The following is a 41,823-nucleotide window of genomic DNA, read 5'->3' as shown; positions in this document are numbered from 1 at the left end:
CTCGGCGCGGTCGTGCAGACCGCGCCCGCGCTGCTGCTCGAAGGCGCGGTCGAGAGCGGCGTGCCGCGCGTCGAACTCGCGATTGCGCGCGGCGTGCAAGGCGAAGGGCTCGCGGCGCCGGCCAATGCCGTGAACGCGACGCTGGCCGCGCTCGCGGGCGCCGCGCCGGTGTCGCTGTACATGCTGACCGAGGTGCCCGGCAACGAACCGGGTTCTTCCGCGACGAGTCCCGCGCGGCTCGCCGCGCACGTCCACGGCGCGAGTCCGCTGCCGTTCGAACAGCTTGCGCGGCGCGCGCTCGAATGTCGCTTCGATCTGTGCCAGTTCGAGTTCGCCTCGCAGCCGTGGCGGCTCGATCGCGCGACGCTCCGGCGTCTGCGTCTGCCGATCCTGCTCGCGGTCGCGGCGCTCGTCGTCGCGGTCATCGGCGCGAACGTGCAGTGGCTGATGCTGTCGCGCCAGCGCGACGCGATCAACACGCAGATGACGGAGCTGCTGCTCAACACGTTCCCGAAGACGACGGTCGTGCTCGACGCGCCCGACCAGATGGCGCGCCAGGTGCAGCAGTTGCGTGTCGCGGCGGGCGAACTGTCGCCGGAAGATTTCCTCTCGCTCGCCGATGGCCTCGCGCGCTCGCTGTCGCCGCTGCCGGTCAACGGCATCGCCGCGCTCGACTATCACGAGCATCGCCTCGAGGTGACGTTCAAACCGGAGATCAAGGTCGATCCCGATTTTGCGAAGCGCCTCGAGCGCAACGGACTCACCGGCGCGATCGACAGCAACACCGGCAAGTGGACCATCAGGAACGGACAATGAAAGCTGAACTCGCTCAAACATGGGCCGGATTCTGGGACCAGCGCACCGATCGCGAAAAGGGGCTGCTGACGTGGGGCGGCGGCGTGCTCGCGGTGGTGGTCGCGTGGTCGGTGCTGTGGGCGCCGGCGCAGGACGGCCGCTCGCACCTCAAGGAATCGCTGCCGGCGCTGCAACGGCAACTCGCGCAGATGACCGCACAGGCGAACGAGGCGCGCTCGCTGTCGGCGGCTGCTCAGGGCGTGGCACCGACCGGCGCGGCCTTGAAGGATGCGTTGACGGCGTCGCTCGGCGATCACGGATTGACCGCGACGCAGGTGCAGTTCATCGGCAACGCGGTGCAGGTGCAGATGAAGAACGTCGCGTTTCCGGCCTGGACGACATGGGTCGACGACGTGCGCAAGCAGTTCAAGGTGCAGGTCGCCGAGGCGCACATCACCGCGTTGAAGGACGACGGCCAGGTGGACCTGACGGTGTCGTTGCAGCCGTCGACCGCAAAATAAGAATGAGCCGTTCGCTACAGGATTTCGCATGAATTACTGGATGTGGCGCGTACGTATCGCGCTGCCCTGGCTCGTGGTCGCATTGTTGTCGGCCGCGGCCGTGATGCTGGCCTTGCTGCCGGCCGCCTGGATCACGCCGCAGTTTGCGCGGCAGACCCATGGCCACGTCAATTTCGTCGACGCGGAAGGCTCACTTTGGCACGGCTCGGCCACGCTGATGCTGGCCGCCGGTTCCGACATGAGCACGGCCACCTTGCTGCCTGGCCGGATCGAATGGCATACGGCGTTCTGGCCATTGTTCACGGGACGCGTGCGCATGGTCATGCGGCACAGCGAGGCGATGCCCGAGCCGGTCACGGTCGACGCGACGCCGCGCGGTGCAACCATCACGCCGGGCGCGCTCGCGGTGCCGGCGTCGCTGCTCGTCGGGCTCGGCGCGCCGTTCAATACGCTCGATCTGCAGGGCGACGTGCAGCTCTCGTGGACGGACTGGCGCAGCTTCAATAGCGAAGCGTTCGGGCAACTGACCATGACGCTGACCGACGTCAGTTCGCGGATTTCGCTCGTCAAGCCGCTCGGTTCGTATCGGGTCCGTTTGCAGGCGCAGGGCACTTCGTCGACGCTCGATCTGAGCACGCTCAAGGGACCGCTGATGCTGAACGGCAGCGGCACGGTGTCGGCGGCTTCGACGTCGTTTCATGGCACGGCGAGCGCCGCGCCCGAGGCGCGCGACAACCTGGCCGGCCTGCTGAATCTGCTAGGCCGGCCGAGCGGGCCCGATACGGTGGCGCTGGCTTTCGTGCACTGATTTTCGTGTGCTGATGCGTGCGCGTTGCGGACGTGTGGCGCGATGAAAAAAAGAGGCATGGCCGCGTTGCGCGGTCATGCCTCTTCTGTTTTTGCGGTCCTGCTTTGCTTTGCTCTTGCTTCGCTTTGCGATTGATTCTTCGTTGATGCTTCAGCGGTTCGCGAGCGGCGTGGCGTTTATTTGCCCGGCACTTGGGGTTGCGCCTCCATGCCGTTCTGCGCCGTGTTTGACATCTCGCTACGCGCTACCGGCGTGGCGGCCATCGCCACGGCAGCGCCGCTTGCCGCGGCTGCCGCGCCCGGCGTGACCGCAGCCGCAGCCGCAGCCGGCAACGGAGCCGGCGCAGCCACCTCGCCCGTCTCACGATTCATCTGCGACGCGTCCCAGCCGCCGCCGAGCGCCTTCACCAGCCCCACCGACGACACCATCCGCTGCCCCGCGATGCTCTCGAGCTTCTGCTCGGCCGTGAACGCGGTGGTCTGCGCGGTCAGCACGTTGACGAAGCCGACCGTGCCCGCCTTGTACTCGTTGGTGACGATCGCGAGCGCCTGGCGGGCCGACTCGACCGCCTGCCGCTGCACGACGATTTCCTGTTCGAGGATGCGCTGCGACGCGAGGTTGTCCTCGACGTCCTGGAACGCGGTCAGCACCGTCTGACGATAGGTGGCGACGTCGGCGTCGTAGGCGGCGCGCGCGGCGTCGGTTTGCGCCTTGCGCAGGCCAGCGTCGAAGATCGTCCCGGCGAGTTGCGGGCCGAGCGTCCAGAAGCGCGACGGCAAGGTCAGCAACTGCGAGAACACCGAGTTCTCGAAGCCGCCGGTCGCCGATACCGTCAGCGACGGGAAGAACGCCGCGATCGCGACGCCGATCTGCTCGTTTGCGGCCGCGGCCTTGCGCTCGGCCGAGGCGATGTCCGGCCGCCGTTCGAGCAGCGCCGACGGCATTTGCGCGGGCACGGCGGGCGGCGTCGCGGTGAGCGGCATCGGCGGCAGCGAGAACATCGAGGCCGGCATGCCGATCAGCACCGCGATCGCATGCTCGTCCTGGGCGCGCTGGATGCCGTTGTCGATTGCCGCGGCCTGCGCCGATTGCAACTGCGTTTGCGCCTGAATCACGTCCGAGCGCGCGGCGACGCCGGCCGCGTACTGGTTCTGCGTGAGTTGCAGCGAGCGCTGATAGGCCGCGACGGTGTCGTCGAGCAGCTTTTGCGTGGAGTCGAGCGCGCGCAGCGAGAAGTAGGTTTGCGCGAGCGTGGCCTGGGCCGACAGGCGCGCGTTCGCGAGGTCGGCGGCGGCGCCCTGCTGGCCGGCCTTCTGCGCGTTGACCGAGCGCGTGACCGAACCCCACAGGTCCGGCTCCCAGCTGGCGTCGAGCTGGACGTTGAAGTTGTTGTTGATGCCGGTGCGGTTTGTCGCCGTCGTCGAATTACCGCCCGACGACGTGCCGTTGCCCGAGCGCGTCGCGCCCGCCGACGCGCCGATGGTCGGGAAATACGCGGCACGCGCCTCGCCGACCAGCGCGCGCGCCTGCCGGTAGCTCGCGGCGAACTGCGCGATGGTCTGGTTCGCGGCGTTCAGCTTGTCTTCGAGTTCGTTGAGCTTCGGGTCTTCGTAGATGGCCCACCAGTCGCCACGATCGTACTGATCGGCCGGTTCGGCGACCTTCCAGCCGGGGGCGGCTTCTTTGTACGACGCCGGGATCTCGGTGGCCGGCCGCTGATAGTTGGGGCCGACCGCGCAGGCGGCCACGAGCATCGCGCAGGCCGCGCTTACGGCAAGGGTCAGAGCGCGCGGCGCAAGCGGCCGCGCGCGCGAGGTTCGATCAGACTGCATGCAATGGATTCCTTCTGGACGCCGCGGTGCGGCCGGAGCGGCGCCACCGGCCGGGCGAGATCGTGGTCTGCCGGAATGTTAGCGTATGAGCCCGCACGAGCGCGGGAAACTGAAAGGTGAAAGCGTAATGCGTGGCTACGCGCAGGTGTGTTACTTGCGGTATTGAGATGGTTACGCGTTGTTACCGCGTGAGGCGAGGAGCGGCGGGCGCCGGGTGGCGCGTGTGTGGCGAGCGGGCAAAGTCGCGCGTCGAATCGCGGCGGACGCGCGCACTGAACGCGCGCCGACGATCAAACCCTCGTTTCCGCCGGTTTGGCCTGTCTTTGCCGCGCCAGCTTGCCGGCTGCGGCCCGGCACGGCTTACCGCCGCGCGCCTGGCAGCCCGTGGCGGCGTTTGCCGCGGGAGCCGCAATGGCTTTTGCCGTAGCCGCGCTGGCTTCCACGGACAGCACGATCGCCGGGTTGTCCACGGCCGCTACCTTGTTCTTCGCGCGCTTCGTTTCCCGCCGATGCTCCACCCACGCGAGCAGCGCGACGCCGACCGATCCGCCCGGCAGCACGAACAGTCCTGCGAACAGCGCGAGCTTCCACCAGCGGTGCGGACCTTGGAAGTTCCTGTGTGCGGAATCGGTCAGTGAGCGGCTCAGGCCGCCAAGCGTGTTTTTGAGGTACAGCATCGGGGAAATCCTGTTTTTGCGCGTCGCGGAGCCGCGGCGTGCGGACGATCGGTCAGAACATGGTCTCGAAAGGCGCGTATCGCGCGAAACTCATTGCTTAACATAATATTGACTATGCAATTAGTTTTCAACATACTGCACTCCTTGAACGACCGGAGTGTTGTTTTTCTGCCGGTCAGTCGTTTGAAAATGCGATTTGACTTGCCTGCTTAGGCAGCTAAACTTCCCTCTGCCTGTCGATGTTGCGGATACACCATGGCTGATGGCCCTTACCACGCGGACGAGACCGATCTCACGACGAGTCTCGGCTATTACCTGACGAAAGCGCGCAACGTGCTGGTCGAGCGCACGGACCGCGCGGTCAAGCCGCTGGGGCTGACCGCGCAGCAGATCGGCGTGATCCTGATGCTGTCGTCGCGGCGCGCGAGCACGCCGTTCGAGCTGTCGCGCGCCATGTCGTACGACAGCGGTTCGATGACGCGTCTGCTGGATCGTCTTGAAAAGAAAGGTTTTGTGGTGCGCACGCGCAGCAGCGACGACCGGCGCATGGTGAAGCTGGAACTGACGCCGCAGGGCCATGACGCCGCGCGGCAATTGCCGGGCCTCGGCGTCGCGGTGCTCAACGAGCAGCTGCGCGGTTTCAGCGCCGACGAACACGCCACGCTGATTCATCTGCTCAGCCGCTTCATTGCGAACGGGCCGGACGGAGGGGGCGGCGGATGTTGTGGATTGACCGCGCAGCCGGATGTGCCGGACGCGTGATCTGAAGACCCATCGCCGCAAGGCGGTGGCGCGCAACAACAAGGCAACGAGGCGCTTCCCCAGGCGCCATTGCCTGAAGAAAGCTGTCTGGGCAGAGGATGATGCGGCATGAAAGCGGCGCGTTTGAAGCGCGCGATAAAGCTGCTGTGACAAGCTTTCCCGGCTGAGGAGAACAACCTATGGATGCCACGGCTTCCGATGCTACGCCGCTTGCCGACGAACCCGCCCAGCTACAGGGCGGCACGCTTGCCCTGCTGACCGTCGGCCTTGCGCTCGGCACCTTCATGGAGGTGCTCGACACCTCGATCGCGAACGTCGCGGTGCCGACCATTTCCGGCAGCCTCGGCGTTGCCTCCAGCCAGGGCACCTGGGTGATCTCGTCGTATTCGGTCGCCTCGGCGATTGCCGTGCCGCTGACCGGCTGGCTCGCGCGACGCGTCGGCGAAGTGCGGCTGTTCACGCTGTCGGTGCTGCTCTTTACGCTCGCGTCGGCGGCCTGCGGCTTCGCGCACAACTTCGAATCGCTGATCGTGTTCCGGCTCGTGCAAGGGCTCGTGTCCGGGCCGATGGTGCCGCTCTCGCAAACGATCCTGATGCGCTCCTATCCGCCCGCGAAGCGCGGACTCGCCCTCGGCCTCTGGGCGATGACCGTGATCTGCGCGCCGATCTTCGGTCCCGTGATGGGCGGCTACATTACCGACAACTTCACGTGGCCGTGGATTTTCTACATCAACGTGCCGATCGGCCTGTTCTCGGCGATTTGCGCGTACCTGCTGCTGCGCGGCCGCGAGACGAAGACGACGCAGCAGCGCATCGACGTGATCGGCCTCGCGCTGCTCGTGACCGGCGTGTCGTGCCTGCAGATGATGCTCGACCTCGGCAAGGACCGCGACTGGTTCAATTCGACGTTCATCGTGACGCTCGCGGTGATCGCGCTCGTGTCGATCGCGTTCCTGCTCGTATGGGAGTTGACGGAGGAGGAGCCGATCGTCGATCTGTCACTCTTCAAGGATCGCAACTTCGCGCTCGGCGTCGTCATCATCTCATTCGGCTTCATGGCGTTCTTCGGCTCGGTGGTGATCTTCCCGCTGTGGCTCCAAACGGTAATGGGCTACACGGCCGGCCTCGCGGGCCTCGCCACGGCACCCGTCGGATTGCTCGCGCTGTTCCTCTCGCCGATGATCGGCAAGAACATGCATCGGCTGAATCTGCGCATGGTCGCGAGCTTCGCGTTTATCGTGTTCGCGATCGTGTCGTTCTGGAACTCGACGTTTACGCTCGACGTGTCGTTCGGTGGCGTGATTCTGCCGCGGCTCGTGCAGGGCATCGGCGTGGCGTGCTTCTTCGTGCCGATGACGACGATCACGCTCTCCAGCGTGTCCGACGAACGGCTCGCGAGCGCGTCGGGTCTGTCGAATTTCTTCCGCACGTTGTCGGGCGCGATCGGCACGGCCATCAGCACGACGTTCTGGGAGAACGACACGATCTATCACCATGCGATGCTCGCCGATACGGTCAACGTGTATTCGCCGAATACCAATGCCTATACGAATGCGCTCGCGGGCGTCGGGCTTTCCGGCGACAGCCTCACTGCTCAGTTGAACCAGGTGGTGACCTCGCAGGCGTACATGATGGCCACCAACGATTTCTTCCGCATTTCCTGCGCGGCGTTTCTCGTGCTGGCGGTGCTGGTGTGGATCACGAAGCCGCGCAAGGGCGTGGGGCCTTCGATGGGGCATTGAGCCGTTGCACGCCGATGCGGCGAGCGCGCATGCCGACGCTCGAGCGCCGCGTGTCGTTCGCATCGGCGTAACGTGTTGTTGATGCGTGGGGCGTACCTGTGCGATCACTGCGACGCACGCCCCGCGCACTACTGCGACATCGCCTCGCCGTTCGGCGTCGCCGGCGGCTTTTCCGGCATTGCTTCCGGATGCATCGCGGCAGGCTCCGGCGATTGCGCGGGCTTTGCTCCACCCTGCGGCGCTTCAGCACTCGCGCCTCTCACGTACTGCTTGAAATCGGCGCCCGCTTGCCACGGGTTCGGCTTGCATCCCAATGCGCCGTCGCAATGCGCGGAGAAGCCGATGGTCGCGGTGCCATCCGGATTCTCGGTGCGCGTGATCTGATACGCGAGTGCGCGCTTGCCGCCATCGGGGCCGGTGGTCTGGATCAGCGAATCGGTTGCGGTTTCGATCTTGTACTTCGAATGACTCGCTACCCATGACTGCGCACGTTGCCACCAGAGATCGCATTCGGTCCGGCTCGAACACGTCAACGGTGTGGTCGCGATCTGCATGACGTCCGGATCGACCTGGCCCTGCGTCGAACACCCTGCCGTCGCCACCAGACACAGCGCGGCCCACAGACATTTGCTCATCACGTTGGTACCTCCCGCTGCGGAGCGTGTCATACCACTTTGGACCGCAACGCCGGGGCGGTGTTTCATGCGCCTCGGAGAATCGTTGGCGCGCGCGGAGAATTTGCCGATCGGTGGCGCGAACCGCAAGTGTCGTGCGTAAAGCCTACCAGCTGCCTACTCGTAGCCTACCCGCGGCTCATTTGCACGATGCCCTGGGTCGAATGGCGCGGCGAACAAAAAAGCGGCCACGTGGGCCGCTTTCTCTTTCTTCACATCAGTTGCGCGTCGTTCAGACGCTAAAACGATTGAGCGTATACGCCCGATAAGCAGCGACGAACGCATCGAACGAACCGACTTCTTCGCGTTCGAGCTTCGCCTGTTCGTCGAGCGATTGTACCGCGAGGTCGGCGAACTCTTTCGCCTTCGCGGCATCGAGCGGACGCGAGCGGAAATACGCGGCATGTGCCTCGCTCTGTTCGAGACCGAACGCGATAAAGCTCTGCTGCCTGTCGCGCATCGTTTGCAGCACGCGCGCCGACGGCGTCAGCGACGCGTCCGCGAGTTTCGCGCGTTGCGCGGCCACGGCGCGCGCATGCGCGTCGCCGCCCTGCAGCGTGTCGAGCGCGGCCGCGGCCGCGTCGATCTTCGCGAGCAGTTCGTCGGCCCAATCGGTCATCGCAACGGTCTTGCCGTCGCGGATCAGTTCGAGGCCGGGCTTGCGGCCTTCCATCGTCACGCGGCCGAAGTTCTGGTTCGCTTCGGCATAGGCGGGCGGCGGCAACGGCGCGCTGTCCTCGAGTGCACAGACGAGCAGATAGGCGTCGAGAAAGCGCGAGGTCTCCAATGAAATACCGGTCGGCTCGAACGGATCGATATCCATGCAACGCACTTCGACGTATTGCACGCCGCGCGCGGCGAGCGCGTGCAGCGGCCGCTCGCCCGGATACGTGACGCGTTTCGGACGAATCGTCGAATAGAACTCGTTTTCGATCTGCAGCACGTTGGTGTTGATCTGCACCCACTCGCCGTCGCGTTGCGTGCCGATCTGCTCGTAGGCCGGATAGGGCTGGCTCACCGCCTTCGCGAGCGCGTCGAGATAGCCGGGCAGCGTGTCGTAGTCGGCGTGCAGCGCGGCTTGCGCGGTGGTGTTCGAATAGCCGAGATCGCTCATGCGCAGGCTTGTTGCGTACGGGCGATACAGCGTGTCGGCGTCGAAGCTGTCGAGCGCGTGCGGGCGATCGCGCAGGAAGCGGCGATCGAGCGCCGGCGACGCGCCGAACAGATACATCAGCAGCCAGTTCGTGCGGCGGAAATTGCGGATCAGCGCGAGGTAGCGCTCGGACTGGAAATCGACGGCGTTCGCGGTGGACTGCTGATCCGCATGCAGCTGCCGCCATACTTCTTCGTTCAGCGAATAGTTGTAGTGGATGCCTGCGATGCACTGCATCGCGCGGCCATACCGCAGCGCGAGGCCGACGCGATACACGTACTTGAGCCTGCCGATGTTCGAGCTGCCGTAGTGCGCGATCGGAATGCCCTCGTCGGCGGCGGGCAGGAGGCCCGGCATCGAGTTGTTCCAGAGGATCTCGCCGCCGAGTTCGGCATAGACGAAACGATGCAGCGTGTCGAGTTTTGCGAGCGTGTCGGCAACGTCCTGTTCGGCCGGCGTAATCAGTTCGAGCAGCGCTTCGGAGTAGTCCGTGGTCAGCGAAGGATGCGTGAGCGCCGAGCCGAGAGCGCGCGGATGCTGCGTCATCGCGAGCTGGCCGTCGTGCGTGACGCGCAGGCTTTCCTTTTCGATGCCGCGCAGGCCGCGTATCAGCGCCTCGCGTTGCGGGCTCGAGGTCAGCACGGACAGGCGGTGCGAGAACGCATCGGTCGTGCGGGAAGGTTTCGTGTTTGGCATTGATGCGAGTCGCGCGTTGCCGCCGCAGCGTACCGCCTGGCCTGATTATCACCTGATGTTTCGCTGGCGATACGGCGGGACGGTGCGGCGACAACGTTCGGCGGAATTTTCAGTAGCGGGCACTTTAACATCTCGCCAGAACGGCTGCTTGCGGCCACTTCGGCGGGATGCGCGCGCTGCTTGCCGGCGCGCCGCATCTGCTGTTCCGGCGACGCAACTCGCTGCTGCATGTTGCGTGACGCTATTCGTGCAGCGATCGCAAACCGCGTACGGCGGGTCGCCTCGCCTCACCTGGCCGTCGACATGACGGCCGTCGACTCAACCGCCACGGGCCGCGCCTGCTCGATCCGCGATCTCGTTCCACAGATGCATCGCCGCGTACGCGCGATATGGCCGCCACGCATCGGTGCGGCTGCGCTGCTGCGCGGGGCGCACGAGCGACGGATCGCGCGCGCAGATTGCCTGCATCAGCACGAGGTCCGACGCGGGCCACGCGTCGGGGTCGCGCCAGGCGCGCATCGCGACGTACTCGACGGTCCACGGGCCGATGCCCGCGAGCGCGAGCAAGGCGCCTCGCAGGCTCGTGGCGTCGACGGTGTCGCTGTCGAGCGGCACCTCGCCGCTCGCGACCGCGCGCGCGAAGCCTTGCAAGGCGGCGACGCGTTTGCCCGGCATGCCGATCTGCGCGAGGTCGACCTCGGCCAGCGCGGCGGGCGTCGGGAAACGCCACGCGGTGTTCTCATGCGGATGAGCTTCGATGCGCTCGCCCGCGCGCTGCACGAGCCGTCCGATGATCGTCGTCGCGGCCTTCACGCTGACCTGCTGGCCGACGATCGCGCGCACCACGAGCTCGAAGCCGGACCATGCGCCCGGCACGCGCAGGCCGGGCACCGCCTCGACGAGCGGCGCGAGCCACGGATCGGCGGCGAAGCCCGCGGCAATCTGCTTCGGATCGGCGCGCAGGTCGAACATCTTCGCGATCGGCGCGGCGAGCGCGTCGGCGTGACGGCTCGCGGGCCCGTCGATACTCGCGACGATGCAGCGCTTGCGCGGATGCAGACGCACGCTGAGCGTGCCGCCGTCGCCGTTCCAGTCGATCGCGCGGCGATACGCGCCGTCTTCGACGGCTTCGACGCCCGGCGTCGCGCGGCCGCCGAAAAAGCGCAGCAGGCGCGGCCAGTCGAAGGGTGGTTTGAAGGGCAGTTCGAGGGTTGCGACGTCGTTATGCGTAGTCACGCGGCGTGGTCCAGTCGGGATGTTGTTGTCTTGGCGGGGTTCGGGCTCGCGTCGTCGCGGCCGGTTTTGCGGCGGCCCGCCTCGCTGGCGCCGTGCGCCGCGTCGCCGGCGTGCTGCGCCTCGTTGTCGAGCAAGGCGGCCTTGCGCGGCAGCCCCCAGCGATAGCCGGCGAGCGCCCCGCCCTTCTGCACGACGCGATGGCAGGGAATCGCGAGCGCGACCGGATTCGTCGCGCACGCGCTTGCCACCGCGCGCACGGCGCGTGGCGAGCCGACCGCCTCGGCGATTTGCGAATAGCTGCGCGTTTCGCCGTACGGAATGCGCCGCAGCGCGTCCCACACGCGCTGCTTGAACGCGGTCGAGGCGATGTCGAGCGGCAGGTCGACGTCCTGGCGGGTGCCGCGCAGATACGCGTCGATCTGCGCGACGAACGGCGCGAGCCCGGCGGCGTCTTCGCAGAGCGCCGCGTTGGCGAATTCGCCGCGCAGTTCGTCGATGAGCGGCGCGGGGTCGTCGCCGAAACCGATCTTGCAGATGCCTTTGTCGGTCGCGGCGACGAGCACGAAGCCAAGCGGGGTCGGCGCGCTCGCGTAGCGGACCGTGAGCCCCGCGCCCTTGCGGCGATACGCGGACGGCGCCATGCCGAGTTCGGCCGGCGCGCTGTCGTACATCCGAGACGGCGAGCCGAAGCCGGCGTCGAGCGTCGCGCGCGTGACGTCGGCGCCGCCCTTCAGCGCATCGCGCAACGCGGCCCCGCGCTGCGCGGCCTGGTACTGGCGCGGCGACACGCCGACCACGCGCTTGAAGAGGCGTTGCAGGTGGAACGGGCTCACGTGCACGGCGTCACTCAGTTGCGCGAGCGTGAGGCGCTGCTGCGGATCCGCGTCGAGCGCGGCGCACGCGCGATTCACGATGTCGAGTTCGCGCGGCAGGCCGCCGGGCTGGCAGCGCTTGCAATCGCGGAAGCCCGCGGCGCGCGCGGCGGCGGCATCGGTGAAGAAGGCGACGTTCTCGCGACGTGGCTGGCGCGACGCGCACGACGGCCGGCAGAACACGCCGGTCGTCCTGACCGCGTAGAAGAAGACGCCGTCGGCTTCGCGCTCGCGACGGGTGACGGCGGCCCAGCGGTCGTCGTCGGTGAGCCAGCGGGTGGCGTTGGATTCCTCGCCGGTGGCGGTGCGGATTGCGGCGGAATGGCGGTTGGCGTTCATGATCGTTCCGTGGTCCCTGATGGGCAGGCAATGTCGATGCTCATCAATGTAGGTCCGATGGCGACACACTACGCTCCGGTTCTTGCTCTGTCATTGCAGCCCGCTTTTCCCTACTCGTAACGGGGTCAAAACCCGCCGAATCTCCTTTCAGACGCTTTCAACTCACCTGTAAACCCGCTCCAGGCGGGCGTTTTGCCTCAAATCGCGACAATTTGGCCCGATACCGGGTTTTCCCTTAAAAAGTTATTGCGTCGCATCAACCCGATGTGTATATTAGTACCTGTCTCCTCCATGTCTCCTCCTGATATGGATTCAGCCCGCTCCAATCGAGCGGGCTTTTTTTTGCCCGTCGTTTTTCCCTTCCCCTCCCTCGATCCCGCCGCGCGGTCCTTTCTCCTACACTTCGCTCATTGGTTCTCCGAACCGGCAAGAGGGTGTCCGAGATGAAAATCCATATTCGCGAGATCGACCACGTCGTGATCCGGGCGACGAACGTCGAGACGCTCGCGCGTTTTTACTGCGACGTGCTCGGCTGCAGTCTCGAAAAGGAGCAGCGCGAGCTGGGTCTTACGCAATTGCGCGCGGGACGTTCGCTGATCGATCTGCTGCAGGTCGGCGCAAAGCTCGATCGCGCGGAAAACGGTATGCCGGGCACGGGACGCAATCTGGATCACCTGTGCCTGCGCATCGAATCGTTCGACGTCGCAGCGCTCACGGCGCATCTGGCCGCGCATGGCGCGCGGATCGGCGAACAGGGCGTGCGTTATGGCGCGGACGGCTTTGGGCCGTCGCTGTATCTGTTCGACCCGGAAGGCAATATGGTCGAACTGAAGGGGCCGCCGGACGCGGCGCGGGTGACGTCGCTCTGAGCTTCGGCCAGGGGGCGCTCGGGCCGCCGCGAGCGACGTTGGCCGGTCAGGCCGGCGCCGGCTTCGCGTAGAACTCAGGCGTCGGCGGGCGCCTTCAACACCGTCCAGTCGATTTTCACCGCGTCGGCCTCGGCGCTGCCGAGCCACGCTTCACCATCCTGTACCGTGCATTGCAGCCGCATCGTGCGTTCGGCAAGCGAGCCGAGCGATGCGGCGACGTCCTCGCCGAGCGTCCACACCGTCACGTTGCGCAGACGCTCGACCTTGTTGCGCACGCCCTGCCACCAGATGTCCGAGGTCCGCCCGCCGTACGCGATCACGACTACGTGATTGGCGCGGCCGCTCGCCTTCGCGATGCGCCGCTCGTCGGGCTGGCCGACCTCGATCCACGTTTCGATCGCGCCGGTGAGGTCTTTCTGCCACAAGTCCGGCTCGTCGACATCCGACAAGCCTTTGCAGAACTCGAGCCGTTCCTGCGCGAACAGCGCGAACGCCGCGACGCGGACCATCATCCGGTCGTCGGTTTCCGAGGGGTGACGGGCGATCGTCAGCGAATGGTCGGCGTAATAGTGCCGGTCCATGTCCGCGATCTGTAGTTCCGCCTTGTAAATCGTCGATTTGAGAGCCATGCCGTTGCTGAACCAGGCGCTCGCTCCACCGGAGCGAACGGAAAAAGAATCGTCGACGGCGCGTTGCCGTCTGTCGTATTTGCCATGCATCGCGTGTTCCTCCCGCGCCGTCAGCCGGTGCCTATGACGACGGAAGGAGCATTTATCGGGCCACCACGGGCTCCAGCGGCGCGCCGTAGACCTCGCGAGCCGCGTCGCGCAAGGCGTCGAGTACGATCACGGCGGCCGGCGCCAGCAGATGCGACTGGCGCGTGATGATACCGAATGTATCCATCCTGTACGGTAAATCGATCGGTACCCGTTTCAATACGCCGTACTGTTGGTATTGACGCGCCACTTCCTCAGGTAAAACCGCCAACATGTCGCTTTGCAGGAGCAGGCTCGAAATAGCCAGAAAATTGTTCGTATTGACGACATTTTGCGGCGGATTCAGGCCGATCTGCGAAAACATCAGATCGAAGCGGTGGCGCAGCACGCTGCCCGGCGGATGCAGAACCCAGCTCGCGTTGACGATTCCGCGCAATGTCAAACCTGTCTCATTTTCGAGAGGATGGCCGGGCCGGGCGACCACGCAGAGCGGTTCGTCGGCGAGCGGCTCGTAGCGCACGTCGGTCTTGAGCTGGTTCTGCCGTTCGAGCACGCGGCCGACCATGATGTCGAGATCGCCTTCGGCGAGGCGCGGCAGCATCACGTCCGAGGTCTCGATGTCGGCCCAGATCTGCAATTGCGGATAGCGCTCCTTCACGTTCGCGATCGCACGCGGCACCATCGCCGCGGCGGCGGCCGCGATCACGCCGATGCGCACCTGGCCCGCGAGCCCCGAGCGCAGCGCCGAGATTTCGTCGTGCGCCTGGCTCAGGTTCGACAGCACCATGCGCGCGTGGCGGATCATCACCTCGCCGTAGAGCGTTGCGTGCATGCCGTGCGGCGTGCGGTCGAACAGGCTCACTTCGAGCATGTCCTCGAGTTCCTTGAGCAGCCGCGACGCGGCCGGCTGCGTCATGCCGAGCACGTCGGCCGCGCGCCGCACGTTGCCCTCTTCCTCCATTGCCGCGAGCAGCAGCAGCTGGCGCGTCTTGAGCCGCGCTCGCACGAACCAGTTCGAATAGCTACGCGTCATCGCGTTGTCTCCTTCCGTTTTCGGCGCGCGGCTTGCTGCCCCGAACCGCCCGTCGTGGTGACGGCGGCCGGTCGCCGCGCTTCAGGGCGCCATGATGCCATATCGAAACTGATATCGGAGAGACCTAAAAAGGGATTGGAAAGTTATGACGGCCGCTCATACCATTCGTGGACTTTGTGAGCTTCGCCCGCGCTTGCCGCCTTTTTCCATGCCACGCCGTTTCCGTCGATGAACCGCGATCCGCTCGTCCCGCTCGTTGCCAGCCCGTTTCGCCATTACATCAATGGTGGATGGGAGACCGGCGCGACCGCGGGCATGTCGTTCAATCCGTCGGACCTGGGCGACCCGGTCGGCGAATACGCGCGGGCCGACGTGCGGCAGACCGACAGTGCGATCGAGGCCGCCCACGCGGCGTTTCGCGACTGGTCGCTCGCGTCGGCGCAGCGCCGCGCGGACGCGCTCGACGCGATCGGCAGCGAAATGCTCGCGCGCCGCGACGAACTGGGGCGGCTGCTGGCGCGCGAAATCGGCAAGGTGTTGCCCGAAGCGCTCGCCGAAGCGACGCGCGCGGGCCAGCTCTTCAAGCTGTTCGCGGCCGAGGCCTTGCGAGCATTCGCCGAGCCGCTCGCGTCGGCGCGCGCCGGCGTCGAGATCGACATGACGCGTGAGCCGCTCGGCGTGGTCGGCATCATCGCGCCGTGGAGCGCGCCGCTCGCGATCGCCGCGGCCAAGATCGGCGCCGCGCTCGCGCACGGCAACTGCGTCGTCTACAAGCCGGCCGAATCGGCGCCGGCCTGCGCGGCGGCCTTGGCCTCGATCATCAGCCGCGCGGGTTTGCCGGCCGGCGTGTTCAACCTCGTGATGGGCAGCGGCCGCAAGGTCGGCGCGCGCATCGTCGGGCATCCGCTCGTCGCGGCGATCAGCTTCACGGGCTCGACCGAAACCGGCACGCGCGTGCTGCAGGCGGCCGCCGCGCGCCAGGCACGCGTGCAGCTCGAAATGGGCGGCAAGAATCCGTTCGTCGTGCTCGCCGACGCCGATCTCGACGGCGCGGTCGAGGCGGCGCTGACCGGCGCCTATAGCGCGACGGGCCAGCGTGGCACGGCGTCGGCGCGGCTCATCGTCGAGCGCGCGGTGTTCGCGCCGTTCGTCGACGCGTTGCAGGCGAAGCTCGCCAGACTCACCGTCGATCACGCGCTGAAGCACGGCACCGACATCGGTCCGGTCGCGAACGCGGCGCAGCTCGAACGCAATCTCGACTACGTGCGCATCGGCGAGCAGGAAGGCGCGCAACTGCTGCACGGCGGCCGGCCTCTGGAGCGCGCGACGCGCGGCTATTTCTTCGAACCCGCGCTGTTTATCGGCGAGGCGGAGCACCGCATCGCCCGCGACGAGATTTTCGGGCCGCTCGCGGTCGTGCTGCGCGCCGACGACTACGAGCACGCGCTCTATCTCGCGAACGACACCGCCTATGGTTTGTGCGCCGGCATCTGCACGCGCTCGCTCGAACGCGCGCGGCATTTTCGCCGCCATGTGCAGAGCGGGCTCGTGACGATCAATCTGCCGACCACCGCCGTCGAGCATCACGGACCCGGCGGCGGGCGCAAGGCCTCGGCCTATGGCGCGACCGACGCGGCGTTCTGGACGGCCGTGAAAACGGCCTACGTGGCGGGCTGAGCGCCATGAGCCGCGCTCACGCATTCGCTACCGGTTGCGCGCATCGGCTCACGCGGCGCTTCATGTGCTGCTCGCGCTTTCGTCCGCAACCTCACCCGCAAATTCACCCGGATTCGCGCGACGGCTGAGGCCGCCGCGCACTGCCCTGCTGCAATTACACGACATCAATGCAGCTTTTCAACCTCAGGAGACAAAGATGACCAGCAAGCTTCGCCGTTTGACCCTGACCGCGATGGCCGCAGCGGCCCTCGCCGCGCCGTTTGCCGCGCAACTGTCCGCACGCGCCGATGAGCCGCTCAAGGTCGGCTTCCTCGTGAAGATGCCGGAACAGGCGTGGTTCATCAACGAACAGAAGGCCGCGACCGCGCTCGGTCAGAAGGACGGCTTCTCGGTCGTCAACATCGGCACGCCGGACGGCGAAAAAGTGCTGGCCGCGATCGACAACCTCGGCGCGCAGGGCGCCAAGGGCTTCGTGATCTGCGCGCCCGACGTGCGTCTCGGACCGGCGATCCAGGCGCGCGCGAAGCGCTACAACATGAAGTTCGTGACCGTCGACGATCAACTGGTCGACTCGACCGGCAAGCCGCTCGCGAACGTGCCGCACCTCGGCATGTCCGCGTTCAAGATCGGCAATCAGGTGGGCCAGGCGATCAGCGACGAAATGAAGCGCCGCGGCTGGAAGCCCGAGGAAGTCGGCGCGCTGCGCATCACCGACTATGAACTGCCGACCGCGAAACTGCGCACCGACGGCGCGACGCAGTCGCTGCTCGCGGGCGGCTTCAGGAAGGAAAACATTTTCGACGCGCCGCAGAAAACGACCGACGACGAAGGCGGCTTCAACGCGGTATCGCCGGTGCTCGCACAGCATCCGAACATCAAGAAGTGGGTGATCTTCGCGCTCAACGAGGAAAGCGTGCTCGGCGGCGTGCGCGCGACCGAGCAGCTGCATATTCCGGCCGCGGACGTGATCGGCGTCGGCATCAACGGTGCGGGCGAAGCATTCGCCGAGTTCCAGAAGAAGGAGCCGACCGGCTTCTACGGCACGATCGCCGTGAGTTCGACGAACCACGGCAAGGAGAGCACCGAGAACCTCGTCGAGTGGATCAAGGACGGCAAGCAGCCGCCCGCCGACACGCAGACCACCGGCAAGCTGATGGTGCGCGACAACTGGCTGGACGTGCGCAAGGAGCTTGGTATTTGAGGCGCGGCATTTAACCCGCGGCATTGGGCTCGCAGTATTTCACCGGCATTTAAGCGAGGTTTCTCGCCGCCGTGGCGGGCCGCATCGCGCTCGTATGTTCATGCGTTCATGTGTTTAGCCGCACGAGCGCGAGGTGGCCCGCGCAGGTTCCACCTGTTTGAGGTTTCTCGATGACGTCCTTCTCCACCGGGTCCCACGACGGCGCGGCGGCGCTCGCGCCCTCGCCCGCTTCCGGCGACCCTTATCTGCAACTCGACGGCATCACCGTGCGCTTTCCGGGCGTGCTCGCGCTCGACCAGGTCTCGCTCGAAGTACGGCGCGGCGAAGTGCATGGCCTGATGGGCGAAAACGGCGCGGGCAAATCGACGCTGCTGAAGGTGCTGTCCGGCGTCAATCATCCGGTCGCGGGCACGCTGTCGCTCGACGGCGTCGAGCAGCAGTTTGCGACGACCAAAGCGGCGATCGCGGCGGGCATCGCGATCATCTATCAGGAACTGCATCTGGTGCCGGAGCTGACCGTCGCCGAAAACCTGATGCTCGGCGCGTTGCCGAATCGCTTCGGTATCCTCGACGAAAAGGCGCTCGTCGCACGCGCGATGCGCGAGCTCGAACGGCTCGGCGAAAAGATCGACCCGTCGCAGCAGGTCAAGCATCTGTCGATCGGCCAGCGGCAGATGATCGAGATCGGCAAGGCGCTGATGCGCGACGCGCGCGTGATCGCCTTCGACGAGCCGACCAGTTCGTTGTCGTCGCGCGAAACGACGCAGCTGTTCCGCATCATCCGCGCGCTGAAGGCCGAAGGCCGCGCGATCATCTACGTCACGCACCGGATGGACGAGGTGTACGAACTGTGCGATCGCGTCACCGTGTTTCGCGACGGCCGCCGCATCGACACGTTCGAGGCCGGCGCGGAACTCGATCGCGACCGGCTGATCAGCTGCATGGTCGGCCGCTCGATTACCGACGTGTATGGCTATCGCACGCGCAACCTCGGCGACGTGCAACTCGACGTGAAGGCGCTGCTAGGACCGGGGCTGCGCGAGCCGGCTTCGTTCGCCGCGCGCAAGGGCGAGATCGTCGGCTTCTTCGGGCTCGTCGGCGCGGGCCGCTCCGAGTTGATGAAGCTGATCTACGGCGCGGTGAAACCGAGCGCCGGCGAGATTGCGCTGAAGGGCCGGCGCGTGCAGTTCGCGACGCCGCGCGACGCGGTGCGCGCCGGTGTTGCGCTGTGTCCCGAGGATCGCAAGCAGGAAGGCATCGTCTCGATCGCGTCGGTATCGGACAACCTCAACATCAGTTGCCGCCGCCACTTCAGCCGCTTTCACGTGCTCAACGGCCGCAAGGAAGCGCAGACCACGCGCGAGTTCATCGGCAAGCTCGCGATCAAGACGCGCAACGGCGACACGCCGATCGGCACGCTGTCGGGCGGCAATCAGCAGAAGGTGATCCTGTCGCGCTGGCTCGCGGAAGAGATCGACGTGTTCCTGATGGACGAGCCCACGCGCGGCATCGACGTCGGCGCGCGTAGCGAGATTTACGGGCTGCTGTACGGGCTTGCCGAAGCGGGCCGCACGGTCATCGTCGTGTCGAGTGATCTTGCCGAAGTGATCGGCGTGACCGATCGCGTGATCGTGATGAAGGAAGGACGCATCGTCGGCGATTTGCCGAAAGCGCAGGCCACGCCCGATGCGCTGATCAAGCTCGCGTTGCCGCGCTGAGCGTCGGGCCGATCGCGCTGGGCTCACTTTGCTTCACGCCCTGCTTGCCCGCTCGCTCGCCAACTCGGTGAACGCAACCGGAACGCGCCGTTGCAAGCGCACTACCGCAGCCAAAACGGCACGAAAAACCGCATGAAAAACGGCATTAAAACGGCATTAAAACGGAACAGACACCATGAATACACCTTCAACCGATTCCTCGACCCCCGCCGTCGCCGCCACGGGTCTCACCGCGCGAGCCGCGCGCACCTGGGACCTCATCAACAAATCCGGCATCGTGATGGTGTTCATCATCCTGTTCGCGGTGCTGTCGTTCACGGTTCCCGACTTTCTGAGCACGCGCAACATCCAGGGCCTGCTGCTCTCGGTCACGCTGATCGGCTCGATCTCCGTCACGATGATGTTCGTGCTCGCGCTCGGCGAGGTGGATCTGTCGGTCGCGTCGATCGTCGCGTTTTCGGGCGTGGTGGCGTCCGTGCTGATTACCGCGACGCATAGCGTGTTCATCGGCATCGTGGCCGGCGTGCTCGCGGGCGGCGCGGTCGGGCTCGTGAACGGCACGCTCGTCGCGCGCTACAAGATCAACTCGCTGATCGTCACGCTCGCGATGATGGAAGTCGTGCGCGGCCTCGCCTACATCACGTCGAACGGCGACGCGGTGATGATTTCCGAAGAGCGCTTCTTCGATCTCGGCGGCGGTTCGTTCCTCGGCATCTCGTATCCGATCTGGAGCAACATCGTCGGCTTCGTGCTGTTCGGCTTTCTGTTGAAGAAAACCGTGTTCGGCAAGAACGTGCTGGCCGTCGGCGGCAATAGCGAAGCGGCCGTGCTCGCGGGGCTGCCGGTCACGCGCATCAAGATCACCGTGTTCGTGCTGCAAGGTCTCGTGACCGGCTTCGCGGGCGTGATGCTCGCGTCGCGCATGAGCCTCGGCGATCCGAAGACGTCGGTCGGGCTCGAACTCGGCGTGATTTCGGCCTGCGTTCTCGGCGGCGTGTCGCTGACAGGCGGTGTCGCGACGATTTCGGGCGTGCTGGTCGGCGTGCTGATCATGGGCTCGGTGCAGGACGCGATGAGCCTGCTGAACGTGCCGACGTTTTACCAGTACCTGATTCGCGGCGGCATTCTGCTGCTCGCGGTGCTGTTCGACCAGTTCCGCCGCAGCAAGCGCGTGCACTGACGCCCGCTTGCCCCGCTCTTTGCCGGTTTTTCCTGCGCTTGCGAGAAGGCGTGCTGCCGATGCGGATTGCTAATCCGCATCGGCTTTTTTATTGCATCGCCGTATTGCATCCTCGGTAGGCAAAGGGCAATAAAAAAACGGCCGGGCATCACGATGCCGGGCCGCTTCTTGGCTCACGTGTTCATGCTGCCCGCTTTCAAAACCGGCAGTTGCACACGTCAATCCGCATTCCGGCTTTTGCCGGAAAAACGGTACTCCCTATTGCAGGGGTTTTGACTATTGCCTGATAAACCGGTCGTTTGCCCAGAGTCCTTCGGTGTCGCTATTGCTGGAATTCACGAACTCGACGTCGTGGCCGACCACGCGCACGACCCGGAAACTGGAATCCTGCGGCGTCGATACGCATTGAAATCCGGAGAAGAATTCCTGCATCTGCTGCTGTTCGCCGGCTTGCGCATGCTGGTCGGCGGCATCGAGCTTATCCTTCGACACGCAGCCATACGCATTGGCCTTGAACTGAATCGTTTGCTGCGGCTTGATCATGACGTCTTGCGCCTGAACGCTTGCGGCAGCCAAACCCGCCATGGCGAAAACAACGGCGATTCGAGTTTTCATTTTTTTCCTCCGGTGCAGGTCAGAATGCTCAGGTTAGCTATGTATTTAACTTTAACGGCGGACCCGCAACTTGCACTTTAGGAGAACGGGAAAGAAGGACAAGCACATTTTGTGTGCGGTCGCAACAGTGGCGGATTGTCGCACCTCATGCCGCATCTGATTAATCCTTGAGCAGGTGCCTGAACGAGCCGGAATGAAACGGATAACTAAAAGATCGACGGCGCGCACGCCTTTAACAGGTAATGCATTGCACGGCGTATTCGCGTAAACGCGCAGCATCAATTAAGCGATTTAATAAAATGAATGCGCGGATTTTGTGCGACGCACACAAAGTCATCGGGCGGGCAAAGCCAGTCATGCGAAATAACGGTGTATGTGCAGAAGATAAACGATGCCAGGTGCGCAACGGCTCGCCTGGCCGCACTCGCTAAATCACTCCGAACGCGTGTCGGATTTGAAGAAATCCGCCTGAAACAGGCACATGCGCAGCGCATTGTGATACTGGCCGTTGCTGAAAAATTCCTCGATCAATTCGGCCTCGTGCCTGAAGCCGCATTTCTCGTAAACGTGAATCGCCGCCGCATTCGATTTATCGACGATCAGGTAGAGCTTGCGCATGTTCAGAACCGAAAACGCATAGTCGATCGCGAGGCGGGTCGCGACGCTCGCGTAGCCGCGACCCTGCGCATGCGGCGCGATGATGATCTGAAACTCGCCGCGCCGATGGATGTAGTCCAGCTCGATCAGCTCGACGAGCCCGACCGTCGCACCCTTGTTGTCGATCGCGACGAAGCGCCGCTCGCGCAGATCGTGCACGTGCTCGTCGTAGAGCTGGCTCAGTTCGGAGAAGGCTTCATAAGGCTCTTCGAACCAGTACCGCATGATCTTGGCGTCGTTGTTCACGTCGTGGACGAAGCGCAGATCGGTGCGTTCGAGCGGGCGCAGGCTCAGTTCGCGGCTACGTTCGATGGTCATGGCATTCCCCTTGAGAGCCAGCGGTTCGGATCCCGGCGTTGCATGCAGCGCATGTAACGCGGTCTTTTTTTCACGTCGATGCCGGTTAGTCTACGTGTAACGAGGGCGAGTTCGCGGCGGGCGCTGGGCGCCGGGCGCATGCAAGGCGTCGTTGCCCCGCGTGCGGTAAAGCATGCGCCAGGCGCAAAGCCGCGCGAACAGGCGAGGGCAGCGCGGTGTTTCGCCAGCGGCCGCCAGCATCGAGCGTTTATGCGCGGCGAGACGCCTGACGGGCATAAGCGGTGCTCTACAATGAAATCATGCTCCTGTGATGGAGGCTATCGTGAGCGAGCACCTGATATTGGGAATCTTTCTGGTGGTTCCGCTGCTGATCGTCGCGTTTCTTTTCTCAGACGAACTGTGGCAGGAACACCGTCATCTGCACGAAGGGCGACCGTTGCATGCGCGGCCGAGGCGCATCGACTGGCGCCATCCGCTGCGCCGTTCGCGCGATCATCGGCTGTGAGGTTGGGCGGTGGATCGACCATGAAGCGGACGTGAAGTCCAGGGCATGCTATTGCCCGGCGCGCCCGAAAAAAAGCCTGCCGCTCAGGCAGGCTAAAAAAGAGATCCACACTCAATGCCTTGAGTTACAAGGCAGTAGACAGTCTAGCGGCGCTGCGCCTATTGGTGGTTTCAACGGCTTTTACAGATGTTACGGCGCATGACCTGCATGGCCCATGTGACTTAAGTGGCAACTTCAGGTCTGGGCGGCAAATGGCGTCGGCGGCTAACCGGCCGGGCACGCCCGGCCTCAATCGGCGCGCCAATGCGCGCGAATCCGTTTGGCCAGCGCTTCGAGCGTGTCCGCGTCGGCGGGTTCGCGCGCATGCATTTTCAGCGGATGGCCTTCCCAGCGCGGAATCACGTGGAAATGCACATGCGGCACGGTTTGTCCGGCCGCCGCGCCATTGAACTGGCCGATGAACACGCCGTCCGGGCGCAAGGCCGCGCGCACGGCAATCGCGAGCTTCTGCGCCATGCGCATCGACGCGACCAGCGAGGCGTCCGACAGATCGAAAATTTCCGCGACCGCTTCCTTCGGCACGACGAGCAGATGACCGTCGGCCTGCGGCATCAGGTCCATAAAGGCCAGAGCACGGTCGCTTTCGGCCACCTTGATGCACGGTAATTCGCCGCGCAGAATTTTCGCGAACGGGTTGCTGTCGTCGTAGCTCATCGCGTTTCCTTTCCTCGTTGGACTGGGTGGGGTTACCGGTCGATAGTAACGGGGCCGCCGCGTTTTTTTGCGCCGTTTTGGGCGTCGCTTTCGGCGCCGCGTTCCTTACGCGGTCTTGCCCGTTCTCCGTCGATTGTCCGCCGCGATTGTTACGCTATCGCCTTGACGGCGAGAAACCGGCTCAACCGCTCGTCGCCACCTGGTTCTTGCCGTCGCGTTTGGCGCGATACAGGCCGACGTCGGCGGCTTCGATCAGCGTCGTCACCGGTTGCACGATCGACGGCACGAGGCTCGCCACGCCGATGCTGATCGTCACGACGCTCGTCGCGGAGCCCGCATGGGTAATCGCGAGGTCTTCGATCGCGATGCGGATTTTTTCCGCGAGCAGCCGCAAGCCGCCGGCGGACGTGCCCGGCACCACCACCGCGAACTCTTCGCCGCCGAAGCGCGCCGCGAGATCGGACGCGCGGCCGAGGCACGATTCGATCGTATGCGCGACGCTCTTGAGCACTTCGTCGCCGGCGACGTGCCCGTAGGTGTCGTTGTAGGCCTTGAAGTTGTCGACGTCGATCATCAGGAAGCCGAGGCCGGTTTTGTCGCGCGCGCCGCGGCGCCATTCGGCGGTGAGGTACTGATCGAGATAGCGCCGGTTCGACAGCCCCGTCAGGCCGTCCGAATGCGTGAGCCGCTGCAGTTCCAGATTGGTCGCGAGCAACTGCTGCTGCGACTGCCGCAGCGCGCGATACGCCTCGTCGCGTTGCAGCAGGTTCAGATACGAGCGCGAGTGATAGCGGATACGCGCGATCAGCTCGATGCGATCCGGCAGTTTCACGAGGTAATCGTTGGCGCCGGCCGCGAACGCCGCGCTTTTCACGAGCGGCTCCTCCTTGGTCGACAGCACGATGATCGGCATGTCGCGCGTGGCCGGATTCTGCCGGTACTGCCGTACCAGCGTGAGACCGTCCGTGCCCGGCATCACGAGATCCTGCAGGATCACCGTGGCGCGGGTGGTCTCGGCGCACTGCACCGCCTCTTCCGGCGACGCGCAGTAGTGAAAGTCGACGCCGGGCTCGCCGGCGAGCGCGAGGCGCACCGCCTCGGCGATGATCGCCTGGTCGTCGACGAGCAGCACCATGATCGGGCACTCGGCCGCGGGCGGGTTGGCGAGGATGCGCGCGAGCGCGTCGTCGATGGCGAGGCTGGGCGCATCTTCCACGTCGAGCGCGTGTGCCGGTGCCTGTGCCGGTGTGTTCGCTTCGTCTGCGGCATGCTGCGCAGCGGCGTTCTGGGGCGGTTTAGGCGTGTCCATGTCGTTCAGCCAGAATGAATATCGGGAAATCCACGTCAATGTGCAAAGGGGGCCTCGCGCTCGCCGATGGCGGCCACGAGCGCGTCGGCGATGCGCGGCAACGGCAGGATCGCGGCGGCGGCGTCGAGCGCGGCGGCCGCCTTCGGCATGCCGTACACGGCGCTCGTGGCCTCGTTCTGCGCGATCGTGTAATGACCCTTGGTGCGCATCGCCTTCAGGCCGATCGCGCCGTCGCGGCCCATGCCGGTCAGCAGCACGCCGACCGCGCGCGCGGGCCAGCGCGCCACCACGCTGTGAAAGAACACGTCGACGGAAGGGCGGTACGGCGTTTCCTCGGGCACGCGCGTGTAGCCGAGCATGTTCGGCAGCTTCAGATGCAGATGGTCGTCGGTGGCGGCGAGCAGCACGACGCCTGCCTGCGGCCGGTCGCCTTCGCGCGCGATGCGCACCGGCAGCGCCGACTGCTGGTTGAGCCAGTCCGCCATGCCCGCGGCGAACGCGGCGTCCACGTGCTGCACGATCACGAGCGCGGCGCCGAAGTCCTTCGGCAGACCGCCGAGCAGGGTCGCGAGCGCGGCCGGCCCGCCCGCCGAGGCGCCGATCGCGACGAGCGGCGGCACGCGGCTGCGCGCACTCGCGCCATCCGCGGGCGCGGCCGCGCGCGGCGCGTGGCGCTCCTTCACGAGCGCGGCCACGCTGTCGACCTTGGCGATCAGCATGGCGATGCTCTTGTGCGCGTCGGGGCCCGAGAGCGACGGCGTATCGACCGCGTCGAGCGCGCCCGCGCCCATCGCTTCGTAGACGCGCCAGGCGTTCGCGCCGACGTCGACGGTGACGATCAGGATCGCGCACGGCGCGCGCGCCATGATGCGGCGCGTCGCCTCGATGCCGTCGACGTTGGGCATCACGAGATCCATCAGCACGATATCGGGCCGCTGCGTGACGCAGAAATCGACGGCCTGCTGGCCGTCCTGCGCGACCCACAGGACTTCGTAGTCCTCGCGCGCCGCGAGTGCGCGCCGCAGTGCCTCGACGGCGAGCGGCATGTCGTTGACGATTCCGATCTTCATCTGTCTTATCCGTAGGCTTCGCCAATCAGATCGCGCACGGCGTCGAGCAGCGCTTCGTCGTGGAAGCTGCCCTTGGCCAGATAATAGTCCGCACCCGCATCGAGACCGGCGCGGCGGTCCTCCTCGCGGTCCTTGTACGACACGATCATGACCGGCAGCGCCTGCAGCTGCGGGTCGCGCTTGATGAGCGTGACGAGTTCGATACCGTCCATGCGTGGCATGTCGATGTCGGTGATGACGAGATCGAAGCGCTCGCTGCGCACCGCGTTCCAGCCGTCCATGCCGTCGACGGCGATCGTCACGTCGTAGCCGCGCGTCGCGAGCAGCTTGCGTTCGAGTTCGCGCACGGTCAGCGAATCGTCGACCACGAGCACGCGCCGTGTCGCGCGCCGCGCGGTTTCGACGCCGCCGTGCTGGGCATGGCTCAGCGTGCCGCCCGTCACGAGCCGCTCGACCGAGCGCAGCCAGTCGTCGACGTCGGCGATCAGCACCGGGTCGCCGTTTTCCATCAACGCGCCGGCCGTGATGTTGCGGATCTTGCCGAGCCGCGCGTCGAGCGGCTGCACGACCAGCATGCGTTCGCCGAGAAAACGGTCGACCACCACGCCGTAGGTCTGCGGCCCGTCGCCGATCACGACCATGCAGACCGTGCCGCTTGCGTTGACAGGCGGCGCGGTCTCGAGAATCTGGTGCGCGGTGACGACGCCGATGCGCTGCCCGCCGAACGCGATGTGCTGATGGCCTTCGAGCAGTTCGATGTCCGCGCGGCTCGCGTGCAGCGTGCGGTTCACGTGCGCGAGCGGCACTGCGTACGGTTCGCCCGCGACTTCGACGAGCAGGCTGCGGATCACCGAGAGCGTGAGCGGCAACTGCATCTGCACGCGCGTGCCGACACCGGGCTCCTGGCTGATGCGCACGGTGCCGCGCACGCGCTTGACGACGTCGTGCACCGCGTCGAGTCCGACGCCGCGGCCCGACACGTCGGTCACCTGGTCGCGCAGCGAGAAGCCGGGCAGGAACAGGAAGTCGAGCAGTTCGGCTTCCGAGAGCCGCGCGGCGGTTTCCTCGCTGGCGAGTTTCTTGCGCGCGATCGACGCGCGCAGGGCATCGAGATCGATGCCGGCGCCGTCGTCGGAGACGGTGATCTGCAACGCGCCGGCGCTGTGGCGCGCTTCCAGCGTGAGCGAGCCTTCCTCGGGCTTGCCGCGCGCGAGCCGCACGGCGGGGGCCTCGATGCCGTGATCGAGCGCGTTGCGCAGCATGTGGCCGAGCGGCGCTTCGAGCAGGTCGAGAATGTCGCGGTCCACCTGGGTCGATCCGCCGATCAGTTGCCAGCGCACTTTCTTGCCGAGCGAACGCGCGACGTCGCGCACCATGCGCGCGAGTCCACCGGTGCCGTCGCCGAACGGGCGCATGCGGCATTGCAGCGCGGCGTCGTAAAGCTGCTGTGACAGATGCGTCGAGCGGCGGTCGAAACTTTCCAGCTCGGCGAGACGTTCGCCGAGCAGTTGCTGCGCTTCGGCGGTCAGGCGCCGCAGTTCTTCGAGCGTGCTCAGCGCGGCCGGATCGAGCGGCAAATCCGCGAGCGTGGCGTGCAGCTGATCGAGCGCGCGGGCGCTGTCGCGCTGCACGCGTTTGGCGCGCAGCATCGATTGCGCGAACGGCTTGAGCCAGCGCGACTCGACCAGCGATTCGCCCGATAGCGACAGCAGGCGGTCGAGGTTGTCGGCGCGCACGCGGAGCATGCGGCCGGATTCGCCCAGCGTGGTGATGCCAGCGGTGCCGGTGGTGCTCCCGGTGCCAACGGTGCCGTTGACCGGGCCAGGCGGGACCGGCGCGCTTGCGGGCGAGGCCGCCGGCGTAGCGATGGCGGCTGCGGTGGAAGCAGCCGACGTGGCCGTTGCTGCGGGCGCGAATGCGGGTGCGGACGCGGCGGCTTCGGCGCGCAGCGCGCTGGCGAGCTGATCGAACGCGTCGTGCGGGTTCGCGGTTGCCGGCGCGCCGGGCTCGCTGCGCAGCGCGGGGCGCTCGAACGCGGCGCCGGGACTGGGCGCCGCTAGAGGCGTTGGCGCGGGCGGCGCCGCGTCGGCAAGCGGTGTACTGCCACCATGCGGTGCCACCCCGGCCATCCGGGCCTGCAAGGCGGCGACGCACGCGCCGACCTCGTCGCGCGCCGCTTCGTCCTCGTCGTTGCCGATGCGCGCGACGATATCGACGCCGCGCAACAGCACGTCGATCCACGCGGCGTCGAGCAGCGCGCGCCCTTCCTGGGCGGCGACGAAGCAGTCTTCCATCGCATGCGCGAGTTCGACGCCGGCCTGCACGCCGACGATGCGCGCCGCGCCCTTCAGCGAATGCGCGGCGCGCATGCAGGCTTCGAGCGCGGCGGCGTCGCCGGGCGTGCGGTCGAGCACGAGCAGGCCGTCGTCGAGCACGCGAGCCTGGTTGCGCGCTTCTTCGCGGAACAGATCGATCAACGACGGGCGGCGCGGGTCGTCCGTCATCCGAGACTCCGGTTCAGTGTGTCGAACAGCGCGTCGGCGTCGAGCAGGCCGACGCTGATGCCGCGCCACGGCGCGACCGCCCGCGTGTGCGTGGCGGCGGTCTCCGACAGGGTGGCGGGCGGCGCGCGGAACGTCGACGGCGCGAAGCGGTGCACGCCGTCGACCTGATCGACCGGCAGCACCGCGTGCTCTTCGTCGCGCGCGATCACGAGCAGGCGCGGCAGATCGAGGCGCGTGCGGTCGTCGCGGGCGGCGGCGGTGTCGGGCTCGAAGCCGAGCAGATGCGCGAGCGACAGGCACACGAGCAACTCGCCCTGCACGTTGACGACCCCGAGCACCGCGCGATGCTGCCGATGCGGCAGCGTATGCACGGTGCGCGTCTGCACGATGCTTTTGAAAATCCGCGTGGGCAGCGCCAGCCATTCGCGGCCGATGCGAAACACGAGCAGCGATTCGCCGGTCTCCCGCGAACGCGATGCGTCATGGCCGTCGGGCAGCGCTTGCGGCGCCGCGTCCTGCTGCGGCAAGGCAGCGAGCGGCGCGGGCTGATCGAGCAGCCGTGCCGCGGCTACCTCGAACACCGGGCAATTGAGGCAGCGCACGTATTCGGCGAGCCGCTCGCACGACGAATCGCCGCGCACGCCGATGCGGTTCCAGCAATCGTCGATGCGGATGTCGCGGAACTCACGCACGGGACGATCCTTGCGCGCGCGCCGCGCGTTGCATCAGCAGGCGCGCGCCGTCGCGATCGCCTTCGAGGTCGAGCAGCGTCGCCAGATGCGCGAGCGCTTCCGGGTGCTGCGGATCGAGATAGATCGCCTTGCGATACTGGGCGCGCGCGACGTTGCTGTCGCCGTTGGCGTCGGCCAGAACGCCGAGCAGGTAGAACGCTTCCGCGTGCGGGGCGTGCTGTTCGAGATACGCGTGGATGGCCGCGGCGGCGTCCGCGAGACGGCCGGCGTCGGCGAGTTCGCGCGCGGCTTGCAGCGTGTCGCGCTCGACGGTCGTGGGGGCCGCCTTGCCTTGGGTAGCGCCTGGGGTGCCGAAGGGGGCCTTGATCTGCGTGCCGAACGGTGTTTCAAGGGGGACGTTGGCGTGCCCATTCATCTGCTGGGCTTGCGCCGGCTGTGGCTGCCATGCCGGTGTCGTGCGCGTCGTGGGCGTGGCCGTGCGTGCCGGCGTCAGCGGCCTCGTCCACGGCGACGCGCCGGCACCGAACACTGCAACCCGCGCCGCGCCGTCGAACGAGGCGCGCGCAACCGGATCGGGCCACGCAAAGGGCTCGGCCGAAAACACCGGCGCGGGAGCGGGCACGCGCGCGGGCGGCGGCGTCATCGCCAGGGCGGCGGCGGTCGCGAGCGGCGCGGCGTGCCAGTGGCTGGCCTGCATGCTCTGGGCCGAGGCGCGATAAAACGCGAACGCGAGCGGAATCTTCGCGGATTGCATGCCGTAGCGCATCAGCAGGCCGGTCTCGGCCGGACCGACGAACAGCGTGCCGTTTTCGGCCAGCACGCTATTGAGCGCCTGCAACGCGATCTGCTGCGTGTCACGGTCGAAATAGATCAGCACGTTGCGGCAGAACACGAAGTCGTAGAGGCCGAGCGCGGGCGTGTCGAGCTGCATCAGGTTCGCGTGCGAGAAGCGCACCGTCTCGACGATGCGCGGCGCGAGACGCCAACCGTCTCCGGCCGGGCTGAAGTGCGCGTCGCGAAACGCGAGCGTGCTGCTGCGAAACGAGTTGCGCCCATAGACCGCTCGCTGCGCCGCGGCCAGCGAGCGCTCGTTGATATCCATCGCGTCGATGCGGAATTGCGCGGCGTCGAGGCCCGCGTCGAGCAGGGTCATCGCGATCGTGTACGGCTCTTCGCCGGTCGAGCAGGGCAGGCTCAGAATCCGCAGCGGCAGCGTGCCGCCGGCCGCGTGAGCGCGCTCCCGCAAGCGTTCCTGCGCGAGCCGCGCGAGCGTGCGGAATGCCTCGGCGTCGCGATAGAACCAGGTTTCCGGCACCGTCAACGCTTCGATCAGCGCCTGCCATAGCTCGGGCGACACCTGCGCCGCGTTCCAGTAATCGGCGAGCGTCGCTTCGGCATGGCCGTCCGCGCGCCACGCGGCGGCCTGCTGATCGACCGCGCGCTCGATGGCCCGATGACCGAGCGAGGTCGCGTCGAGCCCCATCGTCCGATGCAGCAGTTCGGCGAAGCGCCGGTAAAGCGGCGCGTTGTTGTGATGCGCGTTCATGCGTGCGCCTCGGGAAAGAGCAGCGCCTTCACGTCGTCGGTCAGCAGTGCCTCGACGCGAATCCACTGCACGAGCCCGCCCGCTTCGCTCGCGACCGGACCGAGATAGCGCGCGTGCGGCGTGTCGATGCCGGTCGCGCGAAATGCTTCGGGTTCCAGACGAATCGTGCGGGTCGCGCCTTCGAGCAGCAACGCCAGCAGGCGCTGGCCGCCCGCATGCGGATAGTGCACCAGCACGACGCGCGTCGACATCAGTGGCTCGGCGCGGCGGCCGAGCGCGAGCGCCGGCAGATCGATGACCGGCAGCGGCGCACCGTCGTGTTCGAGCACGCCCGCGACCCACGCCGGCGCGCCGGGGATCGTCTTCGGCGGCGCGCGCGGATCGAGCGGCATCATGCGCTCGACCTGCGTCGCGTCGATCACGTAGCGTTCGCTGTCGAGCGTGAAGAGGATGAAGAGCATCGGCGTGGACGGGAAGCGTGAGCGGGGCGGGCGCGGGTCAGGGCGGATCGCCTGGGCGATCTCAGGCCACGACCTTGAAGCGCGACACGCCGGTGCGCAGGCTGTTGGCAACGTGCGTCAGATCGTCGATCGCCTGGGTCGACTGACGCAGCGATTCCGCGGTCTGCTGCGCGGCCTCGGACAGCTGCGTCAGCGCCTGGGTGATCTGCTCGGCGCCGGTCGCCTGGGTCTGCATGCCCTCGTTGACCATCGAGAAACGCGGCGCGAGCTGCTGCACCTGCTCGATGATCTGCGTCAGATGACCGCCGACGTTCTGCACGTCGAGCATGCCGCGGCGCACTTCCTCGGAGAACTTGTCCATGCCCATCACGCCGGCGGCCACCGCCGACTGGATCTCCTTGACCATCTGTTCGATGTCGTAGGTCGCGACGGCGGTCTGATCGGCGAGGCGGCGGATTTCGGTCGCCACGACCGCGAAGCCGCGGCCGTATTCGCCGGCTTTTTCGGCTTCGATCGCCGCGTTCAGCGAGAGCAGGTTGGTCTGGTCCGCGACCTTCGTGATCGTCGCGACGACCTGGTTGATGTTGCTGGCCTTCTCGTTGAGGATCGCGAGCTTGGCGTTGACCGAGCCGGCCGCTTCCATCACATGGCGCATGGTTTCTTCCATGCGCGTGAGGCCGCTGTGGCCGGTGCCTGCGAGCGCGGCCGACTGGCTTGCCACCTCGGAGACTTCGTTCATCGTGCGCAGCAGATCGCGCGAGGTCGCGAAAATCTCGCGCGAGGTCGCGCCGATTTCCGTGGACGTGGCCGCGGTCTCGTTCGCGGTGGCCTGCTGTTCGCGCGAGGTCGCGGCGATTTCCGTGACCGAGGTCGTGACCTGCACCGCCGACTTCTGCGCCTGGCCGACCAGCGCGGTGAGTTCGTCGGTCATGCGGTTGAAGCCCGCTTCGAGCGCGCCGATTTCGTCCTGGCGATGCAGTTGCAGGCGTTGCGTCAGATCGCCGGTGCGGATCACGTCGACGACTCGCAGCACCTTCGCCATCGGCACCGTGACCGCGCGCAGCAGCCAGTAGCCGGCCAGCACCGCGACGATCAAGGCGAGCGCCAGCATCACGAGCAGCACGATGCGCGTCGTCTCGACCGACGTGCGGATGCTCGCGGTGGACTGGTCCGCGTAGCTCCTGTTGTCGTCGACGAGCTTGCGCGCCGTCAGCCGGCCGCTTTCCCAGACCGGCGTGAGCTGCGCGTTGAAGATGCGCGCGGCGTTGTCTTTCGAGGCGGCGAGGCTATTGAGCAGCGCCGTTTGCGCCGCCGTGTACTGCGTGTGGTATTGCCGGAATTCGTTGAAGAGGTCCCGGTCGTCGCTGCGGAAAACCGTCGCGCCGTAGTCGTTGAGCTGTTTCTGCAGCGACTGCTGCGAGTCCTGCAGGCTCGCGAGGTCGCGCTTCGTGGAATCGGCGTCCGCGTCGACGAAGATCAGGCGCTGCGTGATCGAATAGTTTTCGAACCAGGTCGCCCGTATCGCGGTCGCGTAGTAGAGGCCCGGCATCGAGTCCTGCTGCTGGCTTTTCGCGTCGCGGTCTATGCCGCCGAGCTGCCCGAAAGTGACGATTGCCATGGCGAGCATCACGATCAGAACGATTCCGAAGCTGCAAAGAATCCGTTGCCGGATGGTCCATTGTTTCACGCGCAGGCCCCCCTACCTTTGTTTCTGTTCGATTCCGCGTATCGACCCGTTGCGGGTCGGATCGACGGACCGGACAGTTTTACTGTCTATCGGATTTGTCCGACGGTTCATGCGGCGAATTCTACATTGATCGGAGGCGTGTTTTGGGCGGATTAGAGGGGGAAACACGGCACAAAACGCGGGATTGCAGTACGGTGCCCGCCCGTGCACCGGCAGGTGCCGGATCGAACGGCTGTTACAGGGTTAATGTTCCGTTACCACTTGCAGCATCTATTTCCGCGCATCCGCACGACAATCCATTCCATGCCTGAACGGGCGGGAGGCTCACATGAAAAAGATCGCAGTAGCGTTGGTGATGGCGGGCAGTTTGAGCGTGGCGGGGCAAGCCTCCGCGCACGGACATGGCGGCGATGTGGTGGGGGCGCTGATCGGCGGCGCGGTGCTCGGTGCGGCGTTGAATCCGGCGCCGGTGGTCGCGTATCCGCAGCCGGTCTATGCGCAGCAGCCGGTGTATCAGCCGGCGCCGGCCTATGCCGGCCCGCCGCCGGGATATTGCTACGACCAGTACCAGCGCGCGTATGTCGCGTGCGGTGCGCCGCCGCCCGGACAGTACGGATATGCGCAGCCGCAGCCGGGGTGGTGATCGCGTGAAGGTGTGCGCTCACATCGTGCGCGTGCTCTACGCAGACAGAAAGGCCGTCGCCCGATGCGACGGCCTTTTTTGTAATCGATGCATACACCGCTCAGTCTCAGTGTTTGTGGTGCAGCCACTCCGCGTAATGCGTATCGAGCCAGCGCTCGATTCTGGGCGGCTTTGACGGGTCGCGGTGATGACGGGACGCCATCCAGATGGCAAAGCCGACCAGCAGCATGACGGTGGGCCCCATCAGATAGGCGAGCAGCGATTCAGACATCGGAACCTCCGTATCGGCTTGCATCCAACTCTCAGTGTAGGCGATGGAAGCGGGGAAAGAACGACGATCTGAAGCGGTTGCGCGACGCTGGCGGGGTGTTTCGAAGGCCGATATGAAACCGGATTTCACCGGTTCTTTTTCTTTGTTTTCAGCTAATTGATAGGGGTTGATGGACGCCTGTGTACCATCGGTTGCGGCGCATCGAGGGAAACTCCCTACGCCGCCCAACCCTTGGCAATGCCGTCATCAGGCCATCCCGCTGCGCGCCTGCCGCGCGGCTTCGATCTGGATATCGACGAAGTCCGCCCAGCTCTGGAGTCGCTGACGTTGCCGCTCGGCTTCGTTGTGCGCTTCGCCGTGCGCCTGGTCGTGTGTGCGGTTGTCCGTTGCAGTGGGTGCGGGGTCCCGCATGGCGTCGCCGTGCGCGTCCGGTTGCGGCGAGATTTCGCGCAGATGCATCGTCGCGGTGCGGCGAAAATCATGCAGCACGAAATGCTCCATTTCGATCCCCAAGGCCTTGACCGCCTGATTTAACGTGCTTTTCGCGATCGGTCGATCGTCGCCCCGGACGCTCGGGAAGACGAAATTCTGGCTCGCCCGTGCGCGCTGCAACTCGCGCAGCATCGCGACGGCCTGGCGCGGCAGATACACGACGCGATCCGCATGCGCATTCAGACGCGTGGCCGGAATCGTCCAGCGCGCGTGGTCGAGATCGAATTCGGCCCACATTGATTCCACGAGGTCCGATTTGCGCACCATCGTCAGCACGAGCAGATGCAGCGCGAGCTTCAGCGGACGGCGGATGTTCGACGTGTCGACGGCCTGCAGCGTCGCGCCGATCTCGGCGCCGGACAGCACGCGCGTACGGGTGTCGAGCGTGGCGAGCGCGCGCGCCGGCACGACTTCGGCGGGATTGCCGGACGCGAGTTGCCGCGCGATCAGGTACGCGTACAGGCGCTTGACCACGTTGCGCGTATGCAGCGCCATCTTCGGCGAGCCACGGCTCTTGATGCGCTCGCAGATCGCGAGGATGTCGTCGGCGCTCACGGCACCGATCGGCTTGTTGCCGATCGCGGGCAGCACGTCCTTTTCGAGCGCGCGCCGCGTCGTGCGGCGATATTCGTCCGACTTGCCGGCCATCGCGGTGGCGAGATACAGCTCGGCGGCTTCGCGCAGCACGTCAGCCTTGCTTTCGGCGCCGCGGTCGCGCCGCGCGGTCGCGACCGGCGAGATGCCCTGCGCGACCATTTCCGCGTACTTCTGCGCCTTGGCGCGCGCGACGCGCAGCGAAATCATCCGGTAGTCGCCGATCGTGGCGAGCGGCTGGCGTTTGCCGTTCAGCGTGTAGCGGAAACGCCAGATCTTGCTGCCGGTCGTCATGACTTCGATGACGAGACCGTTGCCGTCGGCGACGCAGTAGCGGGTCGCGCGCGGTTCGAGCGCGCGGATCTGGGATTCGGTGAGGGGCGTGGCGAGGCGAGGCATGCGCGTCGGGACGTTGATGCGGTTGATGCACGAGGTGCGGTGATTCTAAACCGTATGCTGGTTGTGTACCAAAGATTTATCCGATTATGGGTAGGCAAGCTGGATTTTCTGCCTACGACGAGGGCGAGAAAATGACGCCAAACCCCTTATTGGAGAATGAATATAACGGAATTTCCCCATCGCTTTTACTTGCCGATACAGAATCTGCTGAAAATCACTCCAAGTAGATCGTCCGAACTGAATTCACCAGTAATCGAATTCAACTGATCCTGTGCCAGCCGCAGTTCCTCGGCGAACAGATCGAGCGCCTGCGCGTTCTGTTCGGCATGCGCGGCAGCCGTCGCCAGATGCTCTTCGGCCGCGCGCAGCGCAATCAGATGCCGCTCGCGCGCGAGGTACACGCTTTCCGCGCCAGCCTGCCAGCCGGCGATCCGCAGCAACTCGTCGCGCAGCAACGCGACGCCGTCGCCCTGTTTCGCCGACAGCCGCACCTCGCTCAGTTCGAGATCGGCGTCGAGCGCCTGCGTCGCGGGCGCGAGGCCCGTCAGGTCGGTCTTGTTCAGCACGCGCACGACCGGCACGCCGCTCGGGAAGCGCCCCGCGATCGTTTCGTCCTCGGCCGTCATGCCGGTGCGTGCGTCGAGCAGATGCAGCACCACGTCCGCGCGCTCGATTTCGCCCCACGTGCGCGCGATGCCGATCTTTTCCACTTCGTCCTCGGTCTCGCGCAGGCCGGCCGTGTCGATCACATGCAGCGGAATGCCTTCGATCTGGATCGTCTGCGCGACCTTGTCGCGCGTCGTGCCGGCGATCGGCGTGACGATCGCGAGTTCCGCGCCGGCCAGCGCGTTCAGCAGCGACGACTTGCCGACATTCGGCTGTCCCGCGAGCACGACCGACAGCCCCTCGCGCAGCAACGCGCCCTGGCGCGCTTCGCTCAGCACGTGCGCGAGGCGCTCGCGAATGCGGGCGAGCTTGCCGCGCGCGTCGGCGGCTTCGAGGAAGTCGATTTCTTCCTCGGGGAAGTCCAGCGTCGCTTCGACCAGCATGCGCAGCGTAATCACGTCTTCGACGAGCGCGTGAATGTCGCGCGAAAACGCGCCGTCGAGCGAACGGCCCGCCGAGCGGGCAGCGGCCTCGGTACTGGCCTCGATCAGATCCGCGACGGCCTCGGCCTGCGCGAGATCGAGCTTGTCGTTCAGAAAGGCGCGGCGCGTGAATTCGCCCGGTTCGGCGAGTCGCAGGCCGACCGCGCGGCCGGCGTCGATGCAGCGTTGCAGCACCAGTTGCAGCACGACCGGGCCACCGTGGCCTTGCAGTTCGAGCACGTGCTCGCCGGTGTAGGAGTGTGGCGCCGGGAAGTAGAGGGCAATGCCGCGGTCGAGCGGATTGCCGCTGGCGTCGAGAAACGGCACGTAGCTCGCGTGGCGCGGCGCAAGCGTTTGACCGGTGAGTGCCTGCATCAGCGGCAGGGCGGCCGCTTCGCCCGCGCGGCCGAACGAAATCCGCACGACGCCGATGCCCCCCCGGCCGGGCGCGGTAGCAATGGCGACGATGGGATCGGAGTCGGTCGTGAGCATGGGAGAGCGGGCAGAAAACAGGAGAGGAGAGCGGATCGGTACGAATCGCGGCGGGCCAATGTCGGCAGATGTGGGCCGATGCGGCGCGAGGCATTGTAACGCGGGCGCATCGGGCGGCCGTGCGGCGTCGCGGACGGCGCCATCGCTCCCCGTTCGATCCCTCAAATTAGGATTTATCTTGGATAAGCTACGATTTCTATCATGCTGCTTGAGAATAATCTTAAAAATATAAGATGACCATCGCTCGCAAAGGCAGGCAGGATAATAAAAAGATAGAAAAATGCGATTTCGTGGAGCGCTTTGTCCAGCGCGCCCTACAAGCTAAATCTATCTCAAATAGGCAAAACATAAGCTTATCTGGTTGTCAACTGGTTTGGTGCCGAATTGCACAATCTGGCCCATGCCAACCGACAAAGAAAAAGCCGCTTTCGCCAAAAGGCTGAGAGATCTGCTCGAGCCGCTGAAAATCCGCGGCGGGACCAAGCTCGCCGAGCAGTTCAATCTACGCTATCACGGCGAGCGTCCCGTTACGCCGCAGACCGCGCACAAATGGCTCACGGGTACGACGATTCCAAAGCCGGACAAGCTACGCACGCTTGCCGAATGGTTGAGCGTCAACGAGCATTGGCTTCACTACGGCCCGCCGCCCGGTACGAACGCGAGACCGATGGCACGCGGCGAGAAATATCCGGCAACACCCGAGACGATCGAACTCGCTTCGAAGATCGCATCGCTCACGCCGAAAGACCGGAATCTGGTCGAGGAAATGATCGTGCGCTTCTACGGTGAGGACGTCGAGGACGAGTAAGTGCGCGGTTCGTCGCCAGCGCTTTTTCAAGCGCCCGCGAGATTATGAGAAAAGCCGCCTGGTATGCACCAGGCGGCTTTTTTTGTTTCTGCGCGGTGGCGGGGCTGAGATCGCTGCCCGCGGCGGACAGGTGTTGGGCCGGTTTTGTCCTCGATTTGCCCGTTTCCGCGCGATGTAATACGGCTGCATGATCGGCGCAATCGGCGTGGGCATCGTGATTCGGGTCCGGAGCGGATGGGGTGGCGTTGGATTCGGCCTGCTATGCGAGATCGCGAATTCAGATTTATCTTAAACAAGCTACAACTTCTACTGCACCATTTGAGAACAATCTTAAAAACATGAGACGGGTATCGCCCGCAAAGTCCCGCTGGATAATAAAAAGATAGAGAAAATGCAATCTCTTCGAACGCTTTGCCCGTGTGCCTTACAAGCTAAAATTATCTCAAATAAGAAAAGCATGAGCCTGACTGGTTGTCAACAGGTTTGGCGCCGGATTGCACAATCTGGCCCATGCCGACCAACAAACAAAAAACCGCTTTCGCCAAGAGACTGAAAGACCTGCTCGAGCCTCTGAAAATCCGTGGCGGGAGTGACCTCTCCAGGCAGTTCAATCTACGCTATCACGGCGAGCGCCCCGTTTCGACGCAGACCGCGCACAAATGGATCTCGGGCACGACGATTCCGAAGCCGGACAAGTTGCGCACGCTCGCCGAATGGTTGAACGTCAGCGAGCATTGGCTCCATTACGGTCCGCCGCCCGGCGCGAGTGCGAGACCGATGTCACGCGGAGAAAAGTACCCGCCCACGCCCGAGACGATCGAACTCGCGTCGAAGATCGCCTCGCTCATGCCGCAAGACCGGCATCTGGTCGAGGAAATGATCGTGCGCTTTTATGGCGAGGACATCGAGGAAGAATAAGCGCGTGGCCAGTCGCCAGCCGCTTTTCAGCTGTCCGCGAGACCATGAAAAAAAGCCGCCCGGTTTGCACCGGGCGGCTTTTTCGTTTCTGCGCAACGGCGGGGGCGGAGAGTGCCGCCCGCCCGTCGCGAGCAGGCGTCAGGCCGGCTTCGCCTTCGACTTGCCCATCATGCGCGTGATGTAGTACTGCTGCGCGATCGACAGCACGTTGTTCACGACGTAGTACAGCACGAGACCCGCCGGGAAGAAGAAGAACATGACCGAGAACGCGATCGGCATGAACATCATCATCTTGGCCTGGACCGGGTCCGGCGGCGTCGGGTTCAGGCGGGTCTGCAGGAACATCGAGACGGCCATCAGGATCGGCAGGATGAAGTACGGGTCCTGTTGCGAGAGGTCGCGAATCCAGAGAATCCACGGCGCGCCGCGCATTTCCACCGACGACAGCAGCACCCAGTACAGCGAGATGAACACCGGAATCTGGATCACGACCGGCAGACAGCCGCCGAACGGATTGACCTTCTCGGTCTTGTACAGCTCCATCAGCGCGGCGTTCATCTTCTGCGGATCGCCCTTGAAGCGCTCGCGCAGCGCCTGCATGCGCGGCGTGATCGTCTTCATGCGCGCCATCGACTTGTAGCTCGCGGCCGACAGCGGGAAGAACACCGCCTTGATCAGCAGCGTGAGCAGCACGATCGACCAGCCCCAGTTGCCGACATAGCTATGGATCTTCGAGAGCAGCCAGAACAGCGGCTTCGCGATGATCGTGACCCAGCCGTAGTCCTTGACCAGATCGAGGCCCGGCGCGATGCCGGCGAGCATCTTCTCTTCTTCCGGACCGGCGAACAGGCGTGCCGACACGCTGACCGTTTGGCCCGGCGCAATGGTCGGCAGCGGCTGCTTCACGCCGACGCGATAGAGCGACGGATCGATTTTCTCCGCGTAGAACTCGCGCTTCGCGCCCTGCTGCGGAATCCACGCCGACGCGAAGTAGTGCTGGACCATCGCGACCCAGCCGTTGTCGGCCGAATGCGCGTAATCCTGCTTGTTCTTGTCGAGATCGCTGAACGTCATCTTCTGGAAGTGATGTTCGTCGGTGTAGACAGCCGGTCCGATGAACGTGTGCGAGAAGCGCGGCGTATCGACCGGCTGGTCGTCGCGCACGAGTTCCATGTAGACCTGCGGCGTCACGGCCGTGGTGCCGACGTTCTGGATCTTCGTCTCGACGCCGATCACATAGCTGCCGCGCGTGAACGTGTAGGTCTTGATGACCTTCAGGCCGCCCTTTTCCGGCGATTCGAAGCTCATCTGGAACGAATTCTGACCGTCGGCCAACTGGGTCGGCTGATTCGGCATCAGCGTGAAGACGTCGTTGTGATTCGGGAAGTCGCCGCCGAGCAGGCCGGTGCGTGCCAGATACGTGTGGTTGTTCGTTTTGTCGAACAGCGTGATGACGAGGTCCGGCTGCTTGCCGTCGCCCTGCTTCACGAGCGCAAGCCGCGACAGCGTGCCGCCGCGCGTGTCGATTTCGCCGCTGTAGACGTCGGTGCTGAACTTGACGAGTTGCGATTGCGTGGCCGCCGGCGCGTTGCCGGGCGCGGCTGCGTTAGTGGCCGGCAGGTCGGCCGGACTGGTTCCCGGCGTCGTGGTCCCCGGAGCTGCGCCATCGGCGGTTTTCGTCGCCGTCGGGCTCGGGAAGAACATCGACGGGCGTCCGTGGTCGCGTTGCCAGTTGTCGAACAGCATGACCGCTGACATGAAAAAGATGACCCATAGGACGGTGCGTTTGATATCCATGCGTTGTCTCAGTGTCGATGGAACGGCGCGTCAGCGCTTTTCAGAAGTGGGTGGCGGGACGAGATCGATGCCACCCGCGGAAAACGGGTGACAGCGGCAAACACGCCTCACGGCGAGATAAGTCCCGCGCGCGGCGCCATGATACTGGATTGCCTCGCGCGCGTAATCAGAACAGGAAGGGTAAAAACGGCACCGGTTGCCGAGCATGGGGCTCACGGCAAGCTTGTAAAAACGCAATAAAGCGAAGAGTACCGTTTGCATGGCAGATGCGGCCGGACGGCGCCGCGCAACGTGGATACCGGGCGACGCCCGCGCCGCGGAGCAGCCGGCGCAACGCCGGTTGCAGTGGCCGAGGGCGGGCGGTCGCCGCGTCATTCCGTCTTCGGCGCCTCCGCGGGCGGCGCCTGGCGACGGGTAATTTCGCGCGCGGCCTTGTCGAGCAACGCTTCGATTTCGCTGCGGCACAGCGCCTTCAACGGCGGCGACGACGCGCTCGGCAAAGCCTTTTTGTCGAAACGCGTATGCAGGCGCAGCAGCACATCCCAACCGCCGAATTCCGCGCGGCGCAACCGGAAGGCCTCGCGTGCGATCCGGCGCACCAGATTGCGCGTGGCCGCGCGCGGCGCATACTTCTTGCCGATCACGAGGCCAAGACGCGCCTCGTTGCCGGTGGGCCGGCCGTACACGACGAAGTGCGCGGTACGGCGCCACGGCCGCAAACGAAAAACGGATGAAAATTCATCCGTTTTTAGCAGCCTTGCGGCTTTGGGGAAGGCGGCTTGCGCTCGCAACGGAACCGAGCCCGGTTGCTGCGCCCCGGCCGCTCCCGCTTCGCCGCGGGCTTCGGTCACAGCGCGCAATCCGCTCGCCTTAGATGGCGAGACGCTTGCGGCCCTTCGCGCGACGTGCGTTGATGACCTTGCGGCCACCTGCGGTCTTCATGCGAACGCGAAAGCCGTGGGTGCGCTTGCGACGGGTAACGGAAGGTTGGTAAGTACGTTTCATGTTGCTCTCACTTGATCGAAAAAAACCGCGCGATCATCGCTGAAAGCGCAATGGCCGGTGGTTTGCTGAAATTGGTTTTCGCGGAACCCGCTATTTAAACCGGTTTTCCGTTGACAGTCAATAGTTTAGCCCGGTCCGGCAGCGCTTCCTGCTCATCCGGCCAGTTGATCCGTCCCTGTGGATAACTCCCTTTCGGCTCCGTTTTGGCGTTAGAATCTCGCCTTACTTCCCAAAAATGCTGCACGCCGCCCCGGCTCGCTTGCTCCGCAAACCCTTGTGGCACAAGCGCCTGGGGCTGTTACGCCTGGCTGCACAGGGCTTTGTTGCGCGCGCGCGACAGGGGCAGCGGCGACCGCCGTGCACACCATAACGACAGCAACTCGATGAACGAATTCTGGCAACACTGTTCCGCATTGCTGGAGCGTGAGCTTACGCCCCAGCAGTACGTGACGTGGATCAAACCCTTGGCCCCGGTCGCCTTCGACGCCGATGCGAACACGCTCTCCATCGCCGCGCCGAACCGCTTCAAGCTCGACTGGGTCAAGAGCCAGTTCTCCGGCCGCATCGCGGATATGGCCCGCGATTTCTGGCATGCGCCGATCGACGTGCAATTCGTGCTGGACCCGAAAGCCGGCATGCGCGGCCCGGTGGTTGCGGCGTCGGCGTCGGCGTCGGCGCCGGCGCCTGCTCGCGCGGCCGCGCCGCTGGGCGGCAATGTGGGCGGCGTCGCCGCGGTG

40 protein-coding genes are annotated in these 41,823 nt (G+C 65.5%); 15 read left to right on the top strand and 25 right to left on the bottom strand.

Annotated features, from left to right (window positions below):
• The 3 genes from gspL to F3J19_RS30995 form a co-directional block, all read left to right on the top strand.
• On the top strand, nt 1-816 hold an 816-nt coding region (gspL, locus tag F3J19_RS31005), incomplete at its 5' end, for a type II secretion system protein GspL (RefSeq protein ID WP_240159366.1).
• On the top strand, nt 813-1,316 hold the full coding sequence (locus F3J19_RS31000) for a type II secretion system protein M (RefSeq protein WP_167050096.1): 504 nt from the start codon (nt 813-815) through the stop codon (nt 1,314-1,316). The genes gspL and F3J19_RS31000, both read left to right, overlap by 4 nt.
• Before the next feature lie 28 nt (nt 1,317-1,344).
• Nucleotides 1,345-2,124, top strand: coding sequence for a type II secretion system protein N (locus tag F3J19_RS30995; RefSeq protein ID WP_167050094.1), 780 nt, complete (start codon nt 1,345-1,347; stop codon nt 2,122-2,124).
• 176 nt (nt 2,125-2,300) lie between these two features.
• Here F3J19_RS30995 and F3J19_RS30990 read toward each other — a convergent pair whose 3' ends face one another.
• Together F3J19_RS30990 and F3J19_RS30985 are read right to left on the bottom strand one after the other, a co-directional pair.
• The gene (locus F3J19_RS30990) at nt 2,301-3,956 is read right to left on the bottom strand and encodes an efflux transporter outer membrane subunit (RefSeq protein ID WP_167050092.1); all 1,656 of its coding nucleotides are present in this window, start codon (nt 3,954-3,956) and stop codon (nt 2,301-2,303) included.
• A gap of 290 nt (nt 3,957-4,246) precedes the next feature.
• Entirely contained in the window at nt 4,247-4,633 is a 387-nt protein-coding gene (locus F3J19_RS30985; protein WP_167050090.1) for a hypothetical protein, read from the bottom strand.
• Between the two features lie 255 nt (nt 4,634-4,888).
• On the opposite strand from F3J19_RS30985, the gene F3J19_RS30980 reads away from it, so the two are divergent.
• Nucleotides 4,889-5,395: a MarR family transcriptional regulator gene (locus tag F3J19_RS30980; protein ID WP_167050088.1), complete on the top strand. Its 507-nt coding sequence runs from the start codon at nt 4,889-4,891 to the stop codon at nt 5,393-5,395.
• Between the two features lie 179 nt (nt 5,396-5,574).
• Nucleotides 5,575-7,137, top strand: coding sequence for a DHA2 family efflux MFS transporter permease subunit (locus tag F3J19_RS30975; RefSeq protein WP_167050086.1), 1,563 nt, complete (start codon nt 5,575-5,577; stop codon nt 7,135-7,137).
• A 128-nt stretch (nt 7,138-7,265) separates the two neighbouring features.
• On the opposite strand, the gene F3J19_RS30970 is transcribed toward F3J19_RS30975, so the two are convergent.
• The 4 genes from F3J19_RS30970 to ada all read right to left on the bottom strand — a co-directional run bounded on the left by F3J19_RS30970 (nt 7,266) and on the right by ada (nt 12,107).
• Complete coding sequence (locus F3J19_RS30970; protein WP_205193407.1) at nt 7,266-7,772, bottom strand: hypothetical protein; 507 nt, start codon at nt 7,770-7,772, stop codon at nt 7,266-7,268.
• A 271-nt stretch (nt 7,773-8,043) separates the two neighbouring features.
• Nucleotides 8,044-9,660, bottom strand: coding sequence for a glutamate--cysteine ligase (gene gshA, locus F3J19_RS30965; RefSeq protein ID WP_167050084.1), 1,617 nt, complete (start codon nt 9,658-9,660; stop codon nt 8,044-8,046).
• 318 nt (nt 9,661-9,978) lie between these two features.
• Nucleotides 9,979-10,896, bottom strand: coding sequence for a DNA-3-methyladenine glycosylase (locus F3J19_RS30960; RefSeq protein WP_167050082.1), 918 nt, complete (start codon nt 10,894-10,896; stop codon nt 9,979-9,981).
• Nucleotides 10,893-12,107: a bifunctional DNA-binding transcriptional regulator/O6-methylguanine-DNA methyltransferase Ada gene (gene ada, locus F3J19_RS30955; RefSeq protein WP_205193405.1), complete on the bottom strand. Its 1,215-nt coding sequence runs from the start codon at nt 12,105-12,107 to the stop codon at nt 10,893-10,895. The genes F3J19_RS30960 and ada overlap by 4 nt, the downstream gene beginning before the upstream one ends.
• 443 nt (nt 12,108-12,550) lie before the next feature.
• Here ada and F3J19_RS30950 point away from each other — a divergent pair, with 443 nt between their 5' ends.
• Nucleotides 12,551-12,976, top strand: a complete 426-nt coding sequence (locus F3J19_RS30950) for a VOC family protein (protein WP_167050080.1) — start codon at nt 12,551-12,553, stop codon at nt 12,974-12,976.
• 74 nt (nt 12,977-13,050) lie between these two features.
• Here F3J19_RS30950 and F3J19_RS30945 read toward each other — a convergent pair whose 3' ends face one another.
• Together F3J19_RS30945 and F3J19_RS30940 are read right to left on the bottom strand one after the other, a co-directional pair.
• On the bottom strand, nt 13,051-13,605 hold the full coding sequence (locus tag F3J19_RS30945; protein WP_167050078.1) for a YaeQ family protein: 555 nt from the start codon (nt 13,603-13,605) through the stop codon (nt 13,051-13,053).
• Between the two features lie 142 nt (nt 13,606-13,747).
• The gene (locus tag F3J19_RS30940) at nt 13,748-14,725 is read right to left on the bottom strand and encodes a LysR family transcriptional regulator (protein WP_167050076.1); all 978 of its coding nucleotides are present in this window, start codon (nt 14,723-14,725) and stop codon (nt 13,748-13,750) included.
• A 228-nt stretch (nt 14,726-14,953) separates the two neighbouring features.
• Between F3J19_RS30940 and F3J19_RS30935 the strand changes: the two genes are divergently transcribed.
• From F3J19_RS30935 to araH, 4 genes are all read left to right on the top strand, one after another.
• Entirely contained in the window at nt 14,954-16,402 is a 1,449-nt protein-coding gene (locus tag F3J19_RS30935; protein WP_167050074.1) for an aldehyde dehydrogenase family protein, read from the top strand.
• 196 nt (nt 16,403-16,598) lie between these two features.
• Nucleotides 16,599-17,603: an arabinose ABC transporter substrate-binding protein gene (locus F3J19_RS30930; protein WP_167050072.1), complete on the top strand. Its 1,005-nt coding sequence runs from the start codon at nt 16,599-16,601 to the stop codon at nt 17,601-17,603.
• Nucleotides 17,604-17,773: 170 nt separating this feature from the next.
• Nucleotides 17,774-19,321, top strand: a complete 1,548-nt coding sequence (gene araG, locus F3J19_RS30925; RefSeq protein WP_167050070.1) for an L-arabinose ABC transporter ATP-binding protein AraG — start codon at nt 17,774-17,776, stop codon at nt 19,319-19,321.
• A 175-nt stretch (nt 19,322-19,496) separates the two neighbouring features.
• Nucleotides 19,497-20,501 carry an L-arabinose ABC transporter permease AraH gene (gene araH / locus F3J19_RS30920; protein ID WP_167050068.1) on the top strand — a complete coding sequence of 335 codons (1,005 nt, stop codon included), beginning with the start codon at nt 19,497-19,499 and terminating at the stop codon, nt 20,499-20,501.
• Between the two features lie 276 nt (nt 20,502-20,777).
• Here the strand turns inward: araH and F3J19_RS30915 are convergent, their stop codons facing one another.
• Nucleotides 20,778-21,116: a hypothetical protein gene (locus F3J19_RS30915; protein ID WP_167050065.1), complete on the bottom strand. Its 339-nt coding sequence runs from the start codon at nt 21,114-21,116 to the stop codon at nt 20,778-20,780.
• A gap of 432 nt (nt 21,117-21,548) precedes the next feature.
• Complete coding sequence (gene speG, locus F3J19_RS30910) at nt 21,549-22,091, bottom strand: spermidine N1-acetyltransferase (RefSeq protein ID WP_167050063.1); 543 nt, start codon at nt 22,089-22,091, stop codon at nt 21,549-21,551.
• A gap of 322 nt (nt 22,092-22,413) precedes the next feature.
• On the opposite strand from speG, the gene F3J19_RS30905 reads away from it, so the two are divergent.
• On the top strand, nt 22,414-22,596 hold the full coding sequence (locus F3J19_RS30905; protein ID WP_167050061.1) for a hypothetical protein: 183 nt from the start codon (nt 22,414-22,416) through the stop codon (nt 22,594-22,596).
• 288 nt (nt 22,597-22,884) lie between these two features.
• Here F3J19_RS30905 and F3J19_RS30900 read toward each other — a convergent pair whose 3' ends face one another.
• The 8 genes from F3J19_RS30900 to F3J19_RS30865 form a co-directional block, all read right to left on the bottom strand.
• On the bottom strand, nt 22,885-23,310 hold the full coding sequence (locus F3J19_RS30900) for an HIT family protein (RefSeq protein ID WP_167050059.1): 426 nt from the start codon (nt 23,308-23,310) through the stop codon (nt 22,885-22,887).
• A 181-nt stretch (nt 23,311-23,491) separates the two neighbouring features.
• The gene (locus F3J19_RS30895) at nt 23,492-24,619 is read right to left on the bottom strand and encodes a diguanylate cyclase (RefSeq protein WP_167050057.1); all 1,128 of its coding nucleotides are present in this window, start codon (nt 24,617-24,619) and stop codon (nt 23,492-23,494) included.
• Between the two features lie 35 nt (nt 24,620-24,654).
• On the bottom strand, nt 24,655-25,689 hold the full coding sequence (locus F3J19_RS30890) for a chemotaxis response regulator protein-glutamate methylesterase (protein ID WP_167050055.1): 1,035 nt from the start codon (nt 25,687-25,689) through the stop codon (nt 24,655-24,657).
• A gap of 5 nt (nt 25,690-25,694) precedes the next feature.
• Nucleotides 25,695-28,193: a hybrid sensor histidine kinase/response regulator gene (locus tag F3J19_RS30885; RefSeq protein WP_167050053.1), complete on the bottom strand. Its 2,499-nt coding sequence runs from the start codon at nt 28,191-28,193 to the stop codon at nt 25,695-25,697.
• A complete protein-coding gene (locus F3J19_RS30880) occupies nt 28,190-28,885 on the bottom strand; it encodes a chemotaxis protein CheW (protein ID WP_167050051.1) in 696 nt (231 codons plus the stop codon). The genes F3J19_RS30885 and F3J19_RS30880 overlap by 4 nt, the downstream gene beginning before the upstream one ends.
• The gene (locus F3J19_RS30875) at nt 28,878-30,431 is read right to left on the bottom strand and encodes a CheR family methyltransferase (protein ID WP_167050049.1); all 1,554 of its coding nucleotides are present in this window, start codon (nt 30,429-30,431) and stop codon (nt 28,878-28,880) included. The genes F3J19_RS30880 and F3J19_RS30875 overlap by 8 nt, the downstream gene beginning before the upstream one ends.
• The gene (locus F3J19_RS30870; RefSeq protein ID WP_167050047.1) at nt 30,428-30,892 is read right to left on the bottom strand and encodes a chemotaxis protein CheW; all 465 of its coding nucleotides are present in this window, start codon (nt 30,890-30,892) and stop codon (nt 30,428-30,430) included. Before F3J19_RS30870 ends, F3J19_RS30875 begins: the two co-directional genes overlap by 4 nt.
• Before the next feature lie 61 nt (nt 30,893-30,953).
• Complete coding sequence (locus F3J19_RS30865) at nt 30,954-32,579, bottom strand: methyl-accepting chemotaxis protein (protein ID WP_167050045.1); 1,626 nt, start codon at nt 32,577-32,579, stop codon at nt 30,954-30,956.
• Nucleotides 32,580-32,907: 328 nt separating this feature from the next.
• On the opposite strand from F3J19_RS30865, the gene F3J19_RS30860 reads away from it, so the two are divergent.
• Nucleotides 32,908-33,222: an ecotin precursor gene (locus F3J19_RS30860; RefSeq protein ID WP_167050043.1), complete on the top strand. Its 315-nt coding sequence runs from the start codon at nt 32,908-32,910 to the stop codon at nt 33,220-33,222.
• Between the two features lie 106 nt (nt 33,223-33,328).
• On the opposite strand, the gene F3J19_RS30855 is transcribed toward F3J19_RS30860, so the two are convergent.
• The 3 genes from F3J19_RS30855 to mnmE all read right to left on the bottom strand — a co-directional run bounded on the left by F3J19_RS30855 (nt 33,329) and on the right by mnmE (nt 36,558).
• Nucleotides 33,329-33,493, bottom strand: coding sequence for a hypothetical protein (locus tag F3J19_RS30855; RefSeq protein WP_167050041.1), 165 nt, complete (start codon nt 33,491-33,493; stop codon nt 33,329-33,331).
• A 246-nt stretch (nt 33,494-33,739) separates the two neighbouring features.
• Nucleotides 33,740-34,978: an integrase arm-type DNA-binding domain-containing protein gene (locus F3J19_RS30850; RefSeq protein ID WP_167050039.1), complete on the bottom strand. Its 1,239-nt coding sequence runs from the start codon at nt 34,976-34,978 to the stop codon at nt 33,740-33,742.
• A 185-nt stretch (nt 34,979-35,163) separates the two neighbouring features.
• A complete protein-coding gene (gene mnmE, locus F3J19_RS30845) occupies nt 35,164-36,558 on the bottom strand; it encodes a tRNA uridine-5-carboxymethylaminomethyl(34) synthesis GTPase MnmE (RefSeq protein ID WP_167050037.1) in 1,395 nt (464 codons plus the stop codon).
• A gap of 400 nt (nt 36,559-36,958) precedes the next feature.
• On the opposite strand from mnmE, the gene F3J19_RS30840 reads away from it, so the two are divergent.
• Both F3J19_RS30840 and F3J19_RS30835 read left to right on the top strand, forming a co-directional pair.
• Nucleotides 36,959-37,366 carry an XRE family transcriptional regulator gene (locus tag F3J19_RS30840; RefSeq protein WP_167050035.1) on the top strand — a complete coding sequence of 136 codons (408 nt, stop codon included), beginning with the start codon at nt 36,959-36,961 and terminating at the stop codon, nt 37,364-37,366.
• Between the two features lie 510 nt (nt 37,367-37,876).
• Nucleotides 37,877-38,284 carry an XRE family transcriptional regulator gene (locus F3J19_RS30835; protein ID WP_167050033.1) on the top strand — a complete coding sequence of 136 codons (408 nt, stop codon included), beginning with the start codon at nt 37,877-37,879 and terminating at the stop codon, nt 38,282-38,284.
• Nucleotides 38,285-38,422: 138 nt separating this feature from the next.
• Here the strand turns inward: F3J19_RS30835 and yidC are convergent, their stop codons facing one another.
• The 4 genes from yidC to rpmH all read right to left on the bottom strand — a co-directional run bounded on the left by yidC (nt 38,423) and on the right by rpmH (nt 41,086).
• The gene (gene yidC, locus F3J19_RS30830; RefSeq protein WP_167050031.1) at nt 38,423-40,081 is read right to left on the bottom strand and encodes a membrane protein insertase YidC; all 1,659 of its coding nucleotides are present in this window, start codon (nt 40,079-40,081) and stop codon (nt 38,423-38,425) included.
• A 30-nt stretch (nt 40,082-40,111) separates the two neighbouring features.
• Nucleotides 40,112-40,342, bottom strand: coding sequence for a membrane protein insertion efficiency factor YidD (yidD, locus tag F3J19_RS30825; protein ID WP_167050029.1), 231 nt, complete (start codon nt 40,340-40,342; stop codon nt 40,112-40,114).
• A 110-nt stretch (nt 40,343-40,452) separates the two neighbouring features.
• Nucleotides 40,453-40,941, bottom strand: coding sequence for a ribonuclease P protein component (locus F3J19_RS30820; RefSeq protein ID WP_205193403.1), 489 nt, complete (start codon nt 40,939-40,941; stop codon nt 40,453-40,455).
• Nucleotides 40,942-40,951: 10 nt separating this feature from the next.
• Nucleotides 40,952-41,086 carry a 50S ribosomal protein L34 gene (rpmH, locus tag F3J19_RS30815; RefSeq protein WP_004198824.1) on the bottom strand — a complete coding sequence of 45 codons (135 nt, stop codon included), beginning with the start codon at nt 41,084-41,086 and terminating at the stop codon, nt 40,952-40,954.
• 383 nt (nt 41,087-41,469) lie between these two features.
• Here rpmH and F3J19_RS30810 point away from each other — a divergent pair.
• The coding region (locus F3J19_RS30810) for a DnaA N-terminal domain-containing protein (RefSeq protein ID WP_275692087.1) at nt 41,470-41,823 on the top strand (354 nt) is incomplete at its 3' end.

Origin of the sequence: Burkholderia sp. Ax-1724 (assembly GCF_011752995.1) — a bacterium.
Taxonomy (GTDB): Bacteria; Pseudomonadota; Gammaproteobacteria; order Burkholderiales; family Burkholderiaceae; genus Paraburkholderia.
This window is presented reverse-complemented; position numbering and strand designations above follow the sequence as displayed.

Bases quoted from the DNA above. Each gene is read 5' to 3' on its own strand.
- F3J19_RS31000 (WP_167050096.1), top strand. From the start codon at position 813: ATGAAAGCTGAACTCGCTCAAACATGGGCCGGATTCTGGGACCAGCGC.
- F3J19_RS30995 (WP_167050094.1), top strand. From the start codon at position 1,345: ATGAATTACTGGATGTGGCGCGTACGTATCGCGCTGCCCTGGCTCGTG.
- F3J19_RS30990 (WP_167050092.1), bottom strand. From the start codon at position 3,956: ATGCAGTCTGATCGAACCTCGCGCGCGCGGCCGCTTGCGCCGCGCGCT.
- F3J19_RS30985 (WP_167050090.1), bottom strand. From the start codon at position 4,633: ATGCTGTACCTCAAAAACACGCTTGGCGGCCTGAGCCGCTCACTGACC.
- F3J19_RS30980 (WP_167050088.1), top strand. From the start codon at position 4,889: ATGGCTGATGGCCCTTACCACGCGGACGAGACCGATCTCACGACGAGT.
- F3J19_RS30975 (WP_167050086.1), top strand. From the start codon at position 5,575: ATGGATGCCACGGCTTCCGATGCTACGCCGCTTGCCGACGAACCCGCC.
- F3J19_RS30970 (WP_205193407.1), bottom strand. From the start codon at position 7,772: ATGAGCAAATGTCTGTGGGCCGCGCTGTGTCTGGTGGCGACGGCAGGG.
- gshA (WP_167050084.1), bottom strand. From the start codon at position 9,660: ATGCCAAACACGAAACCTTCCCGCACGACCGATGCGTTCTCGCACCGC.
- ada (WP_205193405.1), bottom strand. From the start codon at position 12,107: ATGAACGCCAACCGCCATTCCGCCGCAATCCGCACCGCCACCGGCGAG.
- F3J19_RS30950 (WP_167050080.1), top strand. From the start codon at position 12,551: ATGAAAATCCATATTCGCGAGATCGACCACGTCGTGATCCGGGCGACG.
- F3J19_RS30945 (WP_167050078.1), bottom strand. From the start codon at position 13,605: ATGGCTCTCAAATCGACGATTTACAAGGCGGAACTACAGATCGCGGAC.
- F3J19_RS30940 (WP_167050076.1), bottom strand. From the start codon at position 14,725: ATGACGCGTAGCTATTCGAACTGGTTCGTGCGAGCGCGGCTCAAGACG.
- F3J19_RS30935 (WP_167050074.1), top strand. From the start codon at position 14,954: ATGAACCGCGATCCGCTCGTCCCGCTCGTTGCCAGCCCGTTTCGCCAT.
- F3J19_RS30930 (WP_167050072.1), top strand. From the start codon at position 16,599: ATGACCAGCAAGCTTCGCCGTTTGACCCTGACCGCGATGGCCGCAGCG.
- araG (WP_167050070.1), top strand. From the start codon at position 17,774: ATGACGTCCTTCTCCACCGGGTCCCACGACGGCGCGGCGGCGCTCGCG.
- araH (WP_167050068.1), top strand. From the start codon at position 19,497: ATGAATACACCTTCAACCGATTCCTCGACCCCCGCCGTCGCCGCCACG.
- F3J19_RS30915 (WP_167050065.1), bottom strand. From the start codon at position 21,116: ATGAAAACTCGAATCGCCGTTGTTTTCGCCATGGCGGGTTTGGCTGCC.
- speG (WP_167050063.1), bottom strand. From the start codon at position 22,091: ATGACCATCGAACGTAGCCGCGAACTGAGCCTGCGCCCGCTCGAACGC.
- F3J19_RS30900 (WP_167050059.1), bottom strand. From the start codon at position 23,310: ATGAGCTACGACGACAGCAACCCGTTCGCGAAAATTCTGCGCGGCGAA.
- F3J19_RS30895 (WP_167050057.1), bottom strand. From the start codon at position 24,619: ATGGACACGCCTAAACCGCCCCAGAACGCCGCTGCGCAGCATGCCGCA.
- F3J19_RS30890 (WP_167050055.1), bottom strand. From the start codon at position 25,689: ATGAAGATCGGAATCGTCAACGACATGCCGCTCGCCGTCGAGGCACTG.
- F3J19_RS30885 (WP_167050053.1), bottom strand. From the start codon at position 28,193: ATGACGGACGACCCGCGCCGCCCGTCGTTGATCGATCTGTTCCGCGAA.
- F3J19_RS30875 (WP_167050049.1), bottom strand. From the start codon at position 30,431: ATGAACGCGCATCACAACAACGCGCCGCTTTACCGGCGCTTCGCCGAA.
- F3J19_RS30870 (WP_167050047.1), bottom strand. From the start codon at position 30,892: ATGCTCTTCATCCTCTTCACGCTCGACAGCGAACGCTACGTGATCGAC.
- F3J19_RS30860 (WP_167050043.1), top strand. From the start codon at position 32,908: ATGAAAAAGATCGCAGTAGCGTTGGTGATGGCGGGCAGTTTGAGCGTG.
- F3J19_RS30855 (WP_167050041.1), bottom strand. From the start codon at position 33,493: ATGTCTGAATCGCTGCTCGCCTATCTGATGGGGCCCACCGTCATGCTG.
- F3J19_RS30850 (WP_167050039.1), bottom strand. From the start codon at position 34,978: ATGCCTCGCCTCGCCACGCCCCTCACCGAATCCCAGATCCGCGCGCTC.
- mnmE (WP_167050037.1), bottom strand. From the start codon at position 36,558: ATGCTCACGACCGACTCCGATCCCATCGTCGCCATTGCTACCGCGCCC.
- F3J19_RS30840 (WP_167050035.1), top strand. From the start codon at position 36,959: ATGCCAACCGACAAAGAAAAAGCCGCTTTCGCCAAAAGGCTGAGAGAT.
- F3J19_RS30835 (WP_167050033.1), top strand. From the start codon at position 37,877: ATGCCGACCAACAAACAAAAAACCGCTTTCGCCAAGAGACTGAAAGAC.
- yidC (WP_167050031.1), bottom strand. From the start codon at position 40,081: ATGGATATCAAACGCACCGTCCTATGGGTCATCTTTTTCATGTCAGCG.
- yidD (WP_167050029.1), bottom strand. From the start codon at position 40,342: ATGCAAACGGTACTCTTCGCTTTATTGCGTTTTTACAAGCTTGCCGTG.
- rpmH (WP_004198824.1), bottom strand. From the start codon at position 41,086: ATGAAACGTACTTACCAACCTTCCGTTACCCGTCGCAAGCGCACCCAC.